At 42.4% G+C, this 56,526-nt stretch carries 63 protein-coding genes, 2 tRNA genes and 1 riboswitch (2 of these 66 running past the window's edge); of the genes, 19 read left to right on the top strand and 46 right to left on the bottom strand.

The features are described from left to right. Positions 1–1,247, top strand: partial view of a 4-hydroxyphenylacetate 3-hydroxylase family protein gene (locus ICE88_RS06945; protein WP_216250974.1) — the 3' portion only. Its footprint begins 322 nt before the window's first position; only the last 1,247 of its 1,569 coding nucleotides appear in the window; its start codon lies beyond the left edge, outside the window; the stop codon is at positions 1,245–1,247. 43 nt (positions 1,248–1,290) lie between these two features. On the opposite strand, the gene ICE88_RS06940 is transcribed toward ICE88_RS06945, so the two are convergent. The 3 genes from ICE88_RS06940 to ICE88_RS06930 all read right to left on the bottom strand — a co-directional run bounded on the left by ICE88_RS06940 (position 1,291) and on the right by ICE88_RS06930 (position 4,206). Then, on the bottom strand, positions 1,291–1,869 hold the full coding sequence (locus ICE88_RS06940; RefSeq protein WP_216250972.1) for a cytochrome c: 579 nt from the start codon (positions 1,867–1,869) through the stop codon (positions 1,291–1,293). Positions 1,870–1,898: 29 nt separating this feature from the next. Then, positions 1,899–3,149: a sorbosone dehydrogenase family protein gene (locus ICE88_RS06935; protein WP_255535250.1), complete on the bottom strand. Its 1,251-nt coding sequence runs from the start codon at positions 3,147–3,149 to the stop codon at positions 1,899–1,901. Positions 3,150–3,312: 163 nt separating this feature from the next. Further along, on the bottom strand, positions 3,313–4,206 hold the full coding sequence (locus ICE88_RS06930) for an alpha/beta fold hydrolase (RefSeq protein ID WP_216250969.1): 894 nt from the start codon (positions 4,204–4,206) through the stop codon (positions 3,313–3,315). A 633-nt stretch (positions 4,207–4,839) separates the two neighbouring features. Here ICE88_RS06930 and ICE88_RS06925 point away from each other — a divergent pair. Genes ICE88_RS06925 through ICE88_RS06905 form a run of 5 tightly spaced genes read left to right on the top strand, consistent with a single transcriptional unit; the run spans position 4,840 to position 9,373 of the window. Continuing rightward, a complete protein-coding gene (locus tag ICE88_RS06925) occupies positions 4,840–6,021 on the top strand; it encodes an ABC transporter substrate-binding protein (RefSeq protein WP_216250965.1) in 1,182 nt (393 codons plus the stop codon). Positions 6,022–6,072: 51 nt separating this feature from the next. Beyond that, positions 6,073–6,939 (top strand): branched-chain amino acid ABC transporter permease, encoded by an 867-nt coding sequence (locus tag ICE88_RS06920; RefSeq protein ID WP_216250964.1) that lies wholly within the window; start codon positions 6,073–6,075, stop codon positions 6,937–6,939. A 1-nt stretch (position 6,940) separates the two neighbouring features. Beyond that, positions 6,941–7,909, top strand: coding sequence for a branched-chain amino acid ABC transporter permease (locus ICE88_RS06915; protein WP_216250962.1), 969 nt, complete (start codon positions 6,941–6,943; stop codon positions 7,907–7,909). Next, positions 7,906–8,667 carry an ABC transporter ATP-binding protein gene (locus tag ICE88_RS06910; RefSeq protein WP_216250960.1) on the top strand — a complete coding sequence of 254 codons (762 nt, stop codon included), beginning with the start codon at positions 7,906–7,908 and terminating at the stop codon, positions 8,665–8,667. Before ICE88_RS06915 ends, ICE88_RS06910 begins: the two co-directional genes overlap by 4 nt. Continuing rightward, on the top strand, positions 8,660–9,373 hold the full coding sequence (locus tag ICE88_RS06905) for an ABC transporter ATP-binding protein (RefSeq protein ID WP_216250959.1): 714 nt from the start codon (positions 8,660–8,662) through the stop codon (positions 9,371–9,373). The genes ICE88_RS06910 and ICE88_RS06905 overlap by 8 nt, the downstream gene beginning before the upstream one ends. A gap of 93 nt (positions 9,374–9,466) precedes the next feature. Here the strand turns inward: ICE88_RS06905 and ICE88_RS06900 are convergent, their stop codons facing one another. From ICE88_RS06900 to ICE88_RS06845, 12 genes are all read right to left on the bottom strand, one after another. Continuing rightward, a complete protein-coding gene (locus ICE88_RS06900; RefSeq protein ID WP_216250958.1) occupies positions 9,467–9,757 on the bottom strand; it encodes a DUF1330 domain-containing protein in 291 nt (96 codons plus the stop codon). Between the two features lie 10 nt (positions 9,758–9,767). Continuing rightward, entirely contained in the window at positions 9,768–10,544 is a 777-nt protein-coding gene (pcaD, locus tag ICE88_RS06895; protein ID WP_216250956.1) for a 3-oxoadipate enol-lactonase, read from the bottom strand. Next, positions 10,544–11,746: a 3-oxoadipyl-CoA thiolase gene (gene pcaF / locus ICE88_RS06890; RefSeq protein WP_216250954.1), complete on the bottom strand. Its 1,203-nt coding sequence runs from the start codon at positions 11,744–11,746 to the stop codon at positions 10,544–10,546. The genes pcaD and pcaF overlap by 1 nt, the downstream gene beginning before the upstream one ends. 12 nt (positions 11,747–11,758) lie before the next feature. Beyond that, complete coding sequence (locus tag ICE88_RS06885; RefSeq protein ID WP_216250951.1) at positions 11,759–12,406, bottom strand: 3-oxoacid CoA-transferase subunit B; 648 nt, start codon at positions 12,404–12,406, stop codon at positions 11,759–11,761. Positions 12,407–12,415: 9 nt separating this feature from the next. Next, positions 12,416–13,075 (bottom strand): 3-oxoacid CoA-transferase subunit A, encoded by a 660-nt coding sequence (locus ICE88_RS06880; RefSeq protein WP_216250948.1) that lies wholly within the window; start codon positions 13,073–13,075, stop codon positions 12,416–12,418. Positions 13,076–13,129: 54 nt separating this feature from the next. Beyond that, the gene (locus ICE88_RS06875) at positions 13,130–13,915 is read right to left on the bottom strand and encodes a 1,6-dihydroxycyclohexa-2,4-diene-1-carboxylate dehydrogenase (protein WP_216250945.1); all 786 of its coding nucleotides are present in this window, start codon (positions 13,913–13,915) and stop codon (positions 13,130–13,132) included. 1 nt (position 13,916) lies between these two features. Next, positions 13,917–14,939, bottom strand: a complete 1,023-nt coding sequence (gene benC / locus ICE88_RS06870) for a benzoate 1,2-dioxygenase electron transfer component BenC (protein WP_216250942.1) — start codon at positions 14,937–14,939, stop codon at positions 13,917–13,919. Positions 14,940–14,951: 12 nt separating this feature from the next. Beyond that, complete coding sequence (gene benB / locus ICE88_RS06865; RefSeq protein ID WP_216250941.1) at positions 14,952–15,443, bottom strand: benzoate 1,2-dioxygenase small subunit; 492 nt, start codon at positions 15,441–15,443, stop codon at positions 14,952–14,954. Beyond that, positions 15,440–16,807, bottom strand: coding sequence for a benzoate 1,2-dioxygenase large subunit (gene benA / locus ICE88_RS06860; RefSeq protein WP_216250939.1), 1,368 nt, complete (start codon positions 16,805–16,807; stop codon positions 15,440–15,442). The genes benB and benA overlap by 4 nt, the downstream gene beginning before the upstream one ends. A 52-nt stretch (positions 16,808–16,859) precedes the next feature. Beyond that, positions 16,860–17,780, bottom strand: coding sequence for a catechol 1,2-dioxygenase (gene catA / locus ICE88_RS06855; RefSeq protein WP_216250937.1), 921 nt, complete (start codon positions 17,778–17,780; stop codon positions 16,860–16,862). 72 nt (positions 17,781–17,852) lie between these two features. Continuing rightward, the gene (catC, locus tag ICE88_RS06850) at positions 17,853–18,143 is read right to left on the bottom strand and encodes a muconolactone Delta-isomerase (protein WP_216250935.1); all 291 of its coding nucleotides are present in this window, start codon (positions 18,141–18,143) and stop codon (positions 17,853–17,855) included. A 10-nt stretch (positions 18,144–18,153) separates the two neighbouring features. Next, a complete protein-coding gene (locus ICE88_RS06845) occupies positions 18,154–19,299 on the bottom strand; it encodes a muconate/chloromuconate family cycloisomerase (RefSeq protein ID WP_216250934.1) in 1,146 nt (381 codons plus the stop codon). Positions 19,300–19,401: 102 nt separating this feature from the next. On the opposite strand from ICE88_RS06845, the gene ICE88_RS06840 reads away from it, so the two are divergent. Next, positions 19,402–20,316 carry a LysR family transcriptional regulator gene (locus tag ICE88_RS06840; RefSeq protein WP_216250932.1) on the top strand — a complete coding sequence of 305 codons (915 nt, stop codon included), beginning with the start codon at positions 19,402–19,404 and terminating at the stop codon, positions 20,314–20,316. Positions 20,317–20,377: 61 nt separating this feature from the next. Here the strand turns inward: ICE88_RS06840 and ICE88_RS06835 are convergent, their stop codons facing one another. Continuing rightward, the gene (locus ICE88_RS06835) at positions 20,378–21,541 is read right to left on the bottom strand and encodes a M20 aminoacylase family protein (protein ID WP_216250929.1); all 1,164 of its coding nucleotides are present in this window, start codon (positions 21,539–21,541) and stop codon (positions 20,378–20,380) included. A 28-nt stretch (positions 21,542–21,569) separates the two neighbouring features. Beyond that, positions 21,570–22,553, bottom strand: a complete 984-nt coding sequence (locus tag ICE88_RS06830) for a tripartite tricarboxylate transporter substrate binding protein (protein ID WP_216250926.1) — start codon at positions 22,551–22,553, stop codon at positions 21,570–21,572. A 111-nt stretch (positions 22,554–22,664) separates the two neighbouring features. On the opposite strand from ICE88_RS06830, the gene ICE88_RS06825 reads away from it, so the two are divergent. The 3 genes from ICE88_RS06825 to ICE88_RS06815 all read left to right on the top strand — a co-directional run bounded on the left by ICE88_RS06825 (position 22,665) and on the right by ICE88_RS06815 (position 26,527). Continuing rightward, a complete protein-coding gene (locus ICE88_RS06825) occupies positions 22,665–23,552 on the top strand; it encodes a LysR family transcriptional regulator (protein ID WP_216250923.1) in 888 nt (295 codons plus the stop codon). 186 nt (positions 23,553–23,738) lie between these two features. Next, on the top strand, positions 23,739–24,899 hold the full coding sequence (locus ICE88_RS06820) for a porin (RefSeq protein WP_216250921.1): 1,161 nt from the start codon (positions 23,739–23,741) through the stop codon (positions 24,897–24,899). Positions 24,900–25,027: 128 nt separating this feature from the next. Then, positions 25,028–25,112, top strand: a riboswitch (glycine riboswitch). A gap of 152 nt (positions 25,113–25,264) precedes the next feature. After that, entirely contained in the window at positions 25,265–26,527 is a 1,263-nt protein-coding gene (locus ICE88_RS06815; protein WP_216250917.1) for a D-amino acid dehydrogenase, read from the top strand. A 50-nt stretch (positions 26,528–26,577) separates the two neighbouring features. On the opposite strand, the gene ICE88_RS06810 is transcribed toward ICE88_RS06815, so the two are convergent. From ICE88_RS06810 to ICE88_RS06770, 9 genes are all read right to left on the bottom strand, one after another. Further along, complete coding sequence (locus ICE88_RS06810) at positions 26,578–27,408, bottom strand: class III extradiol ring-cleavage dioxygenase (RefSeq protein ID WP_255535247.1); 831 nt, start codon at positions 27,406–27,408, stop codon at positions 26,578–26,580. A gap of 44 nt (positions 27,409–27,452) precedes the next feature. Further along, the gene (locus ICE88_RS06805; RefSeq protein ID WP_216250912.1) at positions 27,453–28,157 is read right to left on the bottom strand and encodes a pirin family protein; all 705 of its coding nucleotides are present in this window, start codon (positions 28,155–28,157) and stop codon (positions 27,453–27,455) included. A 26-nt stretch (positions 28,158–28,183) separates the two neighbouring features. Next, positions 28,184–28,786: an FMN-dependent NADH-azoreductase gene (locus ICE88_RS06800; RefSeq protein ID WP_216250909.1), complete on the bottom strand. Its 603-nt coding sequence runs from the start codon at positions 28,784–28,786 to the stop codon at positions 28,184–28,186. 33 nt (positions 28,787–28,819) lie between these two features. Further along, on the bottom strand, positions 28,820–29,230 hold the full coding sequence (locus ICE88_RS06795) for a DoxX family protein (RefSeq protein WP_216250907.1): 411 nt from the start codon (positions 29,228–29,230) through the stop codon (positions 28,820–28,822). A 19-nt stretch (positions 29,231–29,249) separates the two neighbouring features. Further along, on the bottom strand, positions 29,250–29,666 hold the full coding sequence (locus ICE88_RS06790; protein WP_216250905.1) for a MarR family winged helix-turn-helix transcriptional regulator: 417 nt from the start codon (positions 29,664–29,666) through the stop codon (positions 29,250–29,252). 255 nt (positions 29,667–29,921) lie between these two features. Further along, positions 29,922–30,368: a hypothetical protein gene (locus tag ICE88_RS06785; RefSeq protein ID WP_216250903.1), complete on the bottom strand. Its 447-nt coding sequence runs from the start codon at positions 30,366–30,368 to the stop codon at positions 29,922–29,924. 75 nt (positions 30,369–30,443) lie between these two features. Then, positions 30,444–30,833: a 4-oxalocrotonate tautomerase family protein gene (locus ICE88_RS06780; protein ID WP_216250900.1), complete on the bottom strand. Its 390-nt coding sequence runs from the start codon at positions 30,831–30,833 to the stop codon at positions 30,444–30,446. A 48-nt stretch (positions 30,834–30,881) separates the two neighbouring features. Next, positions 30,882–31,298: a MarR family winged helix-turn-helix transcriptional regulator gene (locus tag ICE88_RS06775; protein ID WP_216250897.1), complete on the bottom strand. Its 417-nt coding sequence runs from the start codon at positions 31,296–31,298 to the stop codon at positions 30,882–30,884. Between the two features lie 86 nt (positions 31,299–31,384). Next, a tRNA-Arg gene (locus tag ICE88_RS06770) sits at positions 31,385–31,461 on the bottom strand. Between the two features lie 92 nt (positions 31,462–31,553). Between ICE88_RS06770 and arsC the strand changes: the two genes are divergently transcribed. Continuing rightward, entirely contained in the window at positions 31,554–31,901 is a 348-nt protein-coding gene (gene arsC / locus ICE88_RS06765) for an arsenate reductase (glutaredoxin) (protein ID WP_216250894.1), read from the top strand. 38 nt (positions 31,902–31,939) lie between these two features. Here the strand turns inward: arsC and ICE88_RS06760 are convergent, their stop codons facing one another. From ICE88_RS06760 to ICE88_RS06750, 3 genes are all read right to left on the bottom strand, one after another. Further along, positions 31,940–32,422, bottom strand: a complete 483-nt coding sequence (locus ICE88_RS06760; RefSeq protein WP_216250891.1) for a BLUF domain-containing protein — start codon at positions 32,420–32,422, stop codon at positions 31,940–31,942. A 221-nt stretch (positions 32,423–32,643) separates the two neighbouring features. After that, positions 32,644–32,720: transfer RNA gene (locus ICE88_RS06755), tRNA-Pro, on the bottom strand. 66 nt (positions 32,721–32,786) lie between these two features. Further along, complete coding sequence (locus tag ICE88_RS06750; protein ID WP_216250888.1) at positions 32,787–33,494, bottom strand: 1-acyl-sn-glycerol-3-phosphate acyltransferase; 708 nt, start codon at positions 33,492–33,494, stop codon at positions 32,787–32,789. Positions 33,495–33,581: 87 nt separating this feature from the next. On the opposite strand from ICE88_RS06750, the gene ICE88_RS06745 reads away from it, so the two are divergent. The 3 genes from ICE88_RS06745 to ICE88_RS06735 are packed head-to-tail and all read left to right on the top strand — an operon-like array spanning position 33,582 to position 36,411. Then, a complete protein-coding gene (locus ICE88_RS06745; RefSeq protein ID WP_216250884.1) occupies positions 33,582–34,418 on the top strand; it encodes a UDP-2,3-diacylglucosamine diphosphatase in 837 nt (278 codons plus the stop codon). Continuing rightward, complete coding sequence (locus tag ICE88_RS06740) at positions 34,415–35,446, top strand: glycosyltransferase family 1 protein (protein WP_216250881.1); 1,032 nt, start codon at positions 34,415–34,417, stop codon at positions 35,444–35,446. The genes ICE88_RS06745 and ICE88_RS06740 overlap by 4 nt, the downstream gene beginning before the upstream one ends. Positions 35,447–35,496: 50 nt before the next feature. Then, on the top strand, positions 35,497–36,411 hold the full coding sequence (locus ICE88_RS06735; protein ID WP_255535246.1) for a GNAT family N-acetyltransferase: 915 nt from the start codon (positions 35,497–35,499) through the stop codon (positions 36,409–36,411). Positions 36,412–36,466: 55 nt separating this feature from the next. On the opposite strand, the gene ICE88_RS06730 is transcribed toward ICE88_RS06735, so the two are convergent. Then, positions 36,467–37,939: a Ppx/GppA phosphatase family protein gene (locus tag ICE88_RS06730; protein ID WP_216250879.1), complete on the bottom strand. Its 1,473-nt coding sequence runs from the start codon at positions 37,937–37,939 to the stop codon at positions 36,467–36,469. A 199-nt stretch (positions 37,940–38,138) separates the two neighbouring features. On the opposite strand from ICE88_RS06730, the gene ppk1 reads away from it, so the two are divergent. Next, positions 38,139–40,253, top strand: coding sequence for a polyphosphate kinase 1 (gene ppk1 / locus ICE88_RS06725; protein WP_216250876.1), 2,115 nt, complete (start codon positions 38,139–38,141; stop codon positions 40,251–40,253). Positions 40,254–40,286: 33 nt separating this feature from the next. On the opposite strand, the gene phoR is transcribed toward ppk1, so the two are convergent. Continuing rightward, the gene (gene phoR / locus ICE88_RS06720) at positions 40,287–41,582 is read right to left on the bottom strand and encodes a phosphate regulon sensor histidine kinase PhoR (protein WP_216250873.1); all 1,296 of its coding nucleotides are present in this window, start codon (positions 41,580–41,582) and stop codon (positions 40,287–40,289) included. 196 nt (positions 41,583–41,778) lie between these two features. Here phoR and ICE88_RS06715 point away from each other — a divergent pair, with 196 nt between their 5' ends. Both ICE88_RS06715 and ICE88_RS06710 read left to right on the top strand, forming a co-directional pair. Then, a complete protein-coding gene (locus ICE88_RS06715; protein WP_216250870.1) occupies positions 41,779–41,958 on the top strand; it encodes a hypothetical protein in 180 nt (59 codons plus the stop codon). Positions 41,959–42,024: 66 nt separating this feature from the next. Continuing rightward, positions 42,025–42,420, top strand: a complete 396-nt coding sequence (locus tag ICE88_RS06710; protein WP_255535245.1) for a diacylglycerol kinase — start codon at positions 42,025–42,027, stop codon at positions 42,418–42,420. A gap of 51 nt (positions 42,421–42,471) precedes the next feature. On the opposite strand, the gene phoB is transcribed toward ICE88_RS06710, so the two are convergent. The 10 genes from phoB to ICE88_RS06660 all read right to left on the bottom strand — a co-directional run bounded on the left by phoB (position 42,472) and on the right by ICE88_RS06660 (position 50,408). Next, the gene (gene phoB / locus ICE88_RS06705) at positions 42,472–43,182 is read right to left on the bottom strand and encodes a phosphate regulon transcriptional regulator PhoB (protein WP_216250865.1); all 711 of its coding nucleotides are present in this window, start codon (positions 43,180–43,182) and stop codon (positions 42,472–42,474) included. Positions 43,183–43,185: 3 nt separating this feature from the next. Continuing rightward, a complete protein-coding gene (gene phoU, locus ICE88_RS06700) occupies positions 43,186–43,890 on the bottom strand; it encodes a phosphate signaling complex protein PhoU (protein ID WP_216250862.1) in 705 nt (234 codons plus the stop codon). Positions 43,891–43,912: 22 nt separating this feature from the next. Next, entirely contained in the window at positions 43,913–44,701 is a 789-nt protein-coding gene (gene pstB / locus ICE88_RS06695; RefSeq protein ID WP_216250859.1) for a phosphate ABC transporter ATP-binding protein PstB, read from the bottom strand. Positions 44,702–44,748: 47 nt separating this feature from the next. Continuing rightward, positions 44,749–45,606, bottom strand: coding sequence for a phosphate ABC transporter permease PstA (gene pstA / locus ICE88_RS06690; protein WP_370624435.1), 858 nt, complete (start codon positions 45,604–45,606; stop codon positions 44,749–44,751). Further along, positions 45,606–46,592, bottom strand: a complete 987-nt coding sequence (gene pstC / locus ICE88_RS06685) for a phosphate ABC transporter permease subunit PstC (RefSeq protein WP_216250853.1) — start codon at positions 46,590–46,592, stop codon at positions 45,606–45,608. Before pstC ends, pstA begins: the two co-directional genes overlap by 1 nt. 88 nt (positions 46,593–46,680) lie before the next feature. Continuing rightward, entirely contained in the window at positions 46,681–47,709 is a 1,029-nt protein-coding gene (pstS, locus tag ICE88_RS06680) for a phosphate ABC transporter substrate-binding protein PstS (RefSeq protein WP_216250850.1), read from the bottom strand. Between the two features lie 242 nt (positions 47,710–47,951). Beyond that, positions 47,952–48,974: an ACR3 family arsenite efflux transporter gene (gene arsB / locus ICE88_RS06675; protein ID WP_216250847.1), complete on the bottom strand. Its 1,023-nt coding sequence runs from the start codon at positions 48,972–48,974 to the stop codon at positions 47,952–47,954. Between the two features lie 61 nt (positions 48,975–49,035). Continuing rightward, entirely contained in the window at positions 49,036–49,527 is a 492-nt protein-coding gene (locus ICE88_RS06670) for an arsenate reductase ArsC (RefSeq protein WP_216250844.1), read from the bottom strand. 63 nt (positions 49,528–49,590) lie between these two features. Next, a complete protein-coding gene (locus ICE88_RS06665) occupies positions 49,591–50,076 on the bottom strand; it encodes an ArsI/CadI family heavy metal resistance metalloenzyme (RefSeq protein WP_216250838.1) in 486 nt (161 codons plus the stop codon). Continuing rightward, complete coding sequence (locus ICE88_RS06660) at positions 50,073–50,408, bottom strand: helix-turn-helix transcriptional regulator (RefSeq protein ID WP_216250836.1); 336 nt, start codon at positions 50,406–50,408, stop codon at positions 50,073–50,075. Before ICE88_RS06660 ends, ICE88_RS06665 begins: the two co-directional genes overlap by 4 nt. Positions 50,409–50,567: 159 nt before the next feature. On the opposite strand from ICE88_RS06660, the gene ICE88_RS06655 reads away from it, so the two are divergent. Next, entirely contained in the window at positions 50,568–50,765 is a 198-nt protein-coding gene (locus tag ICE88_RS06655; protein WP_216250833.1) for a hypothetical protein, read from the top strand. Between the two features lie 34 nt (positions 50,766–50,799). Here the strand turns inward: ICE88_RS06655 and glmM are convergent, their stop codons facing one another. From glmM to ICE88_RS06635, 4 genes are all read right to left on the bottom strand, one after another. Further along, entirely contained in the window at positions 50,800–52,140 is a 1,341-nt protein-coding gene (gene glmM, locus ICE88_RS06650; RefSeq protein WP_216250832.1) for a phosphoglucosamine mutase, read from the bottom strand. A gap of 9 nt (positions 52,141–52,149) precedes the next feature. Beyond that, positions 52,150–53,010, bottom strand: coding sequence for a dihydropteroate synthase (gene folP / locus ICE88_RS06645; protein ID WP_216250830.1), 861 nt, complete (start codon positions 53,008–53,010; stop codon positions 52,150–52,152). Continuing rightward, positions 53,010–54,893 (bottom strand): ATP-dependent zinc metalloprotease FtsH, encoded by a 1,884-nt coding sequence (gene ftsH, locus ICE88_RS06640; RefSeq protein ID WP_216250828.1) that lies wholly within the window; start codon positions 54,891–54,893, stop codon positions 53,010–53,012. The genes folP and ftsH overlap by 1 nt, the downstream gene beginning before the upstream one ends. 158 nt (positions 54,894–55,051) lie before the next feature. Next, entirely contained in the window at positions 55,052–55,723 is a 672-nt protein-coding gene (locus ICE88_RS06635) for an RlmE family RNA methyltransferase (RefSeq protein ID WP_216250825.1), read from the bottom strand. Between the two features lie 136 nt (positions 55,724–55,859). On the opposite strand from ICE88_RS06635, the gene ICE88_RS06630 reads away from it, so the two are divergent. Further along, the gene (locus ICE88_RS06630) at positions 55,860–56,339 is read left to right on the top strand and encodes a YhbY family RNA-binding protein (protein ID WP_216250823.1); all 480 of its coding nucleotides are present in this window, start codon (positions 55,860–55,862) and stop codon (positions 56,337–56,339) included. 124 nt (positions 56,340–56,463) lie between these two features. On the opposite strand, the gene ICE88_RS06625 is transcribed toward ICE88_RS06630, so the two are convergent. Beyond that, positions 56,464–56,526, bottom strand: partial view of a DUF4149 domain-containing protein gene (locus ICE88_RS06625; RefSeq protein ID WP_216862212.1) — the final stretch only. Its footprint extends 408 nt past the window's final position; only the last 63 of its 471 coding nucleotides appear in the window; the start codon falls outside the window, past its right edge; it ends in the stop codon at positions 56,464–56,466.

The raw sequence follows: 56,526 nt of genomic DNA, 5'->3' as shown, positions 1-56,526 counted from the left end.
TAAATGCGATTCATCAAGTGTCTGCACGAATCGATGATGCAAAAGGCACAACTGAACATCGCGAAAAGTTTGCGGCCTATCTTCACGATGTACAAAAGCGCGACTTAACTCTTGGTATTGCTATGACAGATGCCAAAGGTGATCGCAGCAAGCGCCCACACGAGCAAGGAAATATTGACGCTTATGTCCATGTCACTCATCGCGACGGTAAAGGTATACGTATTTCAGGAACAAAGGCAATCGTCACTGGTGCACCATACATGCATGAGTTTTTGGTGATGCCGTGTAGAAATATGAATAAAGAGGATGCGGACTTTGCTGTTTGCTGTGCCGTCCCGGTTGATGCTGAAGGCATCACCATTGTTGCTCGTCCTGCAGGTCGTCCAGGTGAAAAAGCAGCCTTATTTTCAAATAAGTATGGTCAATCTACTGGTGTTGTCATTTTTGAAAATGTCTTCGTCCCTTGGGACAAAGTCTTTTACGCTGATGAATGTGAGCACACTGGTTATATGACATATAACTATGCCACTCACCATCGTCATAGCTGTATTGGTGCGCGAGCTGGATTTGGAGATTTGTTAATTGGTGCTGGGGCACTGATGTGTGAAGCAAATGGATTTGATCCTGGTGAAGAACATCACTTACGCGATCAAATGGTTGAGCTCATTAAAATTACTGAAGGCTTTTATGCTTGCGGCGTAGCTGCCTCTGTTTATGCAACTGAAGACATTCCTGCTCAAAGCTTTGTGCCTGATCCTGTTTTTTCAAATATCGGAAAACTATTATTAGCCACACAAATTTATGACATGCATAAGATTGCTCATTATGTGTCCGGTGGATTAATTGTGGCATTACCAGGGCCTGATGAAGATCACAATCCTGAAACTGCTGCGAAACTTAGCGATGTACTTCGGGCCAACCCAAACATACCTTATGACAAGCGCATTGAAACTGCGCGCTTCATTGAAGATTTAACAGCTTCTTATCAAGGCGGCTGGTATTCAGTGATCAGCTTACATGGTGGAGGCTCACCGGAAGCGATGAAACGTGAAATCTATCGTAATTATCCGTTGGGCTCAAAAGTTAAACTGGTTGAACGCTTGCTAGATAGAGGATTAAGCAACGACCCTGATCGCGCTATCACACAAAATACACAAGCAGGAAAATGCTGTACTCAAGGGTGCACGGTTCCTGGAGCGCCAGTGATGGTTGATCTTCCTGAACCAGTTAAAAAAGATACTCTTTAATCAGAGGGATTAGTGCCATGAACTGGCCAAGCCTAAGATAGTCTTACTTTAATTGCGAGAGGTAGTGGGCAATGGCTTTTAAATCATCATCACTCATACCGTAGAGTGATGCGGCCATGATCGTATCTCTGCCGGTGGCTTGATTAGAACGAAACTGTTTCATGCTGTAAAAGAGGTAATCCTCTCTTTGAGCAGCAATGCGTGGCATTTGGTCTCTACCAACATAGTTGGGCAAATGGCAGGTTCCGCATAGAGCCTCTTTTGAAATGATTTGACCCTTATTAAATAAAGCTGTGTTCATATCACCTGCTTGAGACACAGCCGGACTACTGCTGTAAAACTTAGCAATCGCAACTATTTCCGCATCACTGATTCCATCAAGCTGACCAGTCATGGCGGGAATATTGCGCATACCCTCACGAATCATCACCATTTGGTTTTCTAGAAAAGTCTTGGGCTGCCCTGCTAAAGATGGGGTACCTGCAATCTTAGAATTACCATCAGCTCCATGGCAAGCACCGCAGACCTGAATCTTGGATTTAATGTCTTGCGCAAACGAAAGCGACGCTGCGCTAGAACAAACAAGTCCTAAAGCTAACGTCGCTATTCGTAAATACTGCATAACAATACGGCTAATTATTTATCTACTAATTACTTCTTTTTGTAAGTCACTCGATAAATTGCACCTAATTGCTCATCAGAGATTAACATAGAGCCATCAGGCATCTGCAATAGATACGCTGGACGACCCCAGAATGATTGGTCTGCTGGGTTCATAAAACCAGTGATGAATGGAGTAACTTTGGCATTTTTGCCATCTGCACTCGATTTAACCATCACTACGTCATAACCAATTTTTTGATTACGGTTCCATGAGCCTTTACGTGCCACGAAAGCTGCATTTTTATATTCAGCTGGGAACATATTGCCGGTATAAAACTTCATGCCCATCACCGCAGCGTGAGGTCCCATTAAAGCAACAGGTTGCTCAACGCCTGCACATGGATTGTCCTTCTTCATAACGTCATCAGGAATGTTTCCTTGATGGCAATGAGGGAAACCATAATTTAGACCAGTTTTTTGCATGCGGCTGAGTGTGTCATTAGGTTTATCGTCACCCATCCAGTCGCGACCATGGTTGGTGAACCATAGCTGCTTGGTAACAGGATGCCAATCAAAGCCAACACTGTTACGCACTCCTCTTGCCAACACTTCCATGCCAGATCCATCTGGGTTATAGCGACGAATTTGTGCATATTCTTGGGTTGGTAACTCACAAATATTGCAAGGTGCTCCGAATGGAACATACAACTTACCGTCCGGTCCAAATGCAATGTACTTCCAGTTGTGATGTTGCTCAGGAGGTAAATTAAATTTAGCTGTTAAATCAACTGGTGCAACCGTTGGATTTTTTTCAATGCCATCGTAGCGAAGCACTTTGTTAATAGCCATCACATACAAAGAGCCATTCTTGAATGCAACGCCAGCCGGCTGAACTAATTTATCAACCACCACGCGATTGGTACGCTCTTTACCGTTATCACTTAACTCATACACACGACCAATTGCTCTGGTACCGATGTAGATCTTGCCGTTATCGCCTCTGGCCATAGCACGTGCGCCAGGCATACCAGTTGCCCAAACTTCAATTTTGAAACCAGGAGGTAATTTCAATTTATCAATTGGAATTTCGCTTGCCGGTGTAACAGTCATCTTGCCTGCCATAGGGGCTAGCTTTGAGCTGGCCATATCAGGGCCCATGCCCTGCTTCCATGCAGGTGCAGGAGCTGCTGCCTTAGGCGCTTCAGCTTTAGAGCTTGAATCAGTTGCACAGCCTTGCAATGCTAAGAGTGATGAGGCAATCACTGTCATGGATGCCAATGAAATAGATCGTTGTTTCATGTTTGTCTTCCTTCTTTTTATGACTTGGTTTTATTAGAGAGTCAGCTCTCTTAATTTAATCCCTTTTAGTCCAAATGGATACAGTCCAAGATTATGGTTTTTACCTAGATGATCGCAATAAATTGGCTGTGGAGCGAACAAACCATCTTATGGTCGAGTCAGATTATTTAAAAAACTCTTTGGCTTCCCGGAATAGAAGATCAGGAATTTCTTCGGGAATGTAGTGCCCTGATGGCACAGCATGGCCAGACACAGTGTGAGCCACTTCAGCCCAGTCTTTTAATGGGTTGAAACACTGATGAACGAGCCCATGCTCGCCCCATAAGATATGAACTGGCATGGCGAGTTTGTGTTGTCGATCACGATCATGTTGATCATCAATCAAATCAATCGATGCTGCAGCACGATAATCCTCGCACATCGCATGAAGGCAAACTGGATCACTGACACCCTCTAAATATTCTTGCCAACATTCTGGTGTAAAGATACCGGTTCCCGCGTGACGGCCCATGTGATTTTTAAGCCAAAACTCTGGGTCTGCCCCAATCATTGTTTCAGGAATAGGATGGGCTTGAGTCAAGAAAAACCAATGCCAGTATCCCTTGGCGAATGACATCGTCGTTTGAGAGTACATCGTCAACGTAGGAGAAATGTCCAATAGCATCAGCTTTAAAACACTCTCAGGGTAATCGACTGCCAAGCGATGGGCTACTCGGCCTCCACGGTCATGCCCAAGAACATAAAACTGGTCAAAACCCAATGCATTCATCAATGCATACTGATCGCCTGCCATGACCTTTTTTGAATATGTTTTATGGTCGGGAGTAGATTGAGGTTTTGAAGATTTTCCGTATCCCCTTAGATCAGGAACGATCACCGTATAGAACTGCGCCAACTGAGGAGCGATTCGATGCCAAATTGCTTTGGTTTGAGGAAAGCCATGTAGTAACAAAAGTGGTGGGCCATTGCCACCAACCAAACAAGACACCTCAATAACACCATCCACAACCTCTAGTTGTATTTGGCGGTTCTGAAACTCAGGAAATGTCACTGTCATGATTAAATGAATTTAGCAGAAATAGCAAAAGTTTGTTAGCCAAGGATTTAGCAGTGCAGTACTTGTGCCCGCTGACAGTTTTTATTTTTATTGATTGTTGAGGCTTTGAATTTGGCCTGCCCAGCACGATTCGAACGTGCGACCTACGCCTTAGAAGCTCAGAAATTTGATGATTTCAACAGTGCTTTCAATATGTTAGACCTGGTCAAATCAAGTGTGGTTTTTGCAGTGAATTTACTGGTATTTAATGGCATTTAATAGTGGTCATATGGCATCGACAGCTGTTGTATGCGATGAATGTGGTAATTCAGCAAGTTCTTAACTGGACCAATGGCAGTTGTCGGGAATCCCGACAACTATGAATATCCAAAACATCTAAAAATTGCCTAAGTCTTTACAAATTAAACAGTTAACGGCCCTAGCATTAAATACTTTTCTATTAATACTCCAACAATCTTAGATACCTTAAAAGTATAAGAAAGATACTAAATCAGTGTTGGACTGACTTTTTTAAGGCATGTATTGTCCTGTCAAAGTACTCATTTATACCGTATTGATATAGATAAATTAGATGCCTAAGTGCTTGATTATCTGTAGCAGTACGTAACGAACGCCAAAACAAAGGATAAAGACATGAACACAAACCGCAAGCTGTTTTTAAAGAAAATCGCAGTTGCAAGCATGATGCTAGCAATTGGCAGCAATTACGTGCAAGCACAAACAACAGACAAAATCAAAGTTGGTTTGATGCTCCCAGCCACTGGTACATTTGCATCACTAGGAACAGCCATCACCAATGGTTTCAAGCAGTACGTTAACGAAAATGGTGGCAAATTAGGTGGTAAGGAAGTTCAGTATTTTTTTGTTGATGATGAATCAGATCCGGCAAAAGCAACTGAAAACGCCAACAAGCTCATCAAGAGAGACAAGGTAGACGTATTAGTTGGGACAGTTCACTCAGGTGTTGCATTAGCAATGGCAAAAGTAGCCAGAGAAAACAAGACAATTTTAATTGTGCCAAATGCCGGTGCTGATGAATTAACTGGACCTCTTTGCGCACCGACACTGTTTAGAACTTCTTTTAGCATGTGGCAACCTGCATTTGCAATGGGCAAAGTGGCTTCAGATAAAGGACACAAGAGAGTTATCACACTCACATGGAAATACGCGGCTGGCAATCAAGCTGTTGAGGGATTCAAAGAAGGCTTCCAAAAATCAGGCGGCAAGATCCTTAAGGACATGACACTACCGTTTCCAAACGTGGAGTTTCAGGCTTTCTTGACAGAAATTGCGTCTTTGAAACCAGATGCGGTTTATGTATTTTTTGCCGGAGCAGGAGCAGCTAAATTTGTTAAAGACTATGCAGCAGCTGGCTTGAATAAATCTATTCCTCTATACGCCACAGGCTTTTTGACAGACGGCACGCTTGATGCAATTGGCGGTGCTGGTCAAGGTTTATTAACAACATTGCACTACGCGGACGGTCTTGATAACAAGGTCAATACAAATTTTAGAGCTAACTATTCAAAAGCATACAAAATTCAACCGGACGTTTATGCCGTTCAGGGTTACGACGCTGCTCAACTCTATCAAGCAGGTATTACAGCTGCGAAAGGTGATACCAAAAAACAAGACATCATTATCAAAGCGATGGAGCAAGCAAAGATTGAGAGCCCGCGCGGAACATTTACATTATCAAAAGCTCACAACCCAGTTCAAGACATTTATTTAAGAAAAGCAGAAGGCAATCAAAACAAGGTCGTAGAAGTGGCAATCAAAGGCCTAGCTGATCCTGCTCGTGGTTGCAAACTGTAATTTAATCAATGTTTCAGCTTCGCTAAAACGAAGCTGAAACTGGAGAGCATCATGGATCTGGCTTCAATACTTATTCAAACACTGAATTCTGTTCAATACGGTTTATTACTATTTCTCATTGCAAGTGGTTTAACACTTGTGTTTGGAATCATGGGAATTATCAATTTGGCGCATGGCAGCTTTTATATGATCGGCGCATACATTGCTTTTGTATTGACAAGCTTTACAGGAAATCTTTTCTTTGCAATATTTCTAGGAATTCCTTTAGCTCTCGCACTTGGAGCCTTCCTTGAATGGGCACTTTTCTCCCATTTATATAAAAGAGATCATTTGGAGCAGGTACTACTGACCTACGGATTGATTCTAATTTTTGAAGAAATTAGAAGTATTTTGGTTGGCGATGATGTGCATGGTGTGGCCATTCCCTCATTACTTAATTTCTCAATTCAATTAAGCGAAGTTTTAAGTTATCCGTTTTATCGAATTGCAATCTCCATTGCCTGCATTGTTTTAGCGATTGGAATGTTTTATTTAATTCAAAAAACAAAATTGGGCATGATGATCAGGGCTGGAAGTCATGACAGAACCATGGTTCAAGCCCTTGGTATCAACATTAATATGATTTATAGAGTGGTATTTGCTCTTGGTCTTGCTCTAGCTGCTCTAGCTGGCATGCTGGCTTCACCAATTTCATCTGTCTACCCCAATATGGGAAGCCAGGTTTTGATCATCTCTTTTGTTGTTGTAGTTATTGGAGGTATCGGCTCAATTTGGGGAGCATTAGTGGCCGCAATGATCATTGGGTTTGCAGATACTTTTGGCAAGGTCATCTTGCCTGAATTATCTGGAATGGTTGTGTATTTGATCATGGCTGCTGTACTACTTTGGCGTCCTGAAGGAATTTTTAAGAAAGCCTAATATGCCAATTAAATCAACAGTAACATTAAAAATAATCGCACTCATCGTATTGCTGTGCGTTCCACTAAGTGGCGTTGACTTCTACACTGAACTCGTAGCAAAAGCTCTTGTATTTGGTATTTTTGCAATGAGCTTAGACCTTTTGGTTGGCTTTACTGGATTAGTGAGCTTTGGTCATGCTGCGTACTTTGGAATAGCAGCATACTCAGTAGCACTGATGTCGCCAAAGTATTCTGCAGCTAGTCTTTGGTTAACTTTACCAGCCTCAATGCTAATTTCTGCATTAGCAGCATTGATAGTTGGAATTTTTGTGTTACGTACCAAGGGCATTTACTTCATCATGGTGACCTTGGCGTTTGCTCAATTAGCCTATTACATATTTCACGATACACCTCTGGGAGGCGGATCTGATGGTATTTATGTCAACGTCAAACCTAGTGCAGAAATTCTTGGTTTTACGCCATTTGACTTAAGCAATCATGCACACATGTATTACTTTATCTTGGTGATGCTTGTTCTTGTCTATCTGTTTTTACAACGAATCCTGCAATCACCTTTCGGAAAAGTTTTAGTTGGTATTAAAAGTAATGAACATCGCATGCAGTCTCTTGGGTATCAAACTTTTAATTACAAATTAGCTGCATTTTCTATTGCAGGTGGACTCGGTGGAGTTGCAGGCTATTTGTATGCGTCCATGTTTGGATTTGTTACTCCGGAATTACTATCTTGGCATCAATCAGGCAATGTGCTTTTGATGGTTATTTTGGGCGGTATGGGTAATTTGGTAGCGGCAGTCATAGGTTCATTCGCATTTATTTTCTTACAAGAAATTTTTTCAAGCCTCACAAAACACTGGCAATTAGTCATGGGCTTGGTCATTGTTTTTGCTGTTTTATTTGCCCCAGGTGGCTTAGCAGCGTTACCACAAAGACTCAAAGCAGCTCTACAAAAAGAGGAATATAAAAAATGAGTGAAACTCTTTTACTGAAGGCCTCTGGAATCACAAAGCTTTATGGCGGCCTCGCAGCCAATCAAGATGTGAATCTTGAATTACATCAAGGTAAATTACATGCTCTATTGGGCCCAAACGGCGCTGGGAAATCAACATGCATCAATATGTTGTCTGGTGATGCAGTCCCCACCTCAGGAACAATCAATTTCTTAGGTAAAAACATCACCAATCTGAATGCTTGGCAAAGATCGCAAGCTGGCATTGGCAGGAGCTATCAAAGAACCAATATCTTTCCACAATTTTCAGTTCTTGAAAATGTGCGTCTAGCAGCTCAATCAAGGCATCAAAACGCAGCAAAGATATTTTTGAAAGCAGATCAAATGCAATGGGCCATTGATAAAGCAATGTCCTGCATTGAAGAAGCTGGTCTAAAAGGACGAGAAAGTTCGGTTTCTGGTTTTATGAGCCATGGTGAGCAACGACAACTGGAAATTGCCATGGTCTTAGCAACAGATGCTCAAGTATTGTTGTTAGATGAGCCTCTAGCTGGCATGGGCTCTGAAGAATCAGAAAAAATGGTCGAAGTTCTCAAAAGATTAAGGCAATCGAAAGCAATCTTATTAGTCGAGCATGACATGGATGCCGTTTTTGCAGTTGCTGATGAGATCACCGTTATGGTTAATGGACAAGTTCTTGAAAGCGGTTCGCCAAGCCAAATTAAAAATAGTACAGCGGTTCAAGAAGCATATTTAGGCGAAGGAGCACATCATGTCTGACATGCTACTTGAAGGTAAAGAAATTCATACTTATTACGGTCACAGCCACGTTCTTCATGGAGTGGACTTTCACATTAAAAGAGGTGAAGGTGTTGCCCTAATGGGAAGAAACGGTATGGGTAAAACTACCCTACTTAAAAGTCTATTAAACATTGTTAAACCACGTCATGGTCGAATAATGGTTAAAGGCGATGATTTTTCATCAATGCCCACCTACCGATTAGCTCAAAGAGGTATTGCCTACGTTCCAGAAGGTAGAGGTATTTTTCCGAATCTATCTGTTAGAGAAAATTTATTGATGGCTGCACGCGAAGGTGTCGATGGTCAGTTAGATTGGACTTTTGATCGGGTAATGAATACTTTCCCGCGTCTAGGAGAAAGAATCAATAACGGCGGCTGGCAATTATCAGGCGGCGAACAGCAAATGCTGACCATTGGTCGTGCACTGATGACCAATCCAGACTTACTCATACTCGATGAAGCAACTGAGGGCTTGGCACCACTGATAGCTCAAGAAATTTGGAAAATAGTCAAAACAGTTCGACAGACTGGAATTGCATGCATCGTGATTGATAAAAATCACCAAGCTGTGACTGAGATTTGTGATCGATCAGTTATCTTGGTTAAAGGCCAAGTAGTTTTTGACGGTAAAAGTGAAGAAATTAAAAAGAATCCAGAAATAATTCAGAAATATCTGGGCGTTTAAGTAGTTCGTCAGTCTCCTCTTCTTCCTGACTTAGCCACCCTCCTAAGGGTGGCTTTTTTTACTTCAGTCAGAACATGTACATGACTTTAAATACTATGACCCAGAGTAAGAGAAGAGATGGACTTCTGCAGCACGGTCTCTCAATGAAATCAATTGTTGATAAGACTCAGATTGGTACCAAGACTCAATAAGCTCAGAATTTGGAAAACGAATCACCACAATTTGATCAGAAAAGAGATCTTGACCTGATAAACATCGCATTTTATTGGCGCGAATCATGACTTCAGCACCATAATTTTTGAATGTCTCAGGAACTGACTGTCGATATTGATCCCACAAATGAGCGTCTAAAACTTTTACGTGACCTATGACATAAGCAGTCATTATCGACCTCCTATACTAAAAAATTTAATAAAGCAGCAGTAAATTCTTTTGGATTTTCCACATTAGAGATATGGGACGCCTTAATTTGAACTAACGTTGAATTAGGAATCATCTTACTCATATAAATGCCATCAGATACTGTGGTGACTGGATCTTCAGTACCCGCAATGATCAAAGTTGATGACTTAATCTTATCAATACTTTGTAATAAATCAGCTTTTGATAAAGCCTCACAACATGCAGCATATCCCTCTGAATCAGATAATCTTAGATTCTCGACTAAATCCTTTAGTTGCTCACTTTGCGCCTTACAAAAATCTGGCGTGAACCAACGACTTGGGGCTGAGTCGGCAATAGGATCCATTCCAACAGATCGAACCAAAGCCGCTCTCTCTAACCAAGCAGTTTTCGTGCCAATTTTAGGTGCAGTATTTGCCAGAACTAAATGGTCAATTCGCTGTGGATGATGAATCGCTAACCATTGACCAATCACCCCACCCATGGATAAACCACAAAAATTAACCTTATCAATATTTAATTGATTCAACAAATCAATCACCTGCTGACTCAATTGATCAATCGTATAAGGTCCTTTAGGGCCGCTGGACAAGCCATGCCCCAAGGTGTCATAACGTATCACATCAAAATGCTCTGATAATTCAGAGATTTGCAAATCCCACATCCTATGGCTTGTACCGAGCGAATTAGAAAGAATCAGTGGTCGACGCTTTGAGGAACCAGATAACTCATAAAAAGTACTGATTCCATCCTTAGTGAATACCGACATCAAACCCTCTCAATGATGATTGCGATACCCTGACCCACACCAATGCACATCGTACACAAGGCATAACGACCTTTTGTTCGGTGAAGTTGATACATCGCAGTCGTCACCAATCTAGCGCCTGATGCACCTAAAGGATGTCCAAGAGCAATGGCTCCCCCATTAGGATTGATGTGGGGTGCGTCATCAGGTAAACCAAGATCACGAATCACAGCCAATGCTTGTGATGCAAACGCTTCATTGAGCTCAATAACGTCCATTTGCTCAAGTTTTAAATTTGCTTTTGCTAAAACTTTTTTTACAGCAGGAGATGGTCCAAAGCCCATGATTCTAGGAGCAACCCCAGCAGCGGCAACTGCAACAATCCTGGCTTTAGGTACCAAGGCATGTTGTTTAACACCATCCTCAGAAGCTAATAGCAAAGCACAAGCTCCATCATTGACGCCAGATGCATTGCCTGCTGTAACTGTACCGTCAGGTCTCACAACCCCTTTGAGCTTTTGTAAACTCTCGAACGATGTGTCAATTCTGAGATGCTCATCATGAATAAACTGAACTGGGTCACCTTTTTTCTGCGGAATGGTGACCGGCACTATTTCTTGCTGAAATATTCCATCAGCTTGAGCTTTGGCTGCTTTCATTTGACTCTTGAAAGCAAACATATCTTGATCAATTCGGTTTACTTTGAAATCAGTTGCAACGTTCTCTGCAGTTTCAGGCATAGAATCAACACCGTACTGAGCTTTCATCAATGGATTAATAAAGCGCCAACCAATGGTTGTGTCTTCTATTTTTGCAACTCTAGAAAATGCAGTATCAGCCTTACCCATCACAAAAGGGGCGCGACTCATGCTTTCTACGCCACCAGCAATCAATAAATCTGCCGAACCTGCTTTAATTGCGTTACTTGCGATTCCAATCGCATCAAGACTGGATCCACACAAGCGGTTAACTGTTGTACCTGGTACCTCGATTGGTAATCTTGCCAGCAAACTAGACATGCGCCCAACGTTACGATTATCTTCACCTGCTTGATTCGCACAACCATAAATCACGTCATCTACAGCACACCAGTCAACGCTTGCATTTCTGAGCATCAAAGATTTAATCGGTAAAGATCCAAGATCATCAGGTCTCATTGAAGAAAGTGAACCACCATATTTGCCAAATGGGGTTCTAATTGCATCACATATATACGCATTCATTAACATCACCTATCAACGTCCATCTAAAAGTTTTGCTGCAGTCAATTGCTGCAATTCATTAAAAGTCATGCCCTCAACCATCTCCTTGAGAACCAAGCCATCTTTGCTTACATCAATCACTGCCAAATCGGTATAAATTCTGTCAACACAGCCGATACCAGTTAAAGGGTAAGAACACCTATCAACAATCTTTGACTCGCCAGTTTTCGTCAAATGCTCCATGGTCACAAAAACATTTTTGGCACCGATTGCCAAGTCCATGGCCCCACCAACTGCAGGAATCGCATCAGTTGCACCGGTGTGCCAATTAGCTAAATCACCATTGGCTGCTACTTGAAATGCGCCTAGAACACAAATATCAATATGACCACCTCGCATCATGGTGAAAGAATCTCCATGATGGAAATAGCAACCACCAGTCAATAGAGTGATGTACTCTTTTCCAGCATTGATTAACTCTGGGTCTTCTTCACCAGCCGCAGGAGCTGGGCCCATACCCAAAACACCATTCTCACTATGCAAAAATATTTCTTTATCTTTGTCTAGATAATTTGCAATCTTTGTAGGTAAGCCAATACCTAAATTTACGTAAGCTCCTTCAGGGATATCCTTCGCAACGCGCTGGACAATCTGTTCACGTGTCAGTTTCTGATATGTCATTTTTCTCTCTTATATACGCACAACATGTTGTACAAAAATTCCTGGCGTCACAATGTTCTCTGGGTCAAGTTCTCCAAGAGGCAAAATTTCTTTAACCTGCGCAATGGTGCACTTCGCAGCTGCAGCCATGATTGGGCCGAAATTTCTTGCAGTTTTTCTATAGGTGAGATTGCCCCAACGATCACCTTTATTGGCTTTGATCAATGCGAAATCTGCATAAATGGGGTATTCAAGAACATAGTGACGACCAGCGATTTCCATCGTCTCTTTTCCTTCAGCTAACATCGTTCCATACCCAGTTGGCGTGAATATGGCACCCAAACCTGATCCAGCGGCTTGAATTCTGCAAGCCAAATTTCCTTGAGGCACCAACTCTAGCTCTATCTTTTTAGCGTGATATAGCTTGTCAAATTCATATGAATCAGATTGCCTCGGAAATGAACAGATGATTTTTCTGACTCGACCGGCTTTTAAAAGAGCAGCTAATCCAAAATCACCATTACCAGCATTGTTATTAACAATCGTTAAGTCTTTTGCACCATGTTCAATCAAAGCATCGATTAATTCAGCAGGCTGTCCGGCTGTACCAAAACCACCAATCATGACTGTATTGCCATCAGCTATTTTTGAAATGGCTGACTTCATTGAATAACTTGTTTTATCAATCATATAAACCTTTATTAATTTTTAATGTCAACGCCATCTTTGTTGACTTGATCATTTTTATCCTTGGTCACCGCCGCCTACAGGCAACACAGTTCCTGTGATGTAGCTGGATTCATCTGAGGCTAAAAATAGAATTGCATTGACCTGCTCTTCAATTGATCCGTAACGATGCATCAAACTTGATTCAATGGTTTGATCAATGATTCCCTGATACCAAATCTGCTCTTGCTTAGACATTGGATTTTTATTTCTCGGAATTTTGCGTGGCGGCGCTTCAGTACCACCTGTTGCCACCGCATTGACCCGAATGCCATCTTTTGAGTGCTCAAATGCCAAACTTGCGGTCATGGCATTCACCCCACCCTTGGAGGCGGAATAAGGAATGCGATAGATACCGCGAGTAGCAATAGAGGAAATATTGACGATATTTCCGGATTGCTGCTTGATCATTTGTGGCAAAACAGCACGACAACACCATAAAGTTGGGAATAATGAGCGATTAATTTCAGCAATGATTTGATCTTCTGTGTATTCCTCAAAAGGTTTTGCCCAAATAGTTCCACCAACATTATTGATAAGGATGTCTATACGCCCATACTTTTTTATTGCAAAAGAAATTAATTTTTTTGCACCCGCATAAGTTTCTAAATCGCAAAGGCAGTATTCACAATCTCCCTTTTGAGCTTTGATTTTTTTTGCGACTTCTTTTACCAAATCCGATCGATCTGCTAAAACTACTTGGCCACCTTCACTAGCGATAGCTTGCGTAACACCCTCACCAATACCTTGGGCAGCACCAGTCACAACAACGACTTTGTTCTTAAATCGTAATTTCTTAGGCATCTCAAGCTCCCGCTGCTGTAGCTGAGAACTTTTCAAATAAGAAGTTAGCCGGTGTAATACCCTCTTTATCTAACCATCCCTTGACAGCGTCTACCATTGCAACAGGGCCGCAGAGATAAATATCGACATTTCCCTGATTCAACCAAGAAGCATCCACATGTTGAGTCACATACCCTTTGAGAGGATGCTCGCTTGATTCACCAGCTACGCAGGTTTTAAATTCAAAATTGGGTAGTTTGGCTTTTATTTTTTCTAAATGTTCTATTTCTACTAAATCAATATCATTGGTAACACCAAAAACCATTTTGATTGGATAGTCAGATCCTTTTTCTGCGATCACATCCAACATGGACAAGAAAGGAGCAATCCCTGTGCCACCTGCCAGCATCAAAACTGGTCGAGTTAATGGTCGTAGGTAGAAACTGCCATAAGGACCACTGAACTTAATTGCTTGACCTAAATTGTCCTGATTTGATAAGTAAGTACTCATCTTTCCGTTAGGAACATTGCGAATCACAAATGATGCCAAGGAGCTACCAGGCGGAGAACTGAATGAATAAGAGCGTGTTTCTGAAGTTCCTGGGATTTCAACATTCACATATTGGCCAGGTAAAAAACTGAGTTTTTCAGGTTGATCCAACTTGATTGAAAAACTAATTGTTGAATCTGAAACTTTATTTAATTCAGAAATCACTCCCGGGAACTGGCCAACGGCCGTTTTACACACTGCAGAAGATGCTGGAATCTTAACGACACAATCAGATTTAGGCTTCATTTGACAAGCCAAAATCTGTCTATTGGCTGCTTCCTCAGGAGTTAAAGCATCTTCGATGTAGCTTGATTCTGGTAAATCATAATCACCAGACTCGCATAAACCTCGGCAAGTGCCACAAGCTCCATCACGACAATCCAGCGGAATGTTGACCTTTTGTCGATATGCTGCATCAGAGAGTTTTTCATTCTCATTACAGTTAATGAAACAAGTAACTCCGTCTTCAAATTGAAGTGCAATGTTGTAGCTCATGGCATGCCTTAATTAGATGTGATAAATATCAATTACTTGATGGATGTAGTCATTTTTAAGTACTACGTACTTTTTCTTGATCACTGGTTGTTCAGAAGAAAAATCGATGACGTAACGAGACATACCGAAATATGTGAAGTTAGTTTTGTAGCGATGGCTTAATGTGACCCAATTGAATCGCACAGTTAACTCATCACCATCACGTTTTTCAATTTCAACATTATTGATATTGTGAGAAGTACGTGTATCAGGCATGGTGGCGCTTGAACGCTCCGTTTTGATTCTGAAAACACGGTCTTCTAGGCCAGCTCGCGTTGGGTAATAAATCAAAGAAATTTCTTCTTGAGGATTGGTGACCAATTGATCATCATCATCCCAACTCGGCATCCAAAACTCGACATCCTCGTGGTACAGATTCAACCACTCGTCCCACTGCTCATCGTCAAGTAAGCGACTTTCACGATAAAGAAAAGCATTAACGTCAGCTATTTGAATACTTTTCATGCTTTCACCTGCTCTTCCTTCATGGCTTTCTTCATAACGTCAAGCCAATAGCGATGCTGAACTGTGTACAGACCTTCGTCTTCAGTTTTCACACCACTCATCACAGGCTCTAGACCAATTTCTTTCGCTGCATCATCTGGACCATCGATCCAATGCTCGGAACCGCGGCACATGTCATTCCACTCCAAGGCCTTTCCCATAAAACCTAGCTGACAGGCTCTGAATTCTTCAAGATCGTCTGGGGTTGCCATGCCGCTCACATTGAAGAAATCTTCATATTGGCGAATACGTCTTGTACGAGCTTCCGGTGCCTCACCTTTTGGCGCGATGCAGTAAATGGTGACTTCTGTCTTATCCACAGATATAGGTCTTAAAAGGCGAATCTGTGAACCAAACTGATCCATCAAATACACGTTTGGATATAGACACAGATTTCTTGAACGTTCAATCATCCAATCAGCCACAGGTTTTCCAAATTTCTCTGAAAACTCATCGCGACGAGAATAATTAGGGCGATCTTCTGGATTGGCCCACTTTGTCCACAATAAAAGATGGCCATGGTCAAAAGCATAGAAACCACCACCCTGCTTACCCCATTTACCAGCATCCATCGCTTTGATGTTGTCTTCTCTGGCTTCTTGCTCTTTACGACGATTGGTCGTAGCAGCATAGTTCCAATGAACTGCTGAAACGTGATAACCATCCGCACCGTTTTCAGCTTGTAACTTCCAGTTACCTTCATAGGTATACGTAGAAGCTCCTTTGAGAACCTCTAAACCATCTTTTGATTGATCAACAATCATGTCAATGATTTTTGCTGCTTCACCTAAAAACTCTTTCAAAGGTGCAACATCGGCATTCAAGCTACCGAACAAAAAGCCACGATAATTTTCAAAACGAGCTAATTTCTTAAGGTCATGTGAACCTTCTTTATTAAAACATTCTGGATAACCGGCTTCTTCTGGATCTTTCACCTTTAACAACTTACCGTTGTTATTAAAAGTCCAGCCATGGAATGGGCATGTATAAGTGGCTTTATTGCCACGCTTATAACGACATAGTTGAGCACCACGGTGACTACATGCATTGATAAATGCATTTAATTGACCTTCGCGATTTTTAGCAATGAAAATCGGCTGACGACCAATGTGAGTCGTGTAGTAATCATTGATGTTAGGTATTTGACTTTCGTGGGCAAGGTAAATCCAATTGCCCTCAAAAATATGCTTCATCTCTAGCTCAAATAGTGCTTCATCAGTAAAGGCACTGCGATGGAGGCGGTAGTCGCCCTTCTCTTTATCTTCAACTAAAAACTGATCAATACTCTTTAAAGTTGGTGTTGTGTCTGGATGAATTGGAATCATTACATTCTCCTTAAAATTGAAGCCGAGAGATCACTCTCGGTCATTCAACTAATTAAACTGCTGCACGAATACGATCAACTAAACCAGAGGCTGCTTTTGGCTTCTCTTCAACCATGTGAATGTCGAAGTCAATTGAAGCAAATGGTTTCTTCAAATTATGTTTTGCTAACTCAGCTGCATCGTTGATACGCTTTAGTGGAGGCACAAGACCTTCGCGGCTCGCAAAAGCAAAATCGTCCCAAAGATACTTATCGCCATCAATGTTGATTTGTGTCGTTAACTTTCTATGGCCATCTGCTGTAACGAAAAAGTGCACGTGCGCTGGACGGTTACCATGACGACCTAAAAGGTCTAATAGAGTCTGAGTAGAACCACCTGGAGGACAACCATAGCCATTAGGCATGATGCTCTGGAAGCTATAGCGACCCTGTGCATCAGTGATAATTGTGCGACGCAAATTAAATGCTGATTGTGTTTGATCAAAGTATGAGTAACTACCTTTTGTATTTGCATGCCAAACTTCAACTTTGGCGTTTGACAATGGCTTTCCGTTTGCGCCATAAACCGTACCTTGCATCAATAAAGTTTCAGCCACTTCTACTTCAGTGCCATCATCCAATCTTGCAAAGCCAACTGACTCAGGTGCACCAGCCACATACAATGGGCCTTCAATAGCACGTGGAGTACCCCCTGTAAGACCTGCTTTAGCATCAGCCTCATCAGCGCGCATATCTAAAAAGCGCTCTAGACCAATACCTGGGGCTAGCAAACCTAATTCATGACGCTTGCCAGCCTCTTGAAGATACTCCAAGCCTTTCCAGAATTCAGTTGCCGAAATGTCTAAATCTTCGATTGCTTTGCATAGATCAGACACAATACGTAAAACAATTGCTTGTACGCGGGGATTAGCTGGCTTATCAGCTGCATCCACAATCCAACTTTTAACTATTGCATCAATTTCAGTGTGTTTCATTTTTTTCTCCTAGAGAAGTATTTGTTTGTTTTAAAGATTTCAAATTCACATCGTGTTTGTATAAAGATTGGTTTATTTGTCACCCTCCCTCACAGAAGAAGGATGACGACACATGGGCATCACCTCAATTTGCATATAAGGGAACAACGGTAAGTTAGAAAGAATTTGATGAAGCTCATCCACATCTGAGACATCAAATATGCTGATGTTGGCGTACTGTCCTGCAATACGCCATAAATGACGCCACTTTCCCTGCTCTTGAAGTTTTTGAGCGTATTCTTTTTCTACTTGCTTTATTTTTGATGCTTTTTCTTCAGGCATCTCCGAAGGAATATTCACATCCATACGTACATGAAATAACATTTTTATATCCTTATGCAGAGATAGCTTCAATCGTGTCAGTGAAACCCTGAGCACGGCGGAAGAAATTGATTTTGTCGATATCCAGATCAATGCCCAAACCTGGCTTATTAGATACATTCAAACCAAAATCACGATAAGCAAGTGATTCAGTCAGAATTTCTTCTGTTAATAGCAATGGACCAAAGAGTTCAGTGCCATAAGACAGATCATTGAATGTTGCAAATAATTGAGCAGAGGCGGCTGTTCCTACACCACCCTCCAACATCGTGCCGCCATACAATCCAATACCGGCCATTTGGGCAATCGTTGCAACTTGTTTAGCAGGAAATAGTCCACCGGATTGCGTGATCTTGACGGCAAAAACATCTGCGGCCGATTGGTGAGCAATTTGATAGGCGTCTAATGGCCCATGAAGTGCTTCGTCTGCCATCACTGCAATCGCAAAACGCTGGGCTAAGCGCCCCATACTGTCTCGGTGCTCAGCTTTCACTGGCTGTTCTACTAAATCTATGCCGCCCGCTTCCAAGGCAGCCATACCCTCAACTGCCTGTAGTTCAGTCCATGCTTGATTAACGTCTACACGCACACTGATTTTTTCGCCCAAAGCCTTTTTAATCTCAAGAACATGCTTGATATCTACATCCAAAGGCTTAACACCAATTTTTAGCTTGAAAATATTGTGGCGCTTCTTCTCGATCATTGCCTCTGCTTCAGCAATATCTTTGCTGGTATCGCCACTGGCCAAAGTCCAAGCAACCGGGAAACTATCACGTACACGTCCGCCCAGTAATTCACTGACTGGGATTCCTAAGCGTTTACCTTGTGCGTCTAAAAGTGCTGTCTCAATTGCACACTTGGCAAAGCGATTACCTTGAACAATTTTTCTAATTTTGCTCATGGCCTTACCAATTTCATTTGCTCGCATTCCAATGAGCAATGGGGCTATATGAGTATCAATATTGATTTTGATACTTTGAGGACTTTCCTCGCCATAATTTAAGCCGCCGATGGTGGTGGCCTCGCCCCAACCAACAATTCCGTCCCCACAAATAATCCGCACCAAAACCAGTGTTTGGGTATTCATGGTTGCCACAGAAAGCTTGTGTGGACGAATAGTCGGGATATCGACTAGAATTGTTTCAATCTTTTTTATCATATCTATTTCGTATAGTTGGATGGGTTATAGTTACGATAACGCCCCTAAAATAGGGTGTCCAAGACTGATTTAGTATCTTTTTGATACTTGAAAGGTATAAGCATGGAACTACGGCATTTGAAATATTTCATCGCGGTGGCCGAGGAAAAAAACTTCACCAGGGCCTCAGAGAGACTATTTATTGCTCAACCGCCTTTAAGCCGCTCAATTCAACAGCTAGAGGAAGAATTAGGGGTACCCCTCTTTGAACGAGGTTCTCGACCTCTTAAATTGACTCAAGCCGGAGAATTTTTCTATGCCCACGCTCAAGAACTTTTGAATAAATCAAAAGAACTTAAAGCAATGACGCAACGAGTTGGTCAAATCACAAAAACCTTGTCAATTGGGTTCGTGGCATCCACCATGTATGGAAAGTTTCCAAAAATCATTCGCCTTTATCGCGCAAAGCACAACACCGTTGATTTAAATCTGATTGAAATGAGCACCATGGATCAGTTACGTGCCCTAAAAGAAGGCAATATTGATATCGGTTTTGGTAGGGTGCGACATGAAGATTCAAATATCAGACGCATAATTTTGCGCGAAGAGAAATTAATGTGCGCCGTACCAATTGGTCACAAACTATTGGATTTAGAGAGGCCTGTTAGTGCCCAGGACATGTCTGAGGATAATTTGATTGTTTATCCTAAGAATCCAAGGCCAAGTTTTGCTGATCAAGTTTTAAATACATTCAGGGATCGCGCTGTAGAGCCCAAGAAAATTACAGAAGTAAGAGATTTACAAATTGCGATTGGATTGGTGGCAGCAGGTGAAGGTATATCCGTCGTCCCACGAAGCCTACAGGGTATGAAGCGCGATGACGTTGTTTATATTGATTTAAACGAGAAACATGCTGTATCTCCAATCATCATGAGCGTACGAGCAATGGATAAATCGATTGAGATTCAGGATATGTTGAGCCTGATCTACGATATCTATGATGAAGAAGGGATTCCTCACACAAAGGAATCCCTCTAAATAATCTTTAACTAATTTATACGGCCAGCATATTTTTTAAACAACGATTTGAATCTTCTTGCTAGCAGAGATATTGATGAACTAGCTCAGACCAAATCTTGGCAGCGACATCAATGTTTTTATCATTAAAGTCATACCCTGGGTTATGAACCATGCAGGCCCCAATCTTTTCCTGATTAGATCCATTACCAATTAAGAAATAGCATCCCGGAGCTTCTTCCAACATAAAAGCAAAATCTTCACTGCCAGTTAAGGGCTCACCTTGAATGTCAACAGATTCCTGACCCACAACTGTTTTTGCCACAGTTGCTAAAAAGTTAGTTTCTGATTCTGAATTGACGAGCACTGTGTATCCCTCACGCCAGTCTAGTTCAGCCAGAATATCAAAACTCTCAGCTTGAGATTTAATAATTTTGAAAATCCTATTCTTCAAAACATCTCGAGAGCTCCTATCTAGGGCACGAACACTGATTTCAAGCTTGGCTTCTGAGGGCATGACATTGTTTGCATATCCAGCATTAAAAGCACCCACAGTAATCACTGCAGAATTCAATGGATCAATATTGCGAGACACAATACTTTGCAGCGCCATCACAATCGAAGACCCAGCCACGATCACATCCGTTGCTCGATGCGGGAATCCACCGTGACCACCAATGCCTGTTAAGCGAACCGTTAAATAGTCACTTGAGGCCATCATCGGTCCCGACCTAGTAACTACTTTGCCTTGCGGAATACCTGGCATATTGTGAAATGCAAAAATTCCATCACATGGGAATTTTTTAAATAAGCCATCTGCAATCATTGCTTTGGCACCGCCAGCTCCCTCTTCCGCTGGTTGAAAAATCAAATTAACTGTTCCGTTAAAGTTTTTTTTCTGAGCAATTATTTTTGCGGCAGCCAGTAATGAAGCAGTGTGCCCATCATGGCCGCAGGCATGCATTTTTCCAATATTTTTGCTGGCCCATGGAAGAGATGTCTCTTCCATGATCGGCAATGCATCCATGTCAGCCCGCAAACCTATTGATTTACCACCGACACCTTGCTTCAGCTGACCCACTACACCAGTTCCACCAATACCAGTGGTTACCTCGTAACCCCACTCTTTTAATTTATTTGCAACTAATTCTGCAGTTGAAAACTCTTCAAAGGCTAATTCTGGATTGGCATGGATCTGATGTCGTATTTCAACAAATTCAGCAATATCAATTTCAGTTGTTGTCATCTTTAAACTATCTGTATATCAATCGAAATTACTGGGGTTTTAAACCAATACTCTTGGCGATACCTCTGAATTGATTAATACCATCGTTATAGTTTTTGGTTACAGCTGATAAAGGCAAAGGCTGAGCAACTAATAAACTATTAGTCTCCAATCCAGCTCTCACTGCTGGATCAGACAAAGTTGCAGTTAATGCAGCATGAAGTCTCTCAACCACTGGCTCAGGTGTACCCTTTTTAACAAAGTATCCAGTCCAAATAGAATGTGTGAAATTCTTCAGAGATTTACTTTCTGTAATCGCTGGATAAGCCTTGGTTGAAGGCAAACGCTCTTTATTCAAGATGGCAAGAATTTTCAAGCGACCTTGAGCGTGATATTCCTCATAAGTCTTTGTCAGAGGACCCAAGAACATATCAACCTGACCACCAACCAAGTCTTGATTAGCTGGAGCAGCTCCCTTGTATGGAACATGAGTCATCTCAATACCAGTGATCTTTGATAATTGCTCACCAATTACATGGTAGTAAGAACCAGTACCAACACTGGCGTAAGTAACTGGTTTTCCAGCAGCAGCCTGTTTTTTTGCATACTCTAAGAATTCATCGACGTTCTTTACTGGAATATCTTTGCGTACTAAGAATGCAATTTGTGCCTGTCCAATTGTTTGAACCAAACGAAAATCCTCACTAACAAATTTAATAGCTGAGTTAGCAAGAGGCCCAAGAATCAACTCATTTGGTGATCCTTGAAACAAATAATAGCCGTCGGCTGGAGAGGAAAGTACTTTTTGAGCAGCAATACCACCGCTTGCGCCACCCAAGTTTTCAACCAACACTGGCTGGCCCAGTTGTTTACTTAAAGAGTTATTCACCAAACGTGCAATCACGTCTGATAAGCCACCCGCTGGATAAGGAACCATCAAATTCACTGGCTTATTGGGAAAGTTTTGCGCTACTGAAACACCACTAATAGAAACCATTAGTGCCAAAAACAACATTTTTAATTTTTTAGACATAATTCACCTCACTTATTTCGATGACGAATAGTGGCACTTGTTTTTATTGATGTCTAATGCATAATAAGACAACAACTAATGATTTTTATTTATAGCTACTAGGGGGTTACCATGACTCTCACGCAACTAAAGCACCTTGTTGTTCTAGTAAAAACAGGGTCTTACGTGAAAGCCTCTGCTGCTTTGCATATTACCCAGCCGGCTCTAAGCCGAAGCATACAAGCATTAGAAGAATACTTAGGTGAAAGTATTTTTGATCGCTCCGGGAAAAAAATAGAGCTCACGAGCTTTGGGGCTGAAATACACATCAAGGCTATTCAGCTAATTGAAGATGCTGAAAATATCAAACAAAGTGCTACAGATTTACTAGAAGGTAAAAGAGGCAGAATTCATATTGGTTTGGGATCAGGCCCTGGAGTGATGTTGATGAGACCTTTATTGAAGTACATGGCAATCAATCATCCCAAAATGCACCTTGAGCTAATACGTGGCAATACTGAGATGCTCACCAACTCGCTTCGTGTTCGCAATCTTGATGCCATGATTGTGGATGCACGCTCCATTGAACCAGCCGAAGATTTAAGCATTGAAATTCTGGCTGAAACAAAAGGTGCATTCATGTGCAGACCCAATCACCCGTTGGCAAAATCCAAAGCAGTGACAATTAACGATCTTCGACAGTACCCCATTGCATCAAGTCCATTGAGCGCAGAAATTGACCGCATTTTGAGTGAAAAATATGGAAGTCATGCCTCCTTAAAGAATCTGATCAACTTAAAATGCAACGAAATATCCAGTCTGATTGATATTTGTCGAGAAACAGACACAATTGCACTGGCTATTCGTAAAGCGGCGCCCGATCTTGTAGAGCTAGATATGCTGCCACCTTTAAATACAAATGCAAAATTTGCATTTGTAACTATACGAAATAGAAGCCAATCACCCTTCCTACAAAAGATTTATGACTTTTGTAAAACCCAATTTAATGAGAAACCATGAAGAACTATGCATTTTTTGCATAGAGTCCATTAAGAATACTCATAACTATTAGGGTTTAACGAGCATGTAACATACCTTCTAGGTATTAAGCGCCAACTAACTTGGTCTTGGACTTCACCAACACAAACAACTAACCTTCTATCACCGCTGGGTCATGTTGGCCGGCGATTGATAAAAGGATTAATTATGAAAAAGTTAGTGTTAGTTGCAGCTGCAGCTCTGACCTGTTCAGGCTTAGTCAGCGCACAAAGTAGCACGGTGTCTGTTTACGGCAGATTAGATAATGCCGTTAGAACATGGGATGGTCATTCAGGCGGCCAAAGTGCAGATCTCTATCACAGCGCATTGGGTGGCAGTCGTTGGGGTTTGAGTGGCAATCATGATCTAGGTAATGGCACCAAGGCCGGTGTTGTTTTAGAAGGCACAGTTCTTGCAGACTCAGGCGGCACTGTTTCAGGAAAGACATTTGACCGTCAGTCATTTGTTTCTATATCTCAAGATGGATGGGGCACGATTAAATTAGGTCGTGACAATACCTTTGGTCTTGATGCCCTATTTTCTGGTGCATTAGACGTGGCTGGGTTACTTGATGGCGCAGATAGTAATGCAACTAGACTTAATAGCTCTGGCACCTCAACCACAATTGATGCATATGGTCCCAATCCTCTAACCACTCTATATTCAACAGCTCGCGGTACTCGTCGTTTAGATAATGCCGTCAAATACACCAACACCAAAGGTGATTTTAATTATGGTGTAGGTTATGCATTCGGTGATAACGATGGCGACGTCAAAGCAGGTAGCACTCAGAACGTTAGCTTGGGCTACAAGAAAGATAAGTTAACTGCTGTCACAACATATCAAACTACCAACGATGCTAGAAATAAAAAGATGGATATCTGGAATATTGGTGGTCGCTATAACTTTGGTCAAGTATCAGTTGTAGCCGCACACCACATCTTAACTGCAGATGCCGGATATAACCCAGCTGGAGCGGGAGGCTCTGCAACAGCTGAAGCATACTTCAATTCTGTTTTAACTGGCAGTGCAAACACTGGTAAAGTTAATGTGAGCAATATTGGTATGGCTTACAACTTTAAACCTTTGTGGACATACACCTTGTCTTACTACAATGTGGATCAAAAAGAAGGTGTGAAAGTCGGTAAAGTTGATTCCGTTGTTACGCACTTGCAATATGACATGAATAAATATGTCAGCTTGTACGGCATTGTTGATTATCAAAAAGCTAAAGGTGGTTTACGTAGTGATGTAACAGGCTATCAAGACAATCAATTAGCCGTCACAGCGGGTCTTCGTGTGATGTTTGATGCAGCAAAGTCGTTTTAAGATGTAGTTTCATCAATGAGAGTTTTCGGATTCTCATTGATGATCTTTCGTTAGGGCTTTTATGGAGCTTTAACAAAAGATTGATAAATGAATTTGTTTGACAGTTGTATTTGTTGTAACTAGAATGAAATTTGATATCGGGAGAGACCACTTGTTGGCGCCGAAGGAGCAACCGCCCCGGAAACTCTCAGGCAAAAGAACCGATATCTGATTAAAAACTCTGAAGAGTCTCTGGCAATGAACGTCTGCCAGGGTACCGCAGGAGCAAGCAAGCTTAGCTTGTGAATCTCTCAGGTCCAAAACAGAGGGGGCGCACATTAGAAATTTCTAGTGCGCTCAACCCCTTTGGCGTTTTGGAGCTATTCATGAAAAACTTTGTAGTCATTGGCGGTGGCATCACAGGTGTCACAACAGCTTACGCATTAGCAAAACGAGGCTTTAAAGTAACTTTGCTCGAAAGACATCGTTACAGTGCTATGGAGACATCATTTGCCAATGGTGGTCAACTCTCCGCATCTAATGCTGAAGTATGGAATCACTGGAGCACTATTCTTAAAGGCATGAAGTGGATCTTCAAAAAAGATGCCCCACTGCTGATCAATATGAAACCTAGCTGGCATAAGATTTCTTGGTTTGCAGAATTCATGGCTGCTATTCCTCAATATGAAAAAAATACCGCTGCAACCACGAAACTTGCGATTGATGCCAGAAAGTATTTGTTTCAATGGGCGCAAGATGAAGGGATTGATTTTGATTTAAAACGAGAAGGTATCTTGCATATCTATCGTGATAAATCAGGATTTGATCATGCTGCAAAGGTATCTAAATTATTGGCTCAAGGTGGTCTAGAAAGAAGATCACTCTCACCTCAAGAGATTATTGGTATTGAGCCAACTCTATCCGGTCAATACTATGGTGGCTACTACACTGAAAGTGACTCAACTGGTGATATCCATAAGTTCACTCATGGTTTATCTTTGGCCGCCGAAAAAAGAGGTGTAAAAACCATCTACGACTGTGAAGTTATCGAAGTTGATTCTGATGGAGATACAGTAAAAGTTATCATGAAAAAAGATGGCGAGCTTGAAGAATTGACATTTGACAATATTGTTGTTTGCGCAGGCATTGCAAGCCGTCAACTTGCTAGTCAACTCGGTGACTATGTCAATATTTATCCAGTCAAAGGCTACTCTATCACCGTCAATCTGAATGATGTCCAGAGTCAGGCAGGAGCCCCAATGGTGAGCTTGCTTGATGATGAAACAAAGCTAGTCACCAGCAGATTGGGTGTTGATCGCTTCCGCGTGGCAGGCACGGCAGAGTTCAATGGGGTCAATCGCGACATTCGTGCTGATCGTATCAAGCCATTGATTGACTGGGTCAACCAATGCTTCCCCAAAGTCAGCACTCGCTCAGTAGTGCCTTGGGCAGGCTTAAGACCAATGATGCCTAACATGATGCCAAAAATTGGAAAAGGCTCGAAATCAAATGTGTTTTACAACACAGGTCATGGTCATTTGGGTTGGACGCTTTCAGCAGCGACCGCTGAAATGATAGGCGACATCATTGAATCTAGTCACGAGGTACCACAAGGATTCACATCAATTCCGGTTGGACAAGCAAGCTAATCAATTAATTCAAAAGCGTTATGAAGAGCATCAGTCACTGATGCTCTTTTTTATTGCCCAAACACATAGGCTGAAATAGTTGTCTCTAAGACCCGATCAGAAAATACTCTATGACCTCCTTCCTTATATGCTGCTCCCGAGGCAACCATCAGTGGCAATAAGTGCTCTTCTTGTCCTTGGGGATGGGATAGTCTTGCAGATGGGGCATTTGCCCATTGGTTTAATCCTTGATGACGCTCTTTAGGTTCAGATTCAACAGTTTTAGTGAGCCAATCATCAAACTCATCTGAAACAGGACTAAATCGAGGATCGCCGTAAGCACGCATGTTATGAAAACTCATGCCAGAGCCAATAATCAATATTCCTTGATCACGAAGTTTCTCTAGTGCTTGACCAAGATTCATCTGAGTTTGCGGATCTAAATTACTATTGAGAGAAACCTGAACTATTGGGATATCAGCATCAGGGAACATCAACATCATTGGAATAAACATGCCATGATCAAACCCACGAGATGGATCAATCTTGGCTGGAATATTTGCGACTTCCAAAAGTTGAACTATTTTTTGCGCTAGCTCAGGGTCACCATTTGCTGGATATTGCAACTCATAAGTATGTGCTGGAAAACCGTAGTAATCATAGATAAGCTCGGGATTTGATGACCCAGTAACCGTGATAGTTTCCTCTAACCAATGAGCAGAAATCATCACAATTGCTTTAGGTTTTTTTGGCAAAGTTGATGATAAACCTCTGAGGAATGTGGCCATTCTGTCCCATTCATGCGGCGGATTCCAGTCCATGAAAAAGCAAGGACCTCCCCCATGCGGAATGTACCAAGTGGGCATGCGATTTGATGGTTGTGTTCTATCTAGTTTGTCCATAGATCGAAAATCAATACTTTACTCAATCAAACTGATTCACTTGATTAATTTGGTGCCAAATCAAAGACCAATACTTCGGCATCTTTTCCATGTGAAATTGAGACTTGATTTTCTTCAGCTAGCATCACCGCATCACCACTCTCAAGTTCCTGACCATTGACTTCAAGCGATCCTTTAATCAAGTGGACATAGGCTTTGCGCTGAGGATTAATGTCTAAGGCTGCCTTTTGATCACCATCAAATAGGCCGGCATAGAGCTTGGCATCGGCATTCATTTTGACTGAATTATTTTCACCATTTAATGAAGCCACTAAGCGCAACTTACCCTGTTTCTCAATTAATGGTATTGTCTTTTGCTCATAACCAGGTCGTACACCAGTAAATTTAGGCTCAATCCAAATTTGTAAAAAATGGGTTTGCTTGCCTTGAGCGTGATTGAATTCACTATGTACCACTCCTGTCCCAGCACTCATACGCTGAACATCCCCAGGAGGAATTCCCTTGATGTTACCCATGCTGTCTTTATGTGCAAGCTCACCCGATAACACATAACTAATGATTTCCATATCACGGTGACCGTGATCACCAAAACCACGACCAGACTCAATACGATCTTCATTAATCACTCGTAAATTTCCCCAACCCATAAATTTTGGATCATAGTAATTAGCAAATGAAAATGAGTGAAAGCTCTTGAGCCAGCCATGATCGGCATAGCCACGTTCATCTGATTTTCTGAGCTGTAACATTTCGGACCTTTTTGGTTATAGAGGTATTAAGCTGCTTTTTTCTCTAACTGTGAGCGAGCACTTTCCAATGCCGTAGTCTTAGGCTCTTCACCCATGTTGAGGCCTTCGGCATACACAAACTCCACATCAGTAATACCAATAAAGCCCAGAAATACTTTGATGTAATCGGTTTGGGTGTCATAAGGCGTACCCTGATAGTTGCCGCCTCGAGTGGCCACCACGTAAGCCTTCTTACCTGTAACTAGGCCCGCTGGACCTGATTCGGTGTAATTGAAAGTTTCGCCAGCACGAGCAATATGATCAAAGTAAGCCTTGAGATTTGATGGAACTCCTAAGTTATACATGGGTAATCCCAGCACAATCACATCTGCCTCTTTAAGCTCTTTAATCAGCGCATCGGAATAGGCTACTACCGCCTTTTGTTCGGCACTTCGCTCCTCTGGTTTTGTCATGAAGGACATGAAGCGAGCTTCATCTAGATGCGGAACCCCATTTTTAGCAAAGTCTCTCACAATCACTTCAGAGTTTGCATTTTTGGCAACCAAGTTTTTAACAAAAGTGTCCGTTAATTGACCTGATTGGCCACCAGCAGAAAAAATGCTGGATTTAATTTGTAGAATTTTAGTCATTAGATATCCTTTAATTAAAGTCTGTTATCAGGATTACTTGGAGTCTTTAAAGCCATCGATACTAAATTTGCCAGCGCCAGATGAAGCGAGAACCATCAGGCCGCCGATGACCGCAATATTCTTAAAGAATAAGAGTTGTTGGATGAATGCTGCATCCGCAGGAGCAGCCCAATAAGCATGACCAATAATCGTTGCGGCTAATGTAAAGACTGCTAACAAAATTGCTACGATTCGAGTTTTAAAGCCCACAAGCAAAGCTAAACCACCCGCTACTTCAGCAATAATTGCAATGATCACCGCCAATGTTGGTAAAAACATACCCAGTGACGTAAAGTAGCCAACCGTTCCGTCAAAGCCAGTAACTTTTGATAGGCCTGCAGGCAAGAACAAAGCTACGATTAGTAGGCGACCCAAGAGGTTTAATGTGTTTTGATATGTTTTCATGTGATTTCCCTTTTATGAATTAATTAAAAATGGTTTTGACTGCTTTTAATGTCTTTACGGCTTGCTCTATTTCTTTGTTGCTTAACTTGCCAAATGCTTTTCCCAAATACTGCAAATGTTCTGGAAATGCTTTTTTAAATAACTTATCTCCTGGTTTGGTAAGGCCAATCTTGTAGCTGCGACCATCATCTTCATTGGGAATTCTTTCAATCAGTCCTTTTGCTTCCATTCTTTCTAAAACTCCCGTCATGGTTCCTTTAAGAATTAATGTCTTATCGCCTAACTCCTTACAAGTCATCGGAGGCTGATTTCCTAAAGTTGCCAAGATGTCAAACTGGGTCGTTGTTAACCCCAGCTCTTTTACGTGAGCAGCTGAATAGCTCTCAAATGCCTGATAGGTAGTTGCTAGCTCTTTAATTAATGGCAAGAAACTCATCTCAATTCCTTTTAATATTAGTCTGTATACGTACCATTATAGTACGAGTTCGTACTTGTTGCAAATATGTGGAAATTCAAGTTTGTTAAGTACAAAAAGAAAACCACCCGAAGGTGGTTTATAGAATCTTGGTGGCCCAGGGCGGAATCAAATTAATGAAATGAATTCATCATAAGTAATTGTCCCGTAACCAGACACCTATTGAATTTGCTTCATTTGAAACGATGATCAAATGTCGGAATATCCAACAAACAATTAAATCGTTAAATCTAAATAACGCTTTAACTTTTCAGCTAAAACTCTGGGCTGATCTTCAAGCCACTGATACTCAACTTTATGGGCCTGAATAGCATCTTCACGACTTTCAACCCCTGCACGAATTTTATGTTCCATAACTTTTAACTCATACATTCGATTTGCAATTTCATTTATGTAATTACAGATATCCGCTGGAAATAAAAAATTAGCTCCAACAATTTTCACTTTTAGGTTTTTGTATTGATTGAGCTTGTCCTCTTCTGTGCCATTTAGAAATACTGCGATTGCATCATGAGCAGCGGCATAGATTAGCCAGCGCTTTTCAAATAAGTCATGTTTTAACTTGTACCTACCTAGTTGCCATTGTTTATAGCTGATGTATGCACCAAAATAAGCAATAGCCGGCGCAGAAATACCTAGTACAATTTGTAACCAGATTGGCATTAGAGAACCTTTGAGTTTTTAACTTAGTTTCAATAATATAGGCCCAACAAAGTAGTGTCGGTTTTCCCGACTTTTTTAGTTGTGATATCTGTATTCTTGAGTTAATCCACCATACCCATAACTAGCAGCCTTGACATCCTGTACATAGATGTAGCTTTCTTCATGGAGATTTCCCAATAGCTGTTCAAATCCTTTAAAAGCCTCTCGGATGTACTGAGCCTTCTCATCCTTAGTATTGGTTTCGTCGGTTATTTTGATATCGAAATAAAAACTGTTTTTACCTTGTTTACTCAACAATTGCCCTCCTACCACCCAAGCATCTGGTTCCACATATTCAATAGCAATGGCAGTGACTTCGGGTTTCTTTTTAAGAATTCTGCTGGTTAGATCCAACAACAAATCAGCAATCTTTTGAGTTAACTCTGGTGACTTCTTGGCACTTACTTTTACATTCAGGATAGGCATATTTTCTCCAATTAGTTAGCTATACAACTATTAATAAAATAAAAAAGCTCATTTGAGGGCTGATGCGATAGACCTCATTTGAGTAACTACACTTTCGAATTCTTTTGAGCCCAACAATTTCTTCATCTTTTTGCTCACTTCTCCACTGGCTGTATTAAGGAAATCTTTGAGTGCTAGACCTTTGGCTGTGGGATGTATTTCTTGTTCTCTGCCATCTCGATCTGAACTGGATCTTTTGATCAGCCCAAGACGCTCCAGGCCATCTATAGATCTGCTAGCTGTGGGACGAGTGATATTGAGCTCGGTAGCAAGTTCACTTTGTAATAAAGGAGCTTGATCTATCACCACTCTGAGCATGAAGGCCTGAGATGGAGTTAAGCCAAATGGCTTGAATGCTTGAGTCCACTCTCGCTCTAACTGACGAGCCAGTGAAGTGGTATTGAAATAAAGGCATTGTTCAAACATGTGAGCATGGTAGCATAAATTAGTTAGCTATGCAATTATATTGAAGAGCGAAATGTTTGAGATTAGTATTTAATAAGATTGAGATTTGGCCTGCCCAGCACGATTCGAACGTGCGACCTACGCCTTAGAAGGGCGGTGCTCTATCCAGCTGAGCTATGGGCAGTCTTTGATTAGAGCTAGATTATAGCGGAGGTCTAAAAGACCTGGCTCATATACGATAATCATGAGAATTCATCTTCTTATAAGAGTTTGGCCATGATCACCCTGTATCACCACACAAAATGTAAAACCTCTCGTGATGCCCTAGAAATCCTTGAGAACTCTGGCGAACCCCATCTAGTGGTTTTGTATGTGAACAATCCACCGTCAGAAGCCGAATTGCGTCACATCATCAAAGCCACTGGCGGGTCAGTCAGAGACATCTTGCGTCAAAAAGGCACACCTTTTGATGAATTAGACTTGGGTAATCCCAAATGGAGTGATGAAGATTTGATTGGGTTCATGCTGCAACACCCCATTTTGATGAACCGCCCTATTGCCATCAATGGTGATCAAGGTGCCTTGTGTCGTCCACCTGAGAAAATTTTGGATTTAATAAGTTAACTTCAATAAATTAACTTTACTGAGTTAACTTTATTCAGTCAGATTGTTTGATCTTGATTTTTAGCATCATCCGTTTGATTACTGACCGATCTCATCAAGGTCAGTATCTCGCTTGGTAATGTTGCGGAACCATCTCTTAAGCCCATTTTGAGTTCTGGCACGTATTGGCTGATCTCATCTAAACCATAGAACTTCATCGACCAGTTACTGAAGCGGCGCTTTTGTAAAGGAGTGATATCTAGGACCTGTATTTCTTTATGGCGCGGATCGGCAGTAATGCCCTTCCAAATTAGTTCAACATGCTGAGGATAGCCTTCAATGATTTGACCAAAGATGCGGTTGTCATAGAACAAAGCACCAGTAATGCAATTGCGTTTGTTTTTATGAACCGCATCTTCAAGCAAGTTCATCAAACCTAAAATACCCATATCATTTGTTGCTTGACTGACATAACTTAACTCAATGAGCTGATCAGTCGGAAAGCTGGCAAAGTTAATCTGGGAATCTTCTACAAATGACATATTTAATTTTTGAAATCTTTATAAATAGTATTAGACAAAACTAATCTGTTATTAGCCTTACGTCTAGGTCAGATAGTAGACATAATTTCAATAAAATGTTGATATAACGATGCTGCCATGCAACAAATCAAGTGCGATGACGCAAAGACTCAACAATCTTTGATTGAAAGATGTTTTGCAGAATTTATGAAGATGGTGCATCGAGTGATGCTATTTGAAAGTGGTCGGAGTACAAGGATTCGAACCTTGGACCCCCTGGTCCCAAACCAGGTGCGCTACCAGACTGCGCCACACTCCGACTAAGACCAATATTGTAACCCATGGGCAGTTTGTTGGCAAATAATCCGGGGTAAACCAAATAGAATCAGGCCTTTGAGGCCACCAGCTGGTGTGCTTGGGAGGCCAATTCTTGGCGGGTCAAATGAGCTGGTAGTTTGTCTGAGAGATAGACATGCACCACCAAATGATCTGTTTTTAGGATGTTTTTAATAGAGTCAATCAACTCCATGTCGCCAATAAAAGCTGCTCGATCTGAATATTGATTGTTTTCTGTGTATTGAATCGTGATGGGCAAAACATCCACATGCGCCTGATGGGCTGACTCGAATAAATTTGATTTAAATGGCAGCACTGCTTTTCCATCAGAAGAAGTTCCTTCAGGAAATATAGCCACCACTTCCTGATTAGCAAATTTATCTTTCATGAGCTGAATCACTCGTTTGATATCAGACAGCTTTTCTCTTTTAAGAAAAATGGTTCCCAGCATGCTGGCCAGATAACCAAAGATTGGCCACTTTGAAACATCTGCTTTGGCAACAAAGATCACCGGTCGAATCGAATTGAGGATGTGAATGTCCAGCCAAGATATGTGATTAGAAACTAATAAATATGGCTGGGTACCAAATAGAGTTGAAGGATCTCCATGAATGATGACCTTCACCTTCAGGATTCTGAGCAAACGAATGCACCAGCTCTGAACCAATTTCTTGCGCAACTTGCCTGGCAAAACAGGGAATATTGCGCACTTCAGAATGGCAGATACCAGGTGGATGACAAGAAAAAATGGTTTCATGTTGGGGATGTTGGCATATTTCTGTGTCACGAATATGACATCAAGTTGACATCATAGTTTCAAATAGGTCGGGCCCAATGTGAACTCATGAATCATTACCGCGCGATATGGATTTCTGATGTTCACCTAGGCACCACAGGCTGCCAAGCAAATTATCTTCTCGATTTTTTAAAACACAATGATGCTGACAAGATTTATTTGGTTGGCGACATCATTGATGGCTGGCAATTAAAAAAGCGCTGGTTTTGGCCACAAGCCCACAATGATGTGGTTCAAAAATTACTCCGCAAAGCCAGAAAAGGCTGTGAAGTCATTTTCATACCGGGCAATCATGATGAGATGGCCCGTCAATTCTTTGGCATGAGCTTTGGCGACATCAGAGTGGAAGAAGAAGTGATTCACATCACTGCCGATGGCAAGCGTCTCTGGATCACCCATGGCGATTTGTTTGACAGCGTGATGCAATATGCCAAATGGTTGGCCTATGTTGGCGATACCTTGTACACATTCATTCTCTGGGTAAATCGCTGGTTCAACAAAATCCGCGCACGGATGGGCCTTAATTACTGGTCACTCTCGCAATATCTAAAGCACTCCGTCAAAAATGCTGTGAGCTTTATTGCCGACTTTGAAATGATCATGGCCCGCGAAGCCCGAATCAGAAATTGTGATGGCGTGGTCTGCGGTCATATACATAAGGCTGAAATCAGAGAGATTGATGGCTTGCTTTACTGCAATGATGGCGATTGGGTTGAGAGCTTGACTGCCTTGGTTGAAACGGCGAATGGCACATTAAAAATTGTGCATTGGCCACATATACTTCCCGACCCTGTGGCGATTACCCACACTGAAACGGTCACCATCAGCGTGACTAAAACTGAAATATCAATGACTCAAGAACAATTACTGGAGACAATTAAATGAACATCATGATTGTGACTGATGCTTGGGAACCCCAAGTTAATGGCGTGGTGAGAACCCTCAAGCAAACCATGCACGAATTAAAGAAGATGGGGCACACGATTGACATGATCACCCCACTTGAATTTAAGACCATTCCTTGCCCTACTTACCCAGACATTTCTTTATCACTTTTCCCAGGAAAAAAAGTCCGTCAAAAGATGGAAGCTTTTGCTCCTGATGCCATCCATATTGCGACTGAAGGCCCTTTGGGTATTGCTGCCAGAGCGTATGCCTTAAAACACAAGCTACCATTTTCAACGGCTTATCACACGCGCTTCCCTGAATACGTCAAAGCCCGCACCGGCATTCCATTGGCGATCACTTATAAGTTTTTACGTTGGTTTCATGATCCATCCTTGGCTGTGATGGCCCCGACCCAAGTGGTGATTGATGACTTAGAGTCTTACGGTTTTACAAATGTGGTTCTCTGGACCAGAGGCGTTGACTTAGAGATCTTCAAGATTCAAGAATCCAAAGAACTCAATTCTGCACACCCTATATTTTTGTATGTGGGACGAGTGGCAGTAGAAAAGAACATTGAGGCATTTTTAGAACTTAAATTACCAGGCTCTAAATGGGTGGTTGGAGATGGTCCAGCCTTGAATGGTCTTAAAGCAAAGTACCCAGAAGTTCATTACCTAGGCGTATTGCAACAAGAAAAATTAGCCAAAGTTTATGCGGCGGCGGATGTGTTTGTGTTCCCTAGTAAAACCGATACATTTGGCTTGGTACTTCTAGAGGCAATGGCTTGTGGCACACCTGTGGCCGCCTACCCAGTGACCGGCCCGATTGATGTGCTTGGAAACTCCCAATCTGGTGCGATGAATACAGATTTGCGTGAGGCTTGTTTAGAAGCTTTGAAGATTCCTCGTGAAGTTGCCAGGGCTCATGCAGAGAAGTTTTCTTGGCGAGTGGCCAGCCAACAATTTGTGAGCTATTTAAAACCAATTGAAAGTCACACAACTGTCAAATCTCCGTCATTGGCATGACATATTGAGTGAATAAATTGATGACATATCAACAATAAGCAGGCAAATAAATGAGCGATTTACCAAATCCACTATCTTCAATCACAGACTCTTTTCTAAATAAAAATTCTAAGAAAACCATGTCTGAGAGGATTGCCCCTCTTCATAAAATCATCAAAGAAAAAATCACCCGTATTCATCAAAACTCAACAAGTAAAAAAAGCAACAAAACTGTTGAGGCCCCTGCTGTTCAAACCAGTAAAGCATCACCAATCAGCGTGAGCTGGGCAAGACACCAAGATGAAGTGAAAGAAGCTCAGCGTCTACGCTACAAGGTTTTTGCTGAAGAGATGGGTGCGAACCTTAAACCTTCAAAAGAAGGTTTAGATGTGGATATTTTTGACAGTTTCTGTGATCACTTGATCGTTCGTGACAATGAAACACTCAAGGTGATTGGCACATACAGAGCTTTACCGCCACACCAAGCTAAACAAATGGGTTGCTTGTACTCAGACTCAGAGTTTGATTTAACTCGCTTACGACACTTACGCCACAAAATGGTAGAAGTAGGCCGTTCCTGTGTCCACCATGACTATCGCTCTGGTGGCGTGATCATGGCTCTCTGGAGCGGTCTTGGTCAGTACATGAAAACTAATAATTATGAAATCTTGTTGGGTTGTGCCAGCGTGCAAATGGGCGATGGTGGCCACTACGCAGCCAGCTTAGCCAAAATGTTAAACAACGATCAACATTTATCTAATATTGAATACCGTGTTTTCCCAAGATTGGCGTTGCCAATTGAAGAACTAAACAGCAGCTTAGAAGTTGAGCCGCCAGCATTGATCAAGGGTTACCTCAGATTAGGCGCTAAAGTGTGTGGCAATCCAGCATGGGACCCAGACTTCAACACAGCTGACTTCTTGACGATGCTAAGACTGGATGACATTCATCCAAGATACGCTAAGCACTTTTTAGGAAGTAACTAAGATTTGAGTAGTTAAGATCTTAAGTATCTAAAATTAAGCGATGAAAGTCGCTTGATCAAACAATTTCAATAGTCAGTTCTCGGCCGATTTTTCTCCAATCGGCCGATTCTTTTTCTAAACCAAATTGTGTGAGCGGATTCTTCTTGGTCCAAGATTTTGATATCTTGACAATGAATCCAGCCTCTTGCTCTTTGACAACAATCTCAGACACATCTTCATCCGTTCTGCGACGGCAAAGCACATGGGCTAAGCGCAGACTGAACAACATGCGCCAATCAATGTAATTGGATGTCACTGAGATTTTCCCAAGCTTGCCTGTATGACCCAAGAGTAATGCGGCCAGTCTTGCTTGATCAAGCTTAGAAAAACCAGGCATGTCCGCATGGGTTGCAATATAGGCTGAATGCTTGTGATAGCCATTGTGTGTGATGCTTAAGCCAATCTCATGTAACTTTGCAGCCCAGGCAAGAATCTGCTCATTGTCTTTGCGGTTCTCATGCTTAGGCTCAGGGAATTGATTTAAAAAATGAAGCGCTGTCTTACTCACCCTTTGGGCTTGCTGACGATCCACGCCATAGCGTTGCATGAACTGCTCAACCGTGACGAATCTCATGTCATGGTGCTGAGATCGCCCAATCAGGTCGTAAAGGACGCCTAATCGAAGCGCTGCTTCAGTGACTTCCATGCGCTCAATGCCAAGTTCTTCAAAGGCTGCCAACATGATGGCCAATCCGCCAGGCAACACAGGACGACGATCATTCTTAAGACCTAACAAAGTGGATCGATCAATGTACTCAGATTCAATCAAAGATTTTTTGAGTGCCAATAAGCCTTCTTTGGTGATCAGACCACCCATGTCATCCACTGGCAACTCATGAGGAGGACCATTAAAGCCATTTTGCGCAATTAACTCAGCAATCGCTCGGGCAGTACCTGAAGAACCAATCGACTGCTTCCAACCTGATTTTAAGAACTGGCCTGTGATTGCCTCAATTTCTCGACGAGCTGATAACTCTGCTTGCTTGAAGCAATGGGCATCAACTAGACCGCCCGGGAAAAAGTTTTGACTATAAGAAACGCAGCCAATATATAAAGACTCTAGAAGTTTTGGCTCGTAACCATCCCCAATGATGAATTCTGTAGAACCACCACCGATATCAAGGACAAACCTTTTTTCATCACAAGCAGGCGCATCGTGCGAAGCACCGATGTAAATCAAGCGCGCCTCTTCTCGCCCCTTCACCACCTCAATTGGAAAACCCAAGAGTTTTTCTGCTTCACGAATAAAGTCATCAGCATTGCGGGCAACTCTTAGGGTATTGGTTGCCACAGCGCGAACTTGCTTGGGATTAAAGCCACGCAAACGGTCACCAAATCGATGTATTGCGGCTAGACCCCTTTGGATGGATTTCTGATCTAGCTTTTTATCTTCACTAAGACCAGAAGCCATCCTGACTGATTCTCTCAATGTATCAATGGGTTGCAATTGCGTTCCGGATGCAGAATGAATGACCTTAGCGATGACCATCCGAAAACTGTTTGAGCCTAAATCGACAGCGGCAACCAGTTCTTTTGACGCATTAGAGGAATTGGAATGGTTAGAACTCACTTCATTTTCTTTTATTTATTTACTGCATAGATTATGACGTCAATATGACAGCGTGATGACAAAATTGATTGATAGATTTGTCATATTTTTGACATAGAGCTTAGTCAAAATGATAAATATGCAATTAACTAGCCTCGCCACAGCCCCCAGCTCAAACATTCCATTACTCAACAGAGAATTAGGTGCCTTAGAGTTTAATTCAAGGGTGTTGGCACAGGCTGAAGATCCAAAAACACCTCTTTTAGAGCGTTTACGTTTCATTTGTATTGTTTCATCCAATATGGATGAGTTCTTTGAAATCAGAATGTCTGGAATCAAAGAACAAATGAAAAGTAATCCCAAAAATCTCACGCCGGATGGTCTGCAGATCAAAAAAGCCTACGACATCATCACTAAAAATGCTCATGCCTTGGTTGAAAGAAAATTTAAATTACTTCAAGAAGACATTCTTCCAAAGTTAGACAAGGCTGGCGTTAAGTTTTTCCCAAGCACAGAATGGACCCCAGAGATCAAGCGCTGGGGGAAAACATTTTTTGATAAAGAGTTGGTGCCACTACTCACCCCTATCGCTTTAGATCCTGCCCATCCATTTCCGAAAGTCATCAACAAAAGCTTGAACTTTTTAGTGACTTTGGAAGGAAAAGATTCATTTGGCAGAAAACCAAAATTAGCAGTCGTGCAAGCACCAAGGTCTCTACCTCGCGTGGTGCCTTTACCAGAGCATTTGAGCACAGGCCCTCATGGCTTTGTGTTGCTCTCTTCTTTTATTCAAGCCTTTGTTCCTGATTTATTTAAAGGCATGACAGTCACTGGCTGCCACCAATTCAGAGTGACCCGTAATTCTGATTTATTTGTTTCTGAAGATGACATCACCGATTTACGCTCCGCACTTCAAGGCGAATTACCGACCCGTCACTTGGGCGACGCTGTTCGTTTAGAGATCACGGCCGAGATGCCGCCAGAACTTCAGGAATATTTACAAAAAGTAGAGAAATTGAAAGATTCAGACTGTTACAGAGTGAACGGTCCTGTGAATTTGGTACGTTTGGTACAAATCCCTGATTTAGTCGATATTCCAAAATTCAAGTTCAAACCTCACAACCCAAAACAGTCAATTGCTGGCAGTCCTGGTGACACTATTTTTGAAAAAATATCTCAGTCAGATATTTTGTTGCATCACCCTTATGAAAGCTTTGACCCAGTTTTAAAAATGCTTCAAGAGGCAGCCAAAGACCCGAATGTTCTAGCCATCAAACAAACTGTTTACCGCACAGGCGAACAATCATTGGTGATGGATGCACTCATGGAAGCCGCTCGTAACGGTAAGGAAGTAACCGTGGTGGTTGAGTTATTGGCACGCTTTGATGAGCAAACCAATATTGCGTGGGCAGCAAAGCTGGAGGCAGTTGGTGCACACGTTGTATATGGCGTGGTTGGTCACAAGTGTCATGCAAAGATGTTGTTGATTGTTCGTCAAGAAACCATACCTGCTTCAGGTCGAAGTAAGGCAAGGAAAGTTCTGAAGCGCTACGCTCATTTGGGAACAGGCAATTACCACCCAAGAACTGCCAAGTTATACAGTGACTTTGGTTTGATGACGGCTGATCAAGCGATGTGTGAAGATATGCACCATGTGTTCATGCAACTCACAGGTTCAGGAGGCAGAGTTGAACTGAAGCACCTTTGGCAGTCTCCTTTTACGATGCACTCAGAATTGATTGCGCACATTCGTCGTGAGGCCAGAAACGCCAAACAAGGCAAAAAGGCTCACATCATGGCGAAGATGAATGCCCTTCTTGAACCAACCATCATTCAAGAGCTGTACAAAGCCTCTCAAGCTGGCGTTAAGATTGATTTGATCATTCGAGGCGTGTGTGCACTAAAGCCAGGTGTACCTGGCTTATCAGAAAACATCAAAGTCAGATCGATTATTGGACGCTTCTTAGAGCATCACCGGATTTATTACTTCCATGCTCTTGGTAATGAGGTTTTATATCTATCATCCGCTGATTGGATGGATCGAAATCTCTTCAGACGAGTTGAAGTAGCCTTCCCAGTGCTTGATAAAAAACTCAAAGCTCGGGTGATCAAAGAAGGCTTCCAGATGCTGCTGAAAGATAATTCGACTGCTTGGCTCATGAATGATCAAGGTCACTACCATCAGACCAAGAAACGTGCGACTTCAGTCGAATACATTGGTCAAAAAGAATTAGTACAACTGTTAACTCTTTGAGTTAACTAATAAGAAGTTTTGTATGCCAATCAGTTATAAGGCAATGCGTTGCTGCGGGAAGCTCAAAGAAAACTCACTGCCAACACCCAGTGTTGATTCAATCTTGAGCTCTCCATGATGACGGCTGATGACATGCTTGACGATGGCCATGCCTAAGCCAGTACCACCGGTGTCTCTTGAACGACTGCGATCCACGCGATAGAAACGCTCGGTCAAACGCGGAATATGTTCTTGAGCAATACCAGTTCCAGTATCAATCACTGAGAAGATGGCTTCATCGCCTGAGTCAGACCAACGAATCGTGATATTTCCACCATCCGGCGTATAGCGCACGGCATTTGATACCAGGTTGCCAAAGGCAGAATAAAGTTCTAAATCGTCGCCAAGAACATTTTTCTGGCTATTGTTTTCCACAACAATCTGATGACGACCTTGCGACAAACCTTGAGCATCTGATTGCAAGCGAGAAAGCATCACTCCCATTGGTACAACTTGGGTCACAGGAGGTTCTGGGTTTCCTTCTAATTTAGCCAATGTTAATAGGTCTTCAACCAGGGTTTTCATGCGACCTGTTTGAACACTCATCAAATCCAAATATTTCTTTCGATCTTCTTCATTTAACTCAAGCTCTTGAACAGTTTCCAAGAATCCTGATAAAACAGTCAAAGGAGTTTTGAGCTCATGAGAGACGTTGGCCACAAAGTCTCGGCGCATTGAATCAGTTTTCTCGATTTGAGATACATCCTGAGACAAGAGAAGTTTTTGCTTATCGCCATAAGGGAAAATCTGCACATCCAAGCTAAATTGCTCAAACGTCCCCATATTATTTAAACGAACTGGTTCACGATAGTTTTGACGAATGATGTATTGCACGAAAGCAGGTTTACGCAAAATATGGGTGACGCGTTGCATGGCGTCGCGTTTGGCATTGATGCCAAAGTGCTGCTCAGCAATGCCATTACACCATTCAATTTGGTCATCCTCGTTGAGCATCACCACACCATTAGGGGTGGCTTGAACAGCCTGAATAAAACGACTGTGCTGCTGTTCAATTTCTAGAACTTGATCCCGCCAAGAGCGCACCAACTTGTGTAAGCGGTAATAGATTTCCCCCCAAATGCCTAAAGCACTAGGTACTTCCCCATAATTGGGAGATAACAATAAACGACTAAGTCTAGAAGCGTGCCAAAGTTGATGAATGAGTAATAAGCTCAAGCAGATTGTTGCTGCCAGTAAGCCTTCAAGCAATCCAAATATCTCGCCCACTAACCAAGAAATTAGGAAAACGATTAAGAAAATCGTGATTAAACGAGTTTTTAGCGACAACATAGTGTGAATATTAACAAGTCTTTGAAAAACAATAAAAATTCAAGATTTATTCATTCCCTGAAATGGTGATATCCGCCTCTCAAGCCCTATTTTAATGGCTCTTTAAAAGTTCTTGAATCCTTCATCGGATTGTCAAAAATCCTGCGTAAGCTTCTCTCCATGACTTCTCATGAGATTTGAATAAGGATTCATCGACATGGCCCAAGAGTACAAAATTTACTTTTCTATGAAAGATATGATGCAGCCAAATGAACCCGTTAGCACTGAACTTCATAAATCAATTGAATATCAGTTAATCAAAACCAGTGCTCATTATTTTGATTTGGATTTACCTGAAAAATACAAGCAAGTCCTAGTGAGTAACAGAAGTAATTGAATTTGATGTGACATCAAGTTGTCATAGTTTTGTTGCTTAATGTTCTTTATTTGCTTCAGATTGAACATGAAAAAATACAAAATAGAAGACAATCCTCACAAAGGCAATAAAGGCATCACACGAGCATTTCGTGCAGCCATCAATTCTTGGAATGGCCTCATTTATGCGTTCAATGAAGAAAGCGCCTTTCGCCAAGAACTGGGCATGAGCCTGGTCTTAATTCCATTGGCAATTTACTTGCCTGTGACACCGATTGAGAAGATTCTTTTGATTGCATCAGTGATCTTGGTACTGATCATTGAACTATTGAATTCAAGCGTAGAAGCTGCGATTGATCGCATTTCTTTTGAAGTTCATGATTTATCTAAAAGAGCCAAAGACTTTGGCAGTGCTGCTGTGATGCTGGCCCTACTTCTGTGCGGTTTGACTTGGGTGATTATTTTGAGCGGGCACTATCTCTGATAGCACCCTACAAAATCAATTATTTCTGAGTACCCAACACCAAGTAAGGGATTACTGAGTCACCGGTGTTTTAGTCAGACGATAGCCACTGCCTCGAACTGTTTCAATCAAGTTCTGACAATTTGATGGGGCTAAGGCAGCTCTTAAGCGCTTGATGTGAACGTCCACAGTGCGTTCTTCAACAAACACATGATCACCCCACACCTTGTCTAAAAGCTGGCCTCTGGAATGGACACGCTCTGGGTGGGTCATGAAGAAATGAAGCAATCTAAACTCTGTAGGGCCCAAGTCAAGAGTCACTTCATCCACACCATTGTTGGCTAAAACACGGTGAGCCACAGGATCTAGACGCAGATTATTGATTTGCACCACTTCATCGGCCAATTGTGGAGAACGTCTTCTGAGCACTGCACGAATACGCGCCACCAATTCTTTTGGTGAGAAAGGTTTGGTCAAGTAATCATCTGCACCAGCTTCTAGACCTGCAATCTTATCCATCTCTTCACTGCGAGCAGTCAAAAGAATGATCGGAATATCCTTGGTTCGCTCATTAGCTCTCAGCTCTTTTGCAAACTGAACGCCTGATTTACCAGGCAACATCCAATCCAAGACCACCAAATCCGGCAAAACTTCTTTCATTAATTGAGAAGCTTGCTCCGTCTGAAATGCTCTGACAGGTAAAAAGCCTGCGTGACTGAGATTAACTGCAATTAACTCAGCAATCGAAGGCTCATCTTCAACAATTAAAATACTGCTTGCCATAAATTAGCTATTAGCCTCTTGTGTTAATTGCTCATGTGGCAAGTGACGAACATCAGTTCCTTTTACGATATAAATCACAAATTCAGCAATGTTCTTTGAGTGGTCACCAATGCGCTCAACTGCTTTAGCAATCGATAACATGTCCAAACCTACAGAAATGGTTCTTGGATCTTCAGCCATGTAGCTTGTTAGTTTGCGCACAAAGGCTTTGAATTCTTCATCGATTTGCTTGTCTTCATTGACCACTTCGGCAGCTGCCTTGGTGTCCAATCTAGCAAAGCAATCCAAACTTCTGCGCAATAAAGACACAGCCATCTGACCAGACAAACGAATTTCTGCAGTATTGATGCTGTGTGAAGCGCTGTCTTCCAAAATATGTTTGGTACGTCTAGCAATACGATCCGCCTCGTCACCTGCGCGCTCTAGGTTTGTGATGGCTTTAGAAACTGCCATTACCAAGCGAAGATCTCTCGCTGTTGGTTGACGACGTGCGATCAACTCAGTACAAGCTTGGTCAATCGTGATTTCAAAATCATTCACTTCGGCTTCACGAACCATCACTTGGTCGGCCAAGTCGCCATCTAATTGAGCGAACGCTCTCATCGCCATGGATACCTGTGACTCTACCAAGCCGCCCATTTCAAGCAAGCTGCCACAAAGGGCATTGAGGTCGTTATCAAATTGTGAGGATAAATGTTTATCGGGCATATCAGTCTCCTAAATTCTTGTATTAACCAAAGCGGCCAGTGATGTAATCTTCAGTTTCTTTGCGTTTTGGCTTCAGGAAGATCTCATCGGTCTTACCAAACTCCATCATCTCGCCCAAGTACATATAGGCTGTGAAGTCAGAAACGCGGGCCGCTTGTTGCATGTTATGCGTCACAATGGCAATCGTATAGTCTTTTTTCAGTTCGTGAACCAATTCCTCTACTTTTGCAGTGGAAATTGGATCCAAGGCTGAAGTCGGCTCATCTAACAACAAGATAGAAGGCTTAACAGAAACCCCACGAGCAATACACAAACGCTGTTGCTGACCACCAGACAAAGACAAACCACTTTGGTTCAACTTGTCCTTAACCTCGTCCCACAAAGCCGCCTTGGTCAATGACCACTCGACACGCTCATCCATTTCAGCGCGTGACAAAGATTCATATAACTTCACACCAAAAGCAATGTTGTCATAAATAGACATTGGGAATGGTGTTGGTTTTTGGAAAATCATGCCAATGCGTGAACGCAATAAGTTCAAATCTTGCTTGGGGTCCAAAATATTATTGCCATAGAAATTAATTTCACCCTCAGCGCGTTGACCTGGGTACAAGTCATACATGCGGTTCAAGGTCCTGAGCAAAGTAGATTTGCCGCAACCTGATGGTCCGATAAAGGCTGTGACATGCTTCTCAGCAATGTTCAAATTAATGTTCTTAAGACCCTGGAATGAACCGTAAAAGAAATTAAGGTTTTTAATTTCTAAGGCATTCTTCAATGCAGTATCTTGATTTAAATTTGTATCACTCATTACATTTCCTTGAATTTGGTCAACATCAAATAAATTTCTCATGCGATTTAACTTTGAACTTTTTCTCTAAACACTACTCGAGTCAAAATATTTAGACCGAGAACAACCAATGTGATTAACAAAGCAGCACCCCACGCCAAATCAACCCAGTTGTCATAAGGGCTCATGGCAAACTGGAAAATCACCACAGGCAAGTTCGCCATTGGGGCATTCATATTGGTCGAGAAGAACTGATTATTCAATGCCGTAAAGAGCAATGGAGCTGTTTCACCACTGACGCGAGCCAAGGCTAACAAAATGCCTGTGATCACACCTGCTCTTGCTGCAGTCAGGGTTACTGAAAAAGCCACTTTCCATCGAGGAGCACCCAATGCGTAGGCTGCTTCACGCAATGAAATTGGCACTAATTGCAACATGTTTTCAGTTGTTCTAACCACCACAGGAATAGCGATCAGTGACAAAGCAATTGTTCCTGCCCATCCTGAGAAGTGTTTAACCTGAGCGACATAAATAGCGTAGACAAACAAGCCAATCACAATCGATGGTGCAGACAACATGATGTCATTAACAAATCGAGTAACAGCAGCAATTTTGCTACCAGCGCCATATTCAGACAAATAAATACCCGCCATCACACCAATCGGCGTACTGATCAAAGTACACGATGCCACGATCAATAAACTACCGACAATCGCATTGGCCAAGCCGCCACCTTCCGAACCCGGAGCTGGCGTGCTTTGTGTGAACATATTCCAGTCAATGGCTGAGAATCCCTTATAAAAAAGAATACTCAAAATCCAGAGCAAGAAAATCATACCCAATGCCATTGAAAACATTGAAAGGGCTAAACCGATCCAATTTGAACGTTTACGCTTTGCGTAAATTGCTTGATTAACGTTATTCATCATGTCTTTTTACCTTGTCCTGCTTCCATACGCGCCAACATGACCTTTGCAATTGCCAACACAATGAACGTGATCGCAAACAAAGCAAGACCTAAAGAAAATAATGAGGCGTAATGTAAACCTGGCTCCGCTTCACCAAATTCATTGGCCAATGTTGAAGCAATCGAGTTACCAGGAGAAAACAATGAAGCACTTAATTTATGCGCATTACCAATCACGAAGGTCACTGCCATGGTTTCACCCAAGGCACGTCCAAGACCCAACATGATGCCGCCAATCACACCTGTCTTGGTGTAAGGCAAAACAATCTTATTCACGACTTCCCAAGTGGTGCAGCCAATACCGTAAGCAGATTCTTTTAAGACTGGCGGAACAATTTCAAATACATCGCGCATCACAGATGCAATGAATGGCAAAACCATCATCGCCAAAATTAATCCGGCACACAAAATGCCGATACCGTTGAATGCACCAGTGAACAAATAACCCAATACAGGAACCTGCCCCAAAGAGGCTGCAAGAGCAGGCTGAATATATTCAGCAAATAATGGCGCAAAAATGAATAAACCGAACATGCCATAAATAATTGATGGCACAGCTGCTAATAACTCAACGGCCGTACCGAGAGGACGTCTCAATGGTACTGGGCATGTCTCAGTTAGGAATACCGCAACACCGAAGCTCAGCGGTACAGCAATAATTAAAGCGATTAACGCAGTGACCACCGTGCCAAAGACAGCAATAAGACCACCAAATTGACCATTGATGATGTCCCATTCAATTGTGAAGAAAAAGCCTAAGCCAAATTCACTGAGAGCTGGCCAAGCATTGATGATCAAAGATATGATGATGCCAACCAATGCAATGAGCACTGATAAAGCAAAAAATAATGTTGATTTGTGGAAGATGAAGTCCTGAATTTTTTGAATTCTTAAGACTTTTTCTGCCTGCGGTGTCAACATATCAGAAGACCGACTGGTATTCATATAGTTCCTAAATTAACAGTAAAAGCCCGACATCGGGCTTTTACCTTTTACAAACATACTTCGCTAATACTTAGGTAATTGAGTTCAATTACTTAGTATTAATTTTTGTCCAAACATTCTTACGAATAAAGTCTGTTGTAGCGTCAGGCATTGGCACGTAGTCCAAGTCAGCAGCCATCTTCTTACCTTCTTTGAAAGCAAAGTCAAAGAACTTCAATACTTCTGCTGCATTTGCTTTGTTACCTGGCTCTTTGTACATCAAGATGAATGATGCACCAGTGATTGGCCATGACTTAGCACCAGGAGCATCAGTGATGAATGTACCCATGCCTGGAACTTTTGCCCAATCTGTACCTGCAGCTGCAGCTGCAAATGTCTCGTCATCAGGAGCAACGAATTGACCATTCTTGTTTTTGATCTGCAAGAAAGTCATGTTGTTTTTCTTAGCATATGCATACTCAACATAACCGATTGAGTTCTTCACGCGGCTCACGTTAGCAGCAACACCTTCGTTACCCTTACCACCGATTGAAGAAGCTGCTGGCCACTTAACTGCTGCACCAGCACCAACATCTTTTTTCCAGTTAGCGTTTACTTTTGCCAAGTAGTCAGTGAAGATCGCTGTTGTACCTGAACCATCGGCACGGTGAACAACTGTGATGTTTGCGTCTGGCAACTTAACACCTGGATTTAAGTCAGCTAATTGCTTATCGTTCCACTTAACAATGTAACCAGAGAACATTTGAGCCAATACATCACCAGTTACTTTGATTTGACCTGGCTTGATACCATCAACGTTGATGACTGGAACAACACCACCGATGATCGCTGGGAACTGAACCATGCCATCTTTTTCTAAATCTTCAAATTTAACTGGGTTATCAGAAGCACCAAAGTCAACTGTTTTAGCTTTGATCTGCTTGATGCCACCAGATGAACCAATCGACTGATAGTTCAAACCGTTTTTAGTTTTAGCTTTGTAAGCCTCAGCCCACTTTGCATAAATTGGGTAAGGGAATGTAGCACCAGCACCTGTGATATCGGCTGCTAGAGCTAAAGTAACTGTTGAAAGTGCAATCGCACCAGCAACTAAAGATTTTGTAAATAATGCTTTCATAATATTTCCTCATTCAATGACGCACAACGCGACACAGAGGACTTTACCTAGTCTATATGAAAGTTTTGTGACATTCACAAATAGGCTGATTAATTCTAGTAATTTACTTAAATATCTAATTTAATCAATGATTTAAACCAAAATGGTCCTTTAAAAAAGGACCATTTAGAGTAAACAATTGTGTCAAAACGGGGGTTTGATGACACAAATCATGTAATTGATAATGTTTTAGAAACTTTAAATTAGGTGTTTTTGCAGTACCAAGGTTTAGTTTGATTGACAATCTTCACAACCAACAGCATGACAGGAACTTCAATCAAAACACCCACCACTGTTGCTAAAGCTGCTCCAGAGTGGAATCCAAATAAACTAATTGCTGCAGCAACAGCTAATTCAAAGAAATTAGAAGCCCCTATCAAGGCTGACGGACAAGCAACACTGTGTTTTTCACCTAAACGACGATTTAGCCAGTACGCCAGGGAAGAATTAAAAAATACCTGGATCAAAATGGGCACAGCTAAAAGTGCAATCACAAGAGGCTGAGCAATGATGGCCTCACCTTGAAATGCAAATAATAAGACAAGCGTTGCTAGTAACGCAGAGATTGACCAAGGTCCAATTTTTTTCATGGCCAAATCAAAAGTCTCCTGGCCGCGAGACAATAAACTGTGTCTAAGCCACTGAGCAATCAATACAGGAATGACTATGTAAAGCACGACTGAAGTCACCAAAGTATCCCAAGGAACAACAATCGCTGACATACCCAATAAAAAAGCAACCAATGGGGCAAATGCAACAACCATGATGGCATCATTCAATGCTACTTGGGACAAAGTGAATAGTGGATCACCATTTGTCAATCGACTCCAAACAAAAACCATCGCAGTGCATGGTGCTGCTGCTAACAAAATTAAGCCAGCAACGTAACTGTCTATTTGATCTACTGGCAAGTAAGGTGCAAATAATTGGCGGATGAATAACCAGGCTAAAAATGCCATTGAAAATGGCTTTACCAACCAGTTAATGAATAAAGTGACCCCAATGCCTCTGACATGATTCTTAACTTGGTGCATGGCTTTAAAGTCAACCTTAAGCAGCATCGGAATAATCATGACCCATATCAAAAAACCTACAGGTATGTTGACTTGTGCAAACTCTAGACGACCAATTGCCTGGAAAGTATCTGGCATTAATTGGCCAGCTCCAATCCCTACCAAAATACACAAAAAAACCCAAACCGTTAAGTAACGCTCAAATAAACCCATGGTGTTTCTTTCTTTTTAATTTAGCTCTTGTTGTTTATTGCTTATTTTTTATATTTTTTTCTTATTTAACTTCAGCAAGTTTTTTAAGTTCAGACTGGATGGTCATCGCATCTAGTTTCTCTAGAGGCATTGCCGCCAAGATATCCATGCGCTTTCTTAGACCAACCATGACTTCTTTGAATGCACGTCTCTTCTCATCATCAGTACCCTGCACTTGTGATGGGTCTGGATAGCCCCAGTGAGCAGTTGCTGGTTTACCTGGCCAGAATGGGCAAACTTCACCGGCTGCGTTATCGCACACCGTGATGATGAAATCCATTTGAGGAGCATCTTCTTTGCCATAAACATCCCAGCTTTTTGAAGATAGCTTTTCTTCTGGGTATCCCATTTCTTTAGCAAGTTCAGCGGCAAAAGGATTGACCTTGGTGCCAGGTGTTGAGCCTGCTGAGAAGCCCACAAAGCGACCACTGGCATGAGTAGAGGCAATCGCCTCACCTAAAACTGAACGAGCTGAATTGTGCGTACACAAAAAGAGGATGTTGTATTTTTTCATTACTGAATTCCTAAAGATTCAATGAGATTGATAATTAAATGATGTGATTTGATTTAAATTTTTTTATGAGCAACTATTGGATTTTTTTGAGATTGATCCAATCGATACTGTGGCCACTGAGCTGACACCTGATGGCACGCAACAAGCACTGGCAGCTTCTACTGCATCAGAAGACTCATTGAAAACCGGGATTGAATCCAATGTATGGAAAGTTTCCCAAGGAATACCTGATGGATCATTGACCCAATACTTGTCAGACTTTGCATAACAACAAGCAGTACCCTCTTCCTCAACCAATTCAGCTTGCAAGGTATCCAAGCGTGATTTCATATCAGTTAGTTCTGCAGCGTCTTCCACCTGAATACCCAAATGATTAAGGCCTTCAGCAGCACCTCTGGCAGAAATTGCAAAATTGATTTTTGGATCTTCTAACTGCCACTTGGCGTAATCAGTTTTTTCAATGGTTGGTGCCGTAGCAAACATTTTTGAATAGAAAGAAATACTTTCTTTTAAGTTTTTTACACCAACATGAATGTGCATGCGTTTCATTGTTTAGCCTCTGTGATATTTGAGTTATTTTCTTTTTTGACACATGGCTCACCACCACAGCAATTAAAGAGTAAGAAGTCCATGAGACTGGTCACCTGCTCTGCGTGTGGTCGGTAAATCAAGTTTCTACTTTGACGTTCAACCAAAATAAGATTGGCTTGATAGAGCTCTTTAAGATGAAAGGACAAGGTAGCCGCCGGAATACCCAGGCTCTCTTTGATTTCTGAAGGAGTCACTCCCTCAGCGCCTTTTTGCACAATCAGGCGGAAGATATTGAGCCTTGATTCTTGACCAAGGGCTAGGAAGGATTGAACGGCGTCTATATTTTTCATAGTTCCATAATAATGGAACTATGTGACAGATTCATGACAGTTCAGTGATGCGCCACTCCATCAAATAAGGCGCTTTGGTGAACCTTTTGTGAATTGCCTTATTTGTCTTGAAATTGACATGCCAGTCAATGAAACTTCAACTGAATAAGGGAGTTAGCTATGTATACCTATGAAGAAGCCGTTAAACAATTACAAGAAACTGGTTCAATCAGTTTAATGAATTTCAAAGAGTTACCTTATGAAGATCTTGAGGAACTATTAGAAGAAATTAAGAAATGGGCTGTTTATGCCAACGGCAATAAAGACAAACTAGAAAAGAAATCTAAGAAGAAAGATAAAAAGAAGAAAAAGAAGTAACTCAGCTCCTCGCTGAACAGGCCCAGCAAGTTCCTTAAACTGGAATAGTCTGGGCGATCTTCTTGGCTTGATCTTGGGCTTGGTGAGCATCTTGTGCTTCAACCATAACCCTGAGTAAAGGCTCAGTGCCTGATGGGCGAATCAACACTCTGCCGCTGCCATTGAGATTTTTTTCTGCTTGAGTGATCGCCTCTTGCATCTTGGCATCAGTCTTCCAGTCATAACCTTGTTTGTATTTCACATTGATCAAAGTTTGCGGGAACAAGGTCACCTTCTCTAATAGTTGTGCCAAGGTTTTTTGATTTTGCTTCATGGCTGATAGCACTTGCAGTGCTGCCACAATGCCATCACCTGTGGTGTGCTTGTCTAGGCAAATAAGATGCCCAGAACCTTCACCACCTAATTGCCAATTATTTTCTTTTAGCTTCTCAAGCACGTAGCGATCACCAACTTTGGCGCGCTCGAATTGAATGCCTTCAGCCTGAATGGCTTTTTCAACGGCCATATTCGTCATCAAAGTACCAACCACACCCTTGACTGACTCACCAGCATCTTTTCTGGCTTTGGCAATCAGATAAAGCAGTTCATCACCGTTGAATAATCTGCCATGAGCATCGACCAATTGCAGACGATCAGCGTCTCCATCTAAAGCAATACCTAGATCAGCTTTTTCTTCTTTGACTTTTTCAATCAATGCCTTCGGTGCTGTGGCACCGACACCATCATTGATGTTTTTACCGTTTGGATGAATACCAATCGAAACAACTTCAGCGCCTAATTCATGGAACACGTGCGGAGCGATGTGATATGCGGCACCGTGAGCACAGTCGACCACCAACTTGAGTCCGTGAAGACTCAAATGATTAGGGAAGGTGCTCTTACAAAATTCAATATAACGACCGGTTGCATCGTCTAAACGTTTTGCTTTACCCAAGTGAGCTGAATCAACACAGTTCATTGCCTCATTGAGAGCTGCTTCAATTTGCAATTCAACAGCATCATCTAATTTGTCACCATGGGCAGAAAAGAATTTAATGCCATTGTCGTGATACGGATTGTGTGAAGCAGAGATCACAACACCTGCGGACAAACGCAAGGTGCGTGTTAAGTAGGCAACTGCTGGTGTTGGCATCGGACCACACAACATCACATCCACACCAGCTGCCGAGAAGCCTGCTTCTAAAGCAGCTTCTAATAAGTATCCAGAGACACGGGTATCTTTACCAATCAATACAGTGGGCTTGCCATGAGTACCAGCATTTTTTGCCAATACTTGACCTGCTGCGTAACCTAAGCGCATCACAAAGTCAGGGACGATCGGAAACTTGCCGACTTCCCCACGAATACCATCTGTACCAAAATATTGACGTGTCATGTATGTATTTTATAAGCATTCTTGGGTGGCCACCCAAATTTTGACTGCGTCCATGGTTTGATCAACATCATGCACCCGCAATACCTTAGCGCCCCGCTCTAAAGCCATCAGAGCTGCGGCCACACTCGCGGTTTGACGATGAGCCATGTCTTTGCCTGTGATGGCACCCAAACTAGATTTTCTGGAAATCCCAGCAACCACCGGTAAGCCGTGTTGGCAGAATGCTTGGAAGTGCGCCAACATGGTCATGTTGTGCTCCAAGGTTTTACCAAAACCAAAGCCTGGGTCAATCGCTAAACGATCACGCTCCACACCTTCATCTTCTAAAGCAACACATCGTTCCATCAAGAAGCCATTCACCTCAGCGACCACATCTTTGTAATGAGGATCGAATTGCATGGTGCTCGGATCTTTTTGCATGTGCATGAGCATCACACCGCATGAGCTCTTAGCAATAGCTTCAATCGCATGTGGTTGTCTGAATGCCCAAATATCATTGATGCAATCAATGCCAAGATTGATCGCTGCTGCCATTACTTTTGCTTTATAGGTGTCCACTGAAATCGCCACAGGCGCATCTTTCAGAACTTCTAAGACTGGCATCACACGATCTAATTCTTCTTGCAAAGATAAAGGTTCAGAACCAGGACGACTGGACTCACCGCCCACATCAATCATTTCCGCGCCTTCAGCAATCAGTCGTTCCGCTTGCTTTAGTGCTGCATCTCGATTGGCAAAAAGACCACCATCAGAAAAAGAGTCTGGTGTGACATTGAGGATGCCCATCACCACTGGAGCACTGCGTTTGCTCCAATCAAAAAGAAAACGCCCGCAGCGCCATGCCACGGGCGTTAATTCATGCTTCGCCATTAAGCCGCCGCTGGGGCGCCTCCTTCGGCAACCACGGGTGTACCACCTGTGCCGCCGCCATTATTCGGCGCGCTTGGTGGGTACTTCGGTGGACGTGGATCTTTACCAGCCATGATGTCATTGACTTGATCTGCATCGATGGTTTCCCATTCGAGCAAAGCCTTGACCATGACTTCTACTTTGTCACGATTGTCTTCAAGAATCTTCTTGGCCACAGCATATTGCTTGTCAAGAATCGCACGGATCTCAACGTCTACTTTTTGCTGAGTTGCTTCAGACACTGATTTAGAGCTTACCGGACCAAACATGCTTTGCTGATCAGGATCAACATAAACCATCGTGCCAAGCACTTCACTCATACCGTAACGAGTGACCATGTCACGCGCCATTTTTGTGGCACGCTCAAAGTCATTTGATGCACCAGTACTGCTAGAGTTCAAGAAAATTTCCTCAGCCAAACGACCGCCGAACAAAATTGAAATCTCTTCCAACATCTTGTCTTTGTACATGTTCACACGATCATGCTCAGGCAACTGCCAAGTCACGCCCAATGCCCAACCACGCGGCATGATGCTGACCTTGTGAACAGGGTCTGCCTTTGGCAATACTTTTGCCACCACCGCATGACCTGATTCGTGATAAGCCGTGTTACGACGCTCTTCTTCACGCATCACTGCAGACTTGCGCTCAGGACCCATGAAGATTTTGTCTTTCGCATCTTCAAAGTCTTGCATGTCGACTGTGCGCTTATTGCGACGCGCTGCAAACAAAGCTGATTCGTTCACCAAGTTGGCCAAGTCAGCACCCGAGAATCCTGGTGTGCCACGAGCCAACACTGCTGCATCAACGTCGGTGCTGATAGGCACCTTGCGCATATGTACTTTAAGAATCTGTTCGCGACCACGGATGTCAGGCAAGCCAACATACACTTGACGGTCAAAACGACCTGGGCGCAATAGAGCTTTATCAAGCACATCAGAACGGTTCGTGGCAGCAATCACAATCACACCGCTGTTAGGCTCGAAACCATCCATCTCAACCAACATCTGGTTAAGCGTTTGCTCGCGCTCATCATTACCACCACCCATACCAGCACCACGATGGCGACCAACAGCGTCGATCTCATCGATGAAGACGATACAAGGGGCTTGTTTCTTAGCGTTCTCAAACATGTCGCGCACACGAGCTGCACCGACACCGACAAACATCTCAACAAAGTCTGAACCTGAGATTGCGAAGAACGGTACCTTGGCTTCACCAGCGATGGCTTTTGCCAATAATGTTTTACCTGTTCCTGGAGGACCTACCAAGAGCACACCTCTTGGAATGTGGCCACCCAGCTTTTGGAATTTCGTTGGATCTTTTAAGAAATCAACAAGCTCAAAGACTTCTTCTTTGGCTTCATCACATCCAGCCACATCAGCAAATGTGACAGCATTTGTATTTTCATCAATCAAGCGAGCTTTTGATTTACCAAATGAGAATGCTCCGCCTTTGCCACCGCCTTGCATTTGGCGCATCATCAAGAACCAAAAACCAATGATCAACAATGTTGGCCCCAAGTAATACAAAGCAGACACCAAGAGACTTTGCTCTTCATCTGCTTTACCAGTTACTTGAACGCCGTATTTCATCAAGTCACCAACCATCCAAATATCACCTGGGCTGACAACAGAATATTTCTGGCCATCCATTGGAACCACTTGAATGTTGCGACCTTGAACATCCACTCTCTTCACTTTGCCATTTTTGGCATCTTCCATGAATTGAGAATAGGTGATGTTTTCTTGAGCGCGCGGCTTATCGAATTGCTTGAAGACAGTGAACAGCACGAGGCCCACGATGAGCCACACACCAACTTTCTGCATCAAATTATTGTTCACAAAGCCTCCTTAAGGCGGATATATCTATACACAATATGATTCTACTCCCTCCCCTTTTCAAGTGCTGAACTTAAAAAGTCATTAAATCCCATAGATTTGTTATGGTTTTAGCCTTTTTCAGGGGGTTTTTGAGAGGTTTTTGCTCTCGGGTCAAACACTCACTTAAGGTGTTTTCCTAAGAGAAAAGTTTCAGCCGATTTGTCTCTAGAGGCTTTCGGCTTTCTAGGGGTGACGATTTTGAAGACTTTTTTGAATGATTCCACGATTTGGCTGTAGCCACTTCCGTGGAAACACTTGATCAATAGGGCTCCATTGGGCTTTAAGTGGGCCTGAGAGAACTCCAAGGCCAAATCAGCCAAATGACCCATGCGGGCAGCATCAGCCGTTGAAACGCCCGATAAATTAGGCGCCATGTCAGATAAAACCAAATCCACCCTTGGGCCATCAGCAGGATTACCTGGCAATAAGGCTTCAAACTCCCTCAAAACCGCTTCTTCACGGAAGTCGCCTTGCAAAAAGGTCACATCAGCAATGTCTTCCATCGGCAGAATATCAATCGCAATGATCTTGCCAAAAGGTTTTCCATCGGGGGTGTCTGCATTCTTTTTGCCGAACTCAACCAAACGATTGCGAGCGTATTGAGACCAACTGCCAGGCGTACTGCCCAAGTCCACCACCACCATGCCAGGACCAATCAAACGGTCTTGCTCGTCAATCTCTTTTAATTTATAGGCTGCGCGCGCACGATATCCTTCCCTTTGCGCCATTTTGACGTAGGGGTCGTTCAGGTGATCGTTCAACCAGTCTTTATTAAATTTATTCTTTGCCACGCTGTTCCACTTCTGTGTTCAATGAGTGATTCACTCATTTTTTATAGTTAGGTCGCTATTTTCCGCTCTTTTTCATCTGGCACCCCATACTTTGCAATTTAATGCCTTATCATTGAGGTCTTCCAAAGAAATTTCTATGCCAATACTTGAATTATCCTCTGCCGAACGTTCGGCACACCGCTCAGACGCCCATGCGTTAAAACCCATTGTTTTAATTGGTGCTGATGGCTTAACGCCAGCAGTTGTCAAAGAAGTGAACAATGGCCTGAATTTCCATGGCTTAATCAAAGTTCGCGTTTTTGGCGATGATCGCGAAGCCCGTGTAGCCATCTACAACCAACTATGTGATGAATTAAATGCAGCACCGATTCAACACATCGGTAAGTTATTGGTTCTTTACAGACCAAAGGTAGAAAAAGAAGTCACTGAAAAGCGCCGCGGTAAATCTGGCGGCCCTAAAGTGGTGATGGTGAAAAAATTCACACGCAACCCTCAACGTCGTCCAAAACCAGTGGCAACCACTGTGCTTGGTAACGAACGTGTGGCTGCCGGCGGTCAAGTGAAGCGTGCGAAACCACGTCAAACCAGCGCTAAAAAGAAACAGCTCAGCCGTTAATTTTTTAACTACGAGTATCCAAGCTACTAATGAATAAGCCGCTGTTATCAGCGGCTTATTCATTACACTGCTTGTTTACTTTGCTCGTTTACTTTATTTTTTGCATTATTTTTTTACTGTGCTCTTAGTCTATCGGTTTGCTCAAGCGCCACAAGAGCACCAAGCCAATCAAAGATTGCAGTAGATA

This window comes from Polynucleobacter sp. AM-26B4 (genome assembly GCF_018882285.1).
Classification (GTDB): Bacteria; Pseudomonadota; Gammaproteobacteria; order Burkholderiales; family Burkholderiaceae; genus Polynucleobacter.
This window is presented reverse-complemented; position numbering and strand designations above follow the sequence as displayed.

Coding starts and splice junctions, on each gene's coding strand:
- ICE88_RS06940 (WP_216250972.1), bottom strand. CDS start 1,869: ATGCAGTATTTACGAATAGCGACGTTAGCTTTAGGACTTGTTTGTTCT.
- ICE88_RS06935 (WP_255535250.1), bottom strand. CDS start 3,149: ATGAAACAACGATCTATTTCATTGGCATCCATGACAGTGATTGCCTCA.
- ICE88_RS06930 (WP_216250969.1), bottom strand. CDS start 4,206: ATGACAGTGACATTTCCTGAGTTTCAGAACCGCCAAATACAACTAGAG.
- ICE88_RS06925 (WP_216250965.1), top strand. CDS start 4,840: ATGAACACAAACCGCAAGCTGTTTTTAAAGAAAATCGCAGTTGCAAGC.
- ICE88_RS06920 (WP_216250964.1), top strand. CDS start 6,073: ATGGATCTGGCTTCAATACTTATTCAAACACTGAATTCTGTTCAATAC.
- ICE88_RS06915 (WP_216250962.1), top strand. CDS start 6,941: ATGCCAATTAAATCAACAGTAACATTAAAAATAATCGCACTCATCGTA.
- ICE88_RS06910 (WP_216250960.1), top strand. CDS start 7,906: ATGAGTGAAACTCTTTTACTGAAGGCCTCTGGAATCACAAAGCTTTAT.
- ICE88_RS06905 (WP_216250959.1), top strand. CDS start 8,660: ATGTCTGACATGCTACTTGAAGGTAAAGAAATTCATACTTATTACGGT.
- ICE88_RS06900 (WP_216250958.1), bottom strand. CDS start 9,757: ATGACTGCTTATGTCATAGGTCACGTAAAAGTTTTAGACGCTCATTTG.
- pcaD (WP_216250956.1), bottom strand. CDS start 10,544: ATGTCGGTATTCACTAAGGATGGAATCAGTACTTTTTATGAGTTATCT.
- pcaF (WP_216250954.1), bottom strand. CDS start 11,746: ATGAATGCGTATATATGTGATGCAATTAGAACCCCATTTGGCAAATAT.
- ICE88_RS06885 (WP_216250951.1), bottom strand. CDS start 12,406: ATGACATATCAGAAACTGACACGTGAACAGATTGTCCAGCGCGTTGCG.
- ICE88_RS06880 (WP_216250948.1), bottom strand. CDS start 13,075: ATGATTGATAAAACAAGTTATTCAATGAAGTCAGCCATTTCAAAAATA.
- ICE88_RS06875 (WP_216250945.1), bottom strand. CDS start 13,915: ATGCCTAAGAAATTACGATTTAAGAACAAAGTCGTTGTTGTGACTGGT.
- benC (WP_216250942.1), bottom strand. CDS start 14,939: ATGAGCTACAACATTGCACTTCAATTTGAAGACGGAGTTACTTGTTTC.
- benB (WP_216250941.1), bottom strand. CDS start 15,443: ATGAAAAGTATTCAAATAGCTGACGTTAATGCTTTTCTTTATCGTGAA.
- benA (WP_216250939.1), bottom strand. CDS start 16,807: ATGATTCCAATTCATCCAGACACAACACCAACTTTAAAGAGTATTGAT.
- catA (WP_216250937.1), bottom strand. CDS start 17,780: ATGAAACACACTGAAATTGATGCAATAGTTAAAAGTTGGATTGTGGAT.
- catC (WP_216250935.1), bottom strand. CDS start 18,143: ATGTTATTTCATGTACGTATGGATGTGAATATTCCTTCGGAGATGCCT.
- ICE88_RS06845 (WP_216250934.1), bottom strand. CDS start 19,299: ATGATAAAAAAGATTGAAACAATTCTAGTCGATATCCCGACTATTCGT.
- ICE88_RS06840 (WP_216250932.1), top strand. CDS start 19,402: ATGGAACTACGGCATTTGAAATATTTCATCGCGGTGGCCGAGGAAAAA.
- ICE88_RS06835 (WP_216250929.1), bottom strand. CDS start 21,541: ATGACAACAACTGAAATTGATATTGCTGAATTTGTTGAAATACGACAT.
- ICE88_RS06830 (WP_216250926.1), bottom strand. CDS start 22,553: ATGTCTAAAAAATTAAAAATGTTGTTTTTGGCACTAATGGTTTCTATT.
- ICE88_RS06825 (WP_216250923.1), top strand. CDS start 22,665: ATGACTCTCACGCAACTAAAGCACCTTGTTGTTCTAGTAAAAACAGGG.
- ICE88_RS06820 (WP_216250921.1), top strand. CDS start 23,739: ATGAAAAAGTTAGTGTTAGTTGCAGCTGCAGCTCTGACCTGTTCAGGC.
- ICE88_RS06815 (WP_216250917.1), top strand. CDS start 25,265: ATGAAAAACTTTGTAGTCATTGGCGGTGGCATCACAGGTGTCACAACA.
- ICE88_RS06810 (WP_255535247.1), bottom strand. CDS start 27,408: ATGGACAAACTAGATAGAACACAACCATCAAATCGCATGCCCACTTGG.
- ICE88_RS06805 (WP_216250912.1), bottom strand. CDS start 28,157: ATGTTACAGCTCAGAAAATCAGATGAACGTGGCTATGCCGATCATGGC.
- ICE88_RS06800 (WP_216250909.1), bottom strand. CDS start 28,786: ATGACTAAAATTCTACAAATTAAATCCAGCATTTTTTCTGCTGGTGGC.
- ICE88_RS06795 (WP_216250907.1), bottom strand. CDS start 29,230: ATGAAAACATATCAAAACACATTAAACCTCTTGGGTCGCCTACTAATC.
- ICE88_RS06790 (WP_216250905.1), bottom strand. CDS start 29,666: ATGAGTTTCTTGCCATTAATTAAAGAGCTAGCAACTACCTATCAGGCA.
- ICE88_RS06785 (WP_216250903.1), bottom strand. CDS start 30,368: ATGCCAATCTGGTTACAAATTGTACTAGGTATTTCTGCGCCGGCTATT.
- ICE88_RS06780 (WP_216250900.1), bottom strand. CDS start 30,833: ATGCCTATCCTGAATGTAAAAGTAAGTGCCAAGAAGTCACCAGAGTTA.
- ICE88_RS06775 (WP_216250897.1), bottom strand. CDS start 31,298: ATGTTTGAACAATGCCTTTATTTCAATACCACTTCACTGGCTCGTCAG.
- arsC (WP_216250894.1), top strand. CDS start 31,554: ATGATCACCCTGTATCACCACACAAAATGTAAAACCTCTCGTGATGCC.
- ICE88_RS06760 (WP_216250891.1), bottom strand. CDS start 32,422: ATGTCATTTGTAGAAGATTCCCAGATTAACTTTGCCAGCTTTCCGACT.
- ICE88_RS06750 (WP_216250888.1), bottom strand. CDS start 33,494: ATGAAACCATTTTTTCTTGTCATCCACCTGGTATCTGCCATTCTGAAG.
- ICE88_RS06745 (WP_216250884.1), top strand. CDS start 33,582: ATGAATCATTACCGCGCGATATGGATTTCTGATGTTCACCTAGGCACC.
- ICE88_RS06740 (WP_216250881.1), top strand. CDS start 34,415: ATGAACATCATGATTGTGACTGATGCTTGGGAACCCCAAGTTAATGGC.
- ICE88_RS06735 (WP_255535246.1), top strand. CDS start 35,497: ATGAGCGATTTACCAAATCCACTATCTTCAATCACAGACTCTTTTCTA.
- ICE88_RS06730 (WP_216250879.1), bottom strand. CDS start 37,939: ATGGTCATCGCTAAGGTCATTCATTCTGCATCCGGAACGCAATTGCAA.
- ppk1 (WP_216250876.1), top strand. CDS start 38,139: ATGCAATTAACTAGCCTCGCCACAGCCCCCAGCTCAAACATTCCATTA.
- phoR (WP_216250873.1), bottom strand. CDS start 41,582: ATGTTGTCGCTAAAAACTCGTTTAATCACGATTTTCTTAATCGTTTTC.
- ICE88_RS06715 (WP_216250870.1), top strand. CDS start 41,779: ATGGCCCAAGAGTACAAAATTTACTTTTCTATGAAAGATATGATGCAG.
- ICE88_RS06710 (WP_255535245.1), top strand. CDS start 42,025: ATGAAAAAATACAAAATAGAAGACAATCCTCACAAAGGCAATAAAGGC.
- phoB (WP_216250865.1), bottom strand. CDS start 43,182: ATGGCAAGCAGTATTTTAATTGTTGAAGATGAGCCTTCGATTGCTGAG.
- phoU (WP_216250862.1), bottom strand. CDS start 43,890: ATGCCCGATAAACATTTATCCTCACAATTTGATAACGACCTCAATGCC.
- pstB (WP_216250859.1), bottom strand. CDS start 44,701: ATGAGTGATACAAATTTAAATCAAGATACTGCATTGAAGAATGCCTTA.
- pstA (WP_370624435.1), bottom strand. CDS start 45,606: ATGAATAACGTTAATCAAGCAATTTACGCAAAGCGTAAACGTTCAAAT.
- pstC (WP_216250853.1), bottom strand. CDS start 46,592: ATGAATACCAGTCGGTCTTCTGATATGTTGACACCGCAGGCAGAAAAA.
- pstS (WP_216250850.1), bottom strand. CDS start 47,709: ATGAAAGCATTATTTACAAAATCTTTAGTTGCTGGTGCGATTGCACTT.
- arsB (WP_216250847.1), bottom strand. CDS start 48,974: ATGGGTTTATTTGAGCGTTACTTAACGGTTTGGGTTTTTTTGTGTATT.
- ICE88_RS06670 (WP_216250844.1), bottom strand. CDS start 49,527: ATGAAAAAATACAACATCCTCTTTTTGTGTACGCACAATTCAGCTCGT.
- ICE88_RS06665 (WP_216250838.1), bottom strand. CDS start 50,076: ATGAAACGCATGCACATTCATGTTGGTGTAAAAAACTTAAAAGAAAGT.
- ICE88_RS06660 (WP_216250836.1), bottom strand. CDS start 50,408: ATGAAAAATATAGACGCCGTTCAATCCTTCCTAGCCCTTGGTCAAGAA.
- ICE88_RS06655 (WP_216250833.1), top strand. CDS start 50,568: ATGTATACCTATGAAGAAGCCGTTAAACAATTACAAGAAACTGGTTCA.
- glmM (WP_216250832.1), bottom strand. CDS start 52,140: ATGACACGTCAATATTTTGGTACAGATGGTATTCGTGGGGAAGTCGGC.
- folP (WP_216250830.1), bottom strand. CDS start 53,010: ATGGCGAAGCATGAATTAACGCCCGTGGCATGGCGCTGCGGGCGTTTT.
- ICE88_RS06630 (WP_216250823.1), top strand. CDS start 55,860: ATGCCAATACTTGAATTATCCTCTGCCGAACGTTCGGCACACCGCTCA.